The following is a 57,671-nucleotide window of genomic DNA, read 5'->3' on the forward strand; positions in this document are numbered from 1 at the left end:
TTTCCTGCCGAACCTGCAGCATCACCGCTTCTGGGTTGAAGAAGAGAAACGTTTCGTGCGTCTGCGCGTATCTGCCAAAGGCATGCGTATCATCGACAAGCGCGGCATCACTGTCGTGCTGGCCGAACTTCGCCGCGATGGCAAGATTTAAGGGAGCTAATCATGCGTGAATTGATTCGTTTGATCTCGAGCGCCGGTACTGGTCACTTCTACACTACCGACAAGAACAAGCGTACTACTCCGGACAAAATCGAGATCAAGAAATATGATCCGGTTGTTCGCAAGCACGTGATCTACAAGGAAGGCAAAATCAAGTAATTGATTTTTCCTGACTTACGAAAAAGGCCCGTATCTCACGATACGGGCCTTTTTTGTTGCCTTTGAAAGGGTAATCAACCGCAAATGAGTTCAATGATCTCGTTGCGCTCGTTCACCAACACTCGAATTCGGTCCGGATCAGTGCGCAGGTTGTAAAGGCCGTCTGGCACTTCCAGGCGATGTTTCTTCACGCCGGCGGCATTGCGCACAGCGAGCAGGTTGTCCGAGTCGGCAATATCGCCGAGGAAAAATTTTGCGTTATTCAGGTTGCAGTAGTTGGGCATGATGCCTCCTTGCGTCGATTCGAAAGAAAGGCGCCTTCTGGTCAAGCCCGTCGACACTTCCTGTGCCGGCATGGGAATTAACGCTGAAATTTGGCGCCTTCGCGAAGTTTCGCTCAAAGGGCTTGCCCACGTCCTACCTGTCTCGTCACCTTCTATGTCGGATCAGCCCTTCTGTTCAAAGATCACATAGATCTTGCGGCACGCCTCCAGCACTTCCCAAGTGCCACGGAAGCCAGCCGGAATCACAAAGCGGTCGCCAACACGCAAGGTCTTGGCATTGCCATCGCTGTCACGCAGCACCGAAACCCCCTGCAGGATCTCGCAATACTCATGCTCGGTGTAATTCACCGTCCATTGCCCGACTGCGCCTTCCCACACGCCGACACCCATTTGCCCACAAGGGCTTTCGTATTGATGGAACACGGCTTGTTCGGGGTCACCCTTGAGCACTTTGGCCGGGTCCGGGCGATAGCGTTCGGCTTCGCTGCCGGTCAGGCTGATGTCGACGACGTTCTGGATGTTCATTGTTGTTTTCTCCCGTGATGACGGCGCGATGGCTTGAAAGGGCCAAAGTCTATGTTTATTAAAATGAACACCGCAAGGCCGTATAGCGCGCTTATGTCAAATATATTGAAACAACCCCGGCCGCTGGTTTAGGGTGGCGGGTGCCTTGGGCCGAAAGCATGCTGGCCTGGCAGAATTCCTGAAGACGTCCGCGAAGAGCGCGGCGCTCTATTCAACAAGAGGAGGACACTCGAATGACCACCCTGACTCGTGCCGACTGGGAACAACGCGCCCGCGACCTGAAGATCGAAGGCCGCGCCTACCTCAACGGCGAATATACCGACGCCGTTTCCGGCGAGACCTTCGAGTGCATCAGCCCGGTCGATGGCCGTCTGCTGGGCAAGATTGCCAGCTGTGACGCCGCCGACGCCCAGCGCGCCGTGGAAAACGCCCGCGCCACCTTCAATTCCGGCGTCTGGTCGCGCCTGGCGCCGACCAAACGCAAAGCCACCATGATCCGTTTCGCCGGCCTGCTCAAGCAGCACGCCGAAGAGCTGGCCCTGCTCGAAACCCTCGATATGGGCAAACCGATCAGTGACTCGTTGTACATCGACGTTCCGGGCGCGGCGCAAGCGCTGAGCTGGAGCGGTGAGGCGATCGACAAGATCTACGACGAAGTCGCGGCCACCCCGCACGATCAACTGGGTCTGGTGACCCGCGAGCCGGTCGGCGTGGTTGGCGCCATCGTGCCGTGGAACTTCCCGCTGATGATGGCCTGCTGGAAGCTCGGCCCGGCGCTGTCGACGGGTAACTCGGTGATCCTCAAGCCGTCGGAAAAATCCCCGCTGACCGCCATCCGCATCGCCGCGCTGGCAGTCGAAGCCGGCATCCCGAAAGGCGTGCTCAACGTGCTGCCGGGTTACGGTCACACCGTTGGCAAGGCGTTGGCCCTGCACAACGATGTCGACACTCTGGTGTTCACCGGTTCGACCAAGATCGCCAAGCAACTGATGATCTACTCCGGCGAATCGAACATGAAACGCGTCTGGCTGGAAGCCGGTGGCAAGAGCCCGAACATCGTCTTTGCCGATGCGCCGGATCTGCAGGCTGCTGCCGAATCCGCCGCCAGCGCCATCGCCTTCAACCAGGGCGAAGTGTGCACCGCCGGTTCGCGTCTGCTGGTCGAGCGTTCGATCAAGGACAAATTCCTGCCGATGGTCATTGAGGCGCTGAAAACCTGGAAACCGGGCAATCCGCTGGATCCGGCGACCAACGTTGGCGCGCTGGTCGATACCCAGCAGATGAACACCGTGCTGTCGTACATCGAATCCGGTCATGCCGATGGCGCCAAACTGGTGGCCGGTGGCAAGCGCATCCTTCAGGAAACCGGCGGCACGTATGTTGAGCCAACGATTTTCGACGGCGTGAGCAACGCCATGAAGATCGCTCAGGAAGAGATCTTCGGGCCGGTGCTGTCGGTCATCGCTTTTGATACAGCCGAAGAGGCGATCCAGATTGCCAACGACACGCCTTATGGCCTCGCCGCTGCGGTGTGGACTCAGGACATCTCCAAGGCACACCTGACCGCCAAGGCACTGCGCGCCGGCAGCGTGTGGGTCAACCAGTACGACGGCGGCGACATGACCGCGCCATTCGGCGGCTTCAAGCAGTCGGGAAACGGTCGCGATAAATCGCTGCACGCGTTCGACAAGTACACCGAGCTGAAAGCGACGTGGATCAAGCTGTAAGCCTTTAGCGGGAGCCTGACTCGTTCAGGCTTCCAACTACAGAGATCCCCCTGTGGGAGCAAACTTTTGTGGTGAGGGGATTCATCCCCTGATCGGCTGCGAAGCAGTCGCAAAACCAGTGCATGCGAGGGTGCAGGTTTTGAGGTCGCTGCGCGACCTGTCGGGGATGATCCCCTTGCCACAGGGTTTGCTCCCACATTTGGTTTTGTGGTGCACATAAAAATAATCCACAGGAGCGTGGACCATGCGTTGGGCGACGTATTTCGCCGTGTTGGCGTCTGTCTTGAGTGTCGGCCTGGCCCTGGGGGTCAGCATGCCGCTGGTGTCGTTGCGTCTGGAGGGCTGGGGTTACGGCTCCTTCGCGATTGGCGTGATGGCAGCGATGCCGGCGATTGGCGTGTTGTTGGGCGCGAAGATTTCCAGTCACTTGGCGGCGCGTTTCGGCACGGCGAACCTGATGCGCCTGTGCCTGTGGGCCGGAGCCCTGTCGATCGGTTTGCTGGCGCTGCTACCGAGTTACCCGATCTGGCTGCTGTTGCGCTTGATGATCGGCGTGATCCTGACCATCGTTTTTATCCTCGGCGAGAGCTGGATCAACCAATTGGTGGTGGAGCACTGGCGCGGGCGGCTGGTGGCGCTGTATGGCAGCAGTTACGCATTAAGCCAACTGTCTGGTCCGTTGCTGCTGGGCGCGCTCGGCACCGAACACGATTACGGCTTCTGGGTTGGTGTTGCGCTGCTGACGATCTCGCCCTTGCTGTTGCTGCGCCGCAGCGGTGCGCCGAGCAGTGAAGCGAGCAGCGTGACCTTCAGCGATCTGTGGGGTTTTGCTCGCGAGCTGCCAGCGATTGCCTGGGCGGTGTCGTTGTTTGCCGCGTTCGAGGCGATGATCCTGACGCTGCTGCCGGTGTACTGCCTGCAGCAGGGCTTCACCGCCGAGATCGCATTGGCGATGGTCAGCACGGTGGTGGTCGGCGATGCGTTGCTGCAACTGCCGATTGGCGCGTTGGCCGATTACCTGTCGCGGCGCACGTTGTTCACGGGCTGCGCGGTGGTGTTGATGCTGTCGAGCCTGGCGATCCCTATGTTGATCGATACGTTGCTGATCTGGCCGTTGTGGGTGTTGTTTGGCGCCAGTGCCGGAGGGTTGTTCACGCTGTCGCTTATTCTGATCGGTGAGCGCTATCGCGACGATGCGCTGGTGCGGGCCAATGCGCACATTGCGCAGCTGTGGGGTGTGGGTTGTCTGATCGGGCCTTTGATGGCGGGGGCGGGCAGTCAGTGGGTCAGTGGGCATGCATTGCCGTGGTTGATGGCGGCGGGGGCGTTCGGGCTGGTGATTCTCCTTATGCGACAAGGTGCATTCGGTACGGTGGCCGAGCCGGCCTGAGTCTGGTTGCAACGTTTGTGATTAGCTTGTGGTGAGGGGATTCATCCCCGATGGGGCGCGCAGCGGCCCTGCTTTTTTCCACATGACAGCGGAACTGCTATGCAGTTTATCGGGGATAAATCCCCTCACCACAAGAGCCTCCTCTCACAGTAGAAGCTGCGTGTCCGGCTACAACATCCGTTCCAAACCGACCGAGGTGCTGAACCACGCATTGAAGCGCCGCCACCAGCTCCCAGGCTCCTTGGTCAGCGTGTGCATCTGGCCGTTGTCCTCGGTCACCCAGACGATATTTCCATTCTGCATTTTCGCTTCGTAGCTGAGCGCCGGCGCCATACCTTGCAACGCCAGTTCGCGGACGTGTTCGGCCAGCTCCGGACTGTCCACCAGCACGCCCACCTCGGTGTTCCACAGCACTGAGCGAGGGTCGAAGTTGAACGAGCCGATAAACGCTTTTTGCCGGTCGAAGATCATCGCCTTGCTGTGCAGGCTCGAGTCCGAGCCGCGAAACGATTTGCTGTAGAACACGTGCGGGGCGCTGCCGCCACCGTCCCCCGGCTGGCGCCGCAGTTCGAACAATTTCACCCCATGCTCCAGCAGTGCCTTGCGATAAGGCGCGTAGCCACCGTGCACCGCCGGCACATCGGTGGCTTCCAGTGAGTTGGTCAGCAAGCTCACCGAGACTCCGGCGTCGGCGCGTCCGGTCAGGTACACGAGCCCTGGCTGGCCCGGAACGAAGTAGGCAGAGATCATGATCAGTTCTTTGCTGACGCCGCGCAGTTCCGGCGCCAGTTGCGTGGTCAGCAGCAATTGCGGATCCGGCTCGGCCTTGGCCAACACCTTGCTCGGCGCATCCCACAGCGCCTGATTCCACGCCCAGATCAGTTCCTTGCGCCAGATGTCCATGCGCGGTGCGGTCTTGAACGTCATCAACTGCTGATACAGCGCGTGATTCTGCTTGCGGGTTTCTTCGAGGGATTCTTCCAGGCGTGTGCGGGTGTTCTGCAAGTCCTTGGCGGTCGGTCTGCTCGAGAGAAACTCGTCGATCGGCTTGCTCAGCGCACTGTTCCAGTACTGGTCGAAACTGTGCCCGAGCTGTTCGGCCACCGGGCCGACGCTGAGCATGTCGATGTCGGTGAAATTCAGGTTTGGCTCGGCATCGAAATACTCGTCGCCCAGGTTGCGTCCGCCGACAATCGCCACGCTGTTGTCCGCCAGCCACAGTTTGTTGTGCATCCGCCGATGTTGCAGCGACAGATTGAACAGGCGCCCGGCTGCCCGCGTGACACCCGTGCTACGACCCAGATGCAACGGATTGAACAGGCGAATCTGGATCTGCGGATGCGCCGCGAGGGTAGCGATGATCTGGTCGAGGCCGTCGCTGGTGGTGTCATCGAGCAGAACCCGCACCCGGACGCCACGGTCGGCAGCCTTGAGCAGTTCTTCCACCAGCATCCGCGTGCTGATGCCGTCATGGACAATGTAGTACTGCAGGTCGAGGCTGTTTTGTGCATTGCGGATCAGTTCGGCGCGGGCGGTGAAGGCTTCGGTGCTGTTGGACAGTAGACGGAAACCGGAGCGCCCCTGATGTGGCGCGGCCTGTGCCTGGATCGAGCGACCAAAGCTGGAGTCTCCGGCTGGTAATGCCTGGCTGGGTTCGCGAGGTATTTCGAGGCTGGCACAGCCAGCGATCCAAGTGACCAGGAGGCACACAGCAAACAGCTTTAGTCCAGGGCGCACGTTGTGTTCTCAAATCGTGACAGGAGGCGAAGTATGGCACGCACTGCAATGACATCAACGCTGGCAGTAAGTGCGTGCTGTTCATGCAGTAGGAAAGCGTTAGTAAACGAATTTTGCCTATAGAAGTTGTCGTGCTTTCCCTTTGTGATCAGTGTCGTTTCCTACAGATTTATCTCTCATAAGCCGCAATCATCTACCCGCTTACTTGCATCAAAAGTTAGTAGGGAACGAACTTTCATTTAAATGGATATGACGACTTATGAAAAAGACAATTCGGATTGCTGCTCTGGCGGCGATGCTTCTACCCGTATCGGCGATGGCCGAAAGCGTTGACCTGAACGTTATCGGCACCATCATTCCAACCGCCTGCATTCCTGCCTTTGCGGGCGGCGGGACAGTGGATTTGCGCAAGATCTCCGCTGCAACACTGAATCAGACAGCGCAAACCATTCTCGCAGGTCGCGATGTTTCGCTGACCATCAACTGCGATGCTGTGGCACAAGTTGAAGTGTCGGTTCGCGATAACCGCGAGGCAACCAAATTGCCTGGCATCAGCGATGGCACGGGCCAGACTGATCCGGCACTGTTCTTTGGTCTCGGCGATATCAATGGCACGCGTATTGGTGGATTTGCCCTGCGTCACGGCACTCCCGAAACCGACGGCACGGGCCGGGCGTTGCTGACCCGAGCGAGCTTCCTTTCTCCTTGGCAGGTGCCCACCAGCACATTGGTGAGAAATGCACCGGATTTGTATTCCTGGGGTATTAGCGCCGCCACCGGTCCGATCGGAGCCAGGCACCATGCCTTCCCGATGCACTTGCTGCCGATCATTGGCCCCAGCAACGCTTTGCCGATTGCCAACGAAATCCCGCTTGATGGCTCGGTAACGTTCGACATTTTCTACATCTGACGGCCTGCCCCGGCGGTTGCGTATCGTCGAGTACCGTTCGCCCATGCAAGAGCGCCCCGGCACGGCCCGGGGCGCTCCCAGGATTCTCCCGGATATCCCGATGCCTATTTCTCTCAGTCTTTTGTTCAAGGCGGCGCTGCTGTGCCCGCTCGCCTGGCTTTCGATCGCTATCGCCCACTCCGCCGGCATGGTTCCACAAACGCCGGTCCTCGTGGTGGAGGAGGGCGTGGGTGAAGCCGTCATGAATGTGCGCAACACGGATTTGCATCCTGCGTTGCTGCATTCAAGTGTTGAAAACGTCGAGCAGGATGATGAAATACTGCTCCTCGTTACGCCCCCTCTGGCGCGCGTCGAAGCGGGCAGCATTCAGCAGGTGCGGTTCATCCTGCAAAACCCCCGTTCTTTGCAGGTCGAGCGCTTGAAGCGAGTGGTGTTCGAAGGCATTGCTCCTGCAGCAGACTCCAGTGGCGCCCGAGTCAGTCTGGGGATAAGGCAGAATTTGCCGGTGATTCTGCGTCCCGCTGGGCTGGCGGTTGAACGAGAGCCGTGGAAACGACTGAGCTGGAGTACCACACCTGGCGGCCTACAGGTGTTCAACCCCAGCCCTTATGTCGTACGGCTGGCCAAAGCCTTTGTGCCGTTGCCCGGCTCAGACATGGCCAATTTGCCGCGCACCTACATCCTGCCCGGCGAACGCTTGAACATTGCGCTGCCCCTGAGCACCTCCGTACGAACAATGTCGGTGCGGATCTATCCGGCGACCACTTACGGATTTTCGGTTGAACACTTCGATGCCCCGGTCACTCGCTAGTGTGGGTCAATTTTCGCCGTTGCCTGATGGTGGTTCTGGTGAGCGGTTCGAGTTTCGTGACAGCGCGCGAGCCTGTGGAATTTGATGCCAAAGTACTGAAGGACCGCGGAATCGATCCGGCACTGGCGCAATATTTTCGTGATTCGCCGCGCTTTACCCGAGGCTCGCGTTTAGTCGCGCTGGAGGTCAACGGTCAGCCCAAGGGGCGCGTGCGCATGACCTTCAGTGCTCATGGCGAGTTGTGTCTGGAGCCGCAGTGGTTGAAGGCTGCCGGCATACGGCCCTTGTCTCCGGTGGCCAAGTCGCAACCGGATGGATGCGTGACCGTCACAGAAGGTTTTCCCGACGCCATTGTGCAGCTGTATCCAGGCAGGGAGCAGGTCGAGTTGTTGGTGCCCACCAGAACCCTTGCGTTGCCGGAGCGTACCGCGCATGACTTTGACGATGGCGGTGTCGCCGGCGTGTTCAACTACGACTTGCTGGTGGCGGGCAGCGAGCTCGGAGGGCAGCGCAGCACTTATCGAAACCTTGGCTCCGAAGTCGGCTTGAATGCCGGAAACTGGATATTGCGCAGCCGGCAGTCTTACACGGCGTTACCCGGCAGTACGCGATTCGAACATCTTTACGCCTATGGCATGCGCACGTTGGAGGCCTACGAGGCCAGTGTGCAAGTCGGTCAGTTGAATCTGGCCTCAGCGCTCTTTGCCGGTGAATCCTTCACTGGTGTGCAGATTCTTCCCGAGACGGCATTCGCGCAGTTGCGTGCCGCGCAGAACGGTGCTCGTGGTCACGTCGAAGGGGTGGCTTACTCGCCGTCCCGGATCGAGGTCCGGCAGAACGGTGTGGTGATCTACACCACGATGGTGCCGGGCGGCCCCTTTACGTTGCGCGCGTTGCCACTGTTGAGCAATCAGCTCGATCTTGAAGTGAGCGTCCATGAGCAAGATGGGCAGATACGGCGATACCAGGTTCCGTCCGCCAACCTGCGCGAGGGGATGGTTGAGGGGACGGGTGGATTCAATTTTGCGCTCGGTAGCGTACGGCGACTGGGAACGGACGACCGACATGCGCCGTCCTTTGCCACATTCAGCAAGGACTGGGACTGGAACCGAGTCAGTCGCATCACCGGCGGCTTGTTGGCGGGAACGGACTATCTGTCGGCGGGTTGGGGGTTGCAAAGGCAGTGGGGCGATCTCAACCTGGGCGTGCAACAAGTGTTTTCTGACGCGGGCGTCGAGGGCGTGTCCGGCAATCAGGTGCAGATGACGCTTAACGCGTCAATATCGCCAACACTGTCGACCAGCCTGATCGCGGTGCATCAGAGCGGGGGTTTTCGCACGCTATCGGATACCGGCTGGAATCAGGAGCGCGGCGAGCCCGCGTCACGCAGTCGCAATCACTTACAGGGTTCACTCAATCTCTCGACCGAACACTGGGGCGCCTTTGGTGCGACGTGGTCGCGTTACCTGAGCGAGGGCGCACCGCCACAATCGCGGACGGGTTTGTCCTGGTCACGGACATTGCCACAGCGAATCAGCCTTTCCGTCAGTCTGGAACGGGATGTGGGGGGGCAATCGCGAGAGAGGCGGGGTACTTCCGCCTATCTGACCCTGGGGGTTCCGCTTGGCGGTCAGGCGAGGCTGCGGAGTTACCTGCGCACTGATGAACAATCCGGAACGCGCAAGGGCCTGGCGGTCAGCGATGTGCTCAGCGAAAACCTGGCTTACACCGTCAGGGCGGAATATCCGGACGCGGCGTCCGCCAACTACACTGCGCGCATCAACGCCCTGCCGTACTACACAAGCCTTGATCTGGGGGTCGGCCAGCGCTCCGGTGCGACGGACTATGACGTGGGACTACGTGGAGGCGCAGCGTTTCATCGCGACGGTGTGACATTGTCGCCCTATCCGCTAAGAGACACGATTGGCGTGCTGAAGGCCGGTGATCGGGCCGGCGTCAAACTGAACACGCCTCAGGGCCCGGTCTGGACCGACGGCACAGGCCACGCGATAGCCGCGACGCTCCCTGCCTATTCGACGGCCAGGCTGGAAGTCGATCCTTTGAGCCTGCCGCGTAATGTCGAGGTGCTCGACGGGTTGCAAGAGGTGACGATGGGGCGCGGCTCGGTGAAGCACCTGGATTTCTCTATCGTGACTGTCAGGCGTTTGTTGTTGAGGGCCATGACAGTTGATCGGCAGTGGCTGACTCAGGGGCTGACAGTCGAGGACGAGCAGGGCCGTTATCTGACAACCGTGCTGGAGTCCGGAACCATTTTTCTGCCGGATGTGAAGTCCGATCAGACCTTGCTGGTGCAACTGCCCGACACCACACGGTGCATTTTGCAGTTCGCCCTTTCCGATGCCCCCGAAGACAGCGCACAGATTGAGCGCGTCGATGCGATGTGCACCCCTGTCGAGCTGTCCTGAGCGAGTGTCTGACATGAATGTATTGGTTACTGTGGTCTTGCTTGTTTGCCTGTTCTCACCTTTTGCGCTGGCGAGCGACCAATGCCGACTGGGGCTGTCCCCGGTGGGGGTGGATTTTGGATCACTCACTCGGGCCGAGCTGTTCGAGCGTTCGGGCTCGTTCGGTGAGGGCGGCAGTTTCGGTGGGCGCACGCTCCATTTGCGAATTCAATGCGCCGTTCCTCGTGCCATGACGTGGGGGTTCGTTGCGACGATGGCGGATGCCCAGCGTTACCGCTGGTCTGCGGGTACGTTTCAGATCCGCATCATTGCGGCGCGGCTGGACGGAATGGCAGTGCGACTGCGGCGGGCCGGCGATGACGCCGTCGAGGCGGATCTGTTGCGCCCGGGTGAGCGCCTGGTGACATGGCGTTCCGGCGCAGTTGTCCAGGGCGGACATCTGGAGGTCGAGTTGCGGATCGAGGCCCATGTGGATGAAACCATGAGCCGGGTTCGCGACTTGACCCGTCATGAGGCACAGGGGACATTTCTGCTCGACTGAAGACGATCCGCCTGCACGTTTCAGCCTGAGTTGAGGGTGTTCGCTTCGGCCAGCAGCCGGATTGCCGTCGCGCCGACCTTGCGCACCGCTTCTTCGATCTGCGGCGTCGGTTTGGCTGCGTAGTTCATGCGCAGGCAATTGCGGTACTTGCCCGAGGCGGAAAAGATGCTGCCGACGGCAATCTGTACGCCTTGATCATGCAGCTCACGATTGAGTTTCAAGGTGTCAAAACCTTCCGGCAATTCCACCCACAACATGAAACTGCCCTGCGGACGGCTGGCGCGGGTGCCGGCCGGGAAATAGCGGGTTACCCAGTCGATCATCAGGTCGCGATTACGCTGGTATTGCGTGCGCATCCGCCGCAAATGCGGTTCGAAGTGGCCGGACTTGAGAAATTCTGCAATGGCGATCTGCGGTTGCGGCGCGGTGGAACCGGTGCTGATGTATTTCATGTGCAGCACCCGTTCCAGATAGCGGCCCGGCGCAACCCAGCCGATGCGCAGCCCCGGCGCCAGGGTCTTGGAAAACGAACTGCACAGCAACACCCGGCCATCTTCATCGAAGGATTTGATCGTGCGCGGACGGGGGTAGGTGTAGGCCAGTTCGCCGTACACGTCGTCTTCGATAATCGCCACGTCGAAGCGCTGCGCGAGGTTGAGCAGCGCGCGTTTGCGCGACTCCGGCATGATGTAGCCGAGCGGATTGTTGCAGTTGGGCGTGAGTTGAATGACCTTGATCGGCCATTGCTCCAGCGCCAGTTCCAGCGCTTCGAGGCTGATGCCGGTGAGCGGGTCGGTGGGGATTTCCAGAGCCTTCATGCCCAGCCCTTTGAGGGTCTGCATGGCGCCGTGAAAACTCGGCGAATCCACCGCGACGATGTCGCCCGGCTCACAAATCGCGTGGATGCTGGTGGACAGCGCTTCGTGGCAGCCGGTGGTGACGACGAGGTCGCTGGCGCTCAACTGGCAGCCGGAGTCGAGCATCAATCGGGCGATCTGTTCGCGCAGTTCGAGGGTGCCGTGGATATTGTCGTAATACAGACCGGGCATGTCCTGCCGACGACTGATTCGCGCCAGGCCACGCAGCAGCGGTTTCATGGTCGGTGAGGTGACGTCGGGCATGCCACGACCGAGTTGCACCACATCCTTGCGCGGCACCGCGCGAATCAGTTCCAGCACCTGATCCCACTGCGAAATCTCCACCGGCCGCTGCGCCGGACGGCCGACGGCGGGCAACTCCGGCAACTCGCGGCCGACCGGCACGAAATAGCCTGATTTGGGTTTCGGCGTGGCCAGGCCACTGTCCTCAAGCATGCGGTAAGCCTGCTGCACCGTGCTGAGACTGACGCCATGTTCTACGCTCAAGGCGCGCACCGACGGCAACCGGTCACCCGGACGATAGAAGCCTTGTTCGATGCGGGTGCCGAGCAGCTCGGCGAGGTTCACATAAAGCGTCATGGCACTGCCTCGATGCAGGTGATTCAAAAAACCAGTACAGATGCGGCGTAAATCGACAATTCAGTGGCAGAAACAGCAAATCTGTATGGAAATAATACAGATGTGTTGAATCTGTAATGCTTTTGCCGACCCGCGCATCATGGAATCTCTGGCTACCCAAGTAAACAGGAGCGACAAAAATGAACGGCTTGAGCGATGTGCGGCTGACGTTACACAGTCAGGAACTGGAGGCAGGGCAGGAGGACAGTGCGTGGAACACGGCCATGCGCAACGCGCCGTCCGGCCTCAGTCGCTGGGCTCTGTTCTGGCATCGTCTGCACACGCGCAAGGCGTTGCTCGGTTTGACGCCCGAGCAGCTCAAGGATGTCGGGCTGACGCGGGAGCAGGCGCTGGAGGAGGGGTTGAAGCCGTTCTGGCGGATCTGAGAGCTGTATTGTTTTTCGGGCCTCATCGCTGGCAAGCCAGCTCCCACAGGGTCTGTGCTGGACACTGATTTTGTGAACACCGCTAATCACTGTGGGAGCTGCGGTGCGACGATTCGACTTGCCAGCGATGGCGTCCGCAAGAACGCCGAGAATCGATCAGACCAACTCTTTAAGGCGATGCCACAACATCCCCAGCGCCAGCAACGGCGAGCGCAAATGCTTGCCGCCGGGGAAGGTGATATGCGGCACCTTGGCAAACAGATCAAAGCCGCCGCTGTGCTGCCCGCTGATCGCCTCGGCGAGCAACTTGCCCGCCAGGTGCGTGGCATTCACCCCGTGCCCTGAATACGCCTGGGCGTAATACACGTTCGGTTGGTCCGCGAGCCGGCCAATCTGCGGTAAACGGTTGGCGCCGATGCCGATCATGCCGCCCCACTGATAATCGACCTTCACCCCGGCCAGTTGCGGAAACACTTCAAGCATCTTCGGCTGCATGTACGCGGCGATGTCCTTCGGGTCGCGCCCCGAGTAATGACAGGCGCCGCCGAACAGCAACCGACGATCCGCCGAGAGTCGGTAGTAATCCAGCGCCACACGCTGGTCACAGACCGCCATGTTTTGCGGCAACAGGCGATGCGCCTGCTCTTCGGACAACGGCTCGGTGGCGATGATGTAGCTGCCGGCGGGCAGGACCTTTCCGCTGAGTTGCGGGTTGAGGCCATTGAGATAGGCGTTGCATCCCAACACCAGCGTCTTCGCCCGCACCGAGCCTTGCGCCGTGTGCACTTTCACTTCAGGGCCGTAATCAATGCGGGTCACCGCCGATTGCTCGTACAGCTGCACGCCCAGTTGCTGCGCCGCTGCGGCTTCGCCCAATGCCAGATTCAGCGGATGCAGATGCCCGGACCCCATATCGACCAAGCCGCCAACGTAGCGTTTGGAACCGACCACTGTGTGCATTTCATTGGCTTGCAGCAGACGGGTTTCGTAGCGATAACCAAGGCTGCGCAGCTCTTCGGCGTCCTCGGCAAAACCCTCGAGGTCAGACGGCTTGTTGGCGAGGTCGCAATAGCCCCAGGTCAGATCGCAGGGGATCTGAAAGCGCTCGACGCGCTGGCGGACGATTTCCACGGCTTCCAGGCCCATCAATTTCATCTGCCGCACGCCGTCGGTGCCGATCACGTTGGCGAACTGGTCGAGACCATGACCGACGCCGCGAATCAGTTGCCCACCATTGCGACCGCTCGCGCCCCAGCCGATCCTGTGTGCTTCCAGCAGCACCACGCTGAGGCCGCGTTCGGCCAGTTCCAGCGCGGTGTTCAGCCCGGAAAAGCCGCCGCCGACCACGCACACGTCGGCAATCACTTCACCTTGCAGCCGCGGATGATCCGGTTGCGGCAGGCTGCTGGCGGCGTAGTAAGAGGCAACGTGGGGTTGGCTCGCGGTGGTTTGGGCGCGGGCGGTCATGGGCGTCATCCTGAGCGGGGTGTCGAGAAAATTTGACGGAGCATAAGCCGCACCCGCGAAGGTGGGCAACATTGGTCGGTCTACGGTGTCTGGATTGCGGCTTTTGCGGCACAATTGCCGCCTATTCCACGTTGGTCACCGTTTCGATGAGCTGCAACAGCGAGAAAATCCGCACCCTGCGTCAGCAGATTCCCTCGTTCGAGTGTGTGCCCGGCTGCCACGATTGTTGTGGGCCGGTGACAACTTCGCCGGAAGAAATGGCGCGCTTGCCGCGCAAGACCCGCGCCGAGCAGGATGCGGCGATGGAAGAGCTGAACTGTGTGCACCTGGGGCCGAATGGCTGCACGGTGTATGGCGAGCGACCGTTGATTTGCAGGTTGTTTGGCACCACCAAAACCTTGCCGTGCCCGAATGGGCGGGGGCCGGTGGAGCTGATTCATCCGCGCGCAGAAAAGCAGATCTTCGAGTACATGGCGGCGAATCGGCAGGTGTTGGTTTAGCGGGTTCACTCTGGACCGAGTCGAGGCCATCGCTGGCAAGCCAGCTCCCACAGTGATTGTTGTCGGACACTGAATTTGCGTTGGCCACTGAACCTGTGGGAGCTGGCTTGCCAGCGATAGGGCCGGGTCAGACCTGGCAAAACTCAATCCGGAATCGGCAGGCTCAGGCTCTCCTTCACTTCTTCCATCACGATATAGCTTTTGGACTCACGCACATGCGGCAGCTTCAACAGAATGTCGCCCAACAGCTTGCGGTACGAGGCCATCTCGGAAATCCGCGCCTTCACCAGATAGTCGAAATCCCCTGACACCAAGTGGCACTCCAACACATGCGGCAACTTCAGCACCGCGCGTCGGAACTCTTCGAAAGTGTCGCCGGATTTGTAGTCGAGGCTGATCTCGACGAACACCAGCAAGCTACCCTTCAAATGCTGCGGATTCAGCCGGGCGTTGTAGCCCATGATGATCCCCTCACGCTCCAGACGCCGCACCCGCTCGGTGCACGGCGTGGTGGAGAGGCCGACCTTATCCCCGAGCTCGGTGAAGGAAATCCGCCCGTCCGCCTGCAGGATCCGCAAAATGTTGCGGTCGATCTTGTCCAGCTCACGTTTGGTCTGAGTGTTGGTACGCATAGGGGATGCGCCTCCGTGAAAAGGGTTTTTGCCGAGAATTGTCGCCAAATATAGGCGCTTATATAGTGAAAAGCACTGGCATTTATTTTTTACACTGCGCGCATCATTGCTCTAACAACAGACGTACGCGGCCCCTGCCGCGATGAGGGATACAAAATGCGCGTAATGGTCTTGGGTAGCGGCGTCATCGGTACCGCCAGTGCTTACTATCTGGCCCGTGCCGGGTTTGAAGTGGTGGTGGTCGACCGGCAGCCAGCCGCCGCCATGGAGACCAGTTTCGCCAACGCCGGCCAGGTCTCGCCGGGCTACGCCTCGCCGTGGGCCGCGCCGGGCGTACCGCTCAAGGCGATCAAGTGGCTGCTGCAACGTCACGCGCCTCTCGCGATCAAGGCCACCGCCGACATCGATCAATACCTGTGGATGGCGCAGATGCTGCGCAACTGCACCGCCAACCGTTACGCGGTGAACAAAGAGCGCATGGTGCGTCTGTCCGAGTACAGCCGTGACTGCCTCGACGAATTGCGCGCCGAAACCGGCATCGCCTACGAAGGCCGCAGCCTCGGCACCACGCAACTGTTCCGCACCCAGGCGCAACTTGATGGCGCCGCCAAAGACATCGCCGTGCTGAAAGAGTCCGGTGTACCGTTTGAAGTCCTCGACCGCGCGGGTATTGCCCGCGTCGAGCCGGCACTTGCAAATGTCACCGACATCCTCGCCGGTGCTTTGCGCCTGCCGAACGATCAGACTGGCGACTGCCAGATCTTCACCACCCGTCTCGCTGAAATGGCGGTGAAACTGGGTGTGGAATTCCGCTTCGGCCAGGACATCCAGAAACTCGACTTCGCCGGTGACCGCATCAACGGCGTATGGATCGACGGCAAGCTGGAAACCGCCGACCGTTACGTGCTGGCCCTCGGCAGCTACTCGCCGCAACTGCTCAAGCCGCTGGGCATCAAGGCCCCGGTGTATCCGCTCAAGGGTTACTCGCTGACCGTGCCGATCACCAATCCGGCGATGGCCCCGACCTCGACCATTCTCGACGAGACCTACAAGGTCGCGATCACCCGTTTCGACAACCGCATTCGCGTCGGCGGCATGGCCGAGATCGCCGGTTTTGACCTGTCGCTCAACCCGCGTCGCCGCGAAACCCTGGAGATGATCGTCAACGACCTTTATCCTCAGGGCGGCAATCTGGCCGAGGCGAGCTTCTGGACCGGCCTGCGTCCGACCACGCCGGACGGCACGCCGATCGTTGGCGCCACCCCGTTCAAGAACCTGTTCCTCAACACCGGTCACGGCACCCTCGGCTGGACCATGGCGTGCGGTTCCGGTCGCTTGCTGGCTGACCTGATGGCGAAGAAAAAGCCGCAGATCAGCGCCGAAGGCCTCGATATTTCCCGTTACGGCAACAAGACCCAGGAGTCCGCAAAACATGGCAATCCAGCGCCAGCTCACCAATGAGCGCATGAGTCAGATCGTCAGCCACAACGGCACCGTGTATCTGGCCGGGCAGGTCGGCGACGATTTCGACGCCGGGATTGAACAGCAGACTCGCGACGTACTGGCCAATATCGAGCGCCTGCTCGATCTCGCGGGCACCGATAAACAGCACCTGTTGTCGGCGACGATCTACCTGAACGACATCGAAGCGCACTTTGCCGGGATGAACTCAGTGTGGGATCAGTGGCTGCCCAAAGGCGCCGCCCCGGCTCGTGCCACCGTCGAAGCGAAGATGGCCAAGCCGAGCATCCTGGTCGAGATTTCCATCGTCGCCGCGCTGCCGTAAACCGCTGTAAAGATCCCTCTCCCGGTGCTGTTGGCGGTTCACGCCGTCAGCCAGCGCCGGTTTTTATTCCCATGACCGCCTAGAAGTCTGCCGCCATGCGTCCTGCCCGTGCTCTGATCGACCTAGAAGCCCTGCGCCACAACTACCGAATTGCCCGCGAAGTCACCGGCGCCAAGGCGCTCGCCGTGATCAAGGCTGATGCCTATGGCCATGGCGCGGTGCGTTGCGCCCAGGCGCTGGAGGCCGAGGCCGATGGTTTCGCCGTCGCCTGCATCGAAGAAGCGCTGGAGCTGCGCGCCGCCGGCATCAAGGCCCCGGTGTTGTTGCTCGAAGGCATCTTCGAGGCCGATGAACTGGCGCTGATCGTCGAGCATGATTTCTGGACCGTGGTGCACTCGCTGTGGCAACTCGAAGCGATCGAGCAGGCTGCGCTGAGCAAACCCATCACTGTGTGGCTGAAACTCGATTCGGGCATGCACCGCGTCGGTTTGCATCCAAAGGATTACCCGGCGGCGTATCAACGCCTGCTGGCCAGCGGCAAGGTGGCGAAGATCGTATTGATGAGCCACTTCGCCCGTGCCGATGAATTGCACGCGCAAAGCAGCACCGAGCAAGTTGCGGTGTTTGAGGCGGCTCGCCAGGGTCTGGCTGCAGAAGTCAGCTTGCGCAACTCGCCTGCCGTGCTCGGTTGGCCGCAGATCCACAGCGACTGGGTTCGCCCGGGCATCATGCTCTACGGCGCCACGCCGTTCGAAGAAGCCAACGCCGTGGCTGATCGCCTGCAACCGGTGATGACTCTCGAATCGAAAGTCATCTGCGTGCGTGAATTGCCGGCCGGCGAGCCTATCGGCTACGGCGCCAGATTCATTACTGATAAGCCAATGCGCATCGGCGTGGTGGCCATGGGTTACGCCGATGGCTACCCGCGTCAGGCGCCGACTGGCACACCGGTGCTGGTGGCCGGCAAACGCAGCCGCATCCTTGGCCGCGTGTCGATGGACATGCTCTGCATCGACCTTACCGAGGTGCCGGAAGCGGACCTCGGTTCGACCGTCGAGCTGTGGGGCAAAAACATCCTCGCCAGCGAAGTCGCGCAGTGGGCCGACACCATTCCCTACCAGATCTTCTGCAACCTGCGTCGAGTGCCAAGGCTCTATTCCGAGGCTTGAGGCTGCGACGGGTCCCGAGTGTTGTAAATACTGAACGCTGTCGCCATGATAACGCTCAATATTTCTACAACACTCTGGAGGCTCCAGCCTTGGACGTCGGTGAACGACTGCAATCGATCCGCAAGCTCAAAGGGCTTTCCCAGCGTGAACTCGCCAAACGCGCGGGCGTCACCAACAGCACCATTTCGATGATCGAAAAGAACAGCGTCAGCCCTTCGATCAGTTCGCTGAGAAAAGTTCTGGGCGGCATTCCCATGTCCATGGTCGAGTTCTTTTCCGAAGAAATCCTGCAGGAAGTCCCGACCCAGATCGTCTACAAGGCCAACGAGCTGATCGACATTTCCGACGGCGCCGTGACCATGAAGCTGGTCGGCCGCGCACACCCGAGCCGGGCTATCGCGTTCCTCAACGAAATCTACCCGCCGGGCGCCGACACCGGCGAAGAAATGCTCACCCATGAGGGCGAGGAAACCGGGATTCTGGTCGAAGGTCGTCTGGAGCTAGTGGTGGGTCTGGAAACTTTTATTCTCGAAGCCGGCGACAGCTACTACTTTGAAAGTACCAAGCCGCATCGTTTCCGTAATCCGTTCGACGCGCCTGCGCGACTAATCAGCGCAGCCACGCCGGCGAATTTTTAAAGATAGAGGCGCCAAGCCATGACGGCGAAGGCATCCAACGAGTTTTTCCACCGTGCGGTATAACCCCTTCGACTATGGGGTTGTTTCAGTGTGGCGGGCTACCCGCTATACTTCCGCCCGCCTGCGAACCGTGGCCGCAGGCGTGAATAGCCACCATTGAGGGTGAACGCGTGAACCTAATTATGAAAATGCTGGCCGCACCAGCAACCGTACTGGCCCTCTGGGCTGTCAGCGCTCAAGCTGCGACGAATGACGACATTGCCAAACGCCTCGAGCCGGTTGGCCAGGTGTGTGTTCAAGGGCAGGAATGCAAGGGGATGGAAGTGGCTGCAACTGCCGGCGGCGGTGGCGGTGCGAAAACCCCGGACGAAGTGATTGCCAAACATTGCAACGCTTGCCACGGCACCGGCCTGCTGGGCGCACCAAAAATCGGTGACACGGCAGCCTGGAAAGACCGCGCCGATCACCAAGGCGGTCTCGACGGCATCCTGGCCAAAGCCATCACCGGCATCAACGCCATGCCGCCGAAAGGCACCTGCGCCGATTGCTCGGATGACGAGCTCAAGGGCGCAATCCAGAAGATGTCCGGCCTGAAGTAAGGCGCGCATCTGATGAAAAAAACCGTCTTCGGACGGTTTTTTTGTGTCTGCCATCTCACTGCATGTTTTTCGCGATATAGGCGCCGGAAGAATTAAGCACAGCTTTGTACACAGCATAAGCATCAGTATCTACCGGGGCTATTGGTTCGGAGCGCCCTTCCGATATCTGTCTCAGATCACATCCCGGGATCGACATAATGAGAGGTGAGTGAGTAGCAATGATGAACTGTGCGCCTTTGCGCGATAGCTCCATTACGCGGTTGATAAATACCAATTGCCTCAATGGAGATAGCGACGCTTCCGGTTCGTCAAGAACATACAGCCCCTGAGCTTTGAACCGGTGTTGAAACAGTGCCTCCATTGCTTCGCCATGAGACATGCAATGCAGATCCACACCGCCATAATAGGTCTTTATTTCGGGATCAAAGCTTGTCTCTTGATCAAGCTTGCGAATCGCAGTGTTCAAGTTATAAAAGGTTTCGGCTCTGTAGAAAAATACATCCTTCTCCCTTCGATAACCTTTTGATAGCTTCAGAGTTTCGTGTAACTCCGAGTGAGTATTCTCGGTCGAAAAGTTGAAGTTCTTCCCGCCGCCTTCTGGATTGCATCCTAAATTGATGGCAAGTGCTTCAAGCAGCGTGGATTTTCCAGAACCGTTTTCACCGATAAATACGGTAATTCTGTTACTGAATTGAAGCGGAAAAAGGCCGCGTAGAAAATGAGCCGCTACCCTGTCTGGTTTCAGGCGTATCTGCTGGATGAATAAATCATTCATATTGGTGCCCCCTGAATACTCTACCTACGGATACCTTTACTCCAATCATCGTGATGCCAAGTCTTATCGAACTCGTGCTAGCCATGGTAAAAATCCCGACGTAGCCAAGATAGGCAATAAGACGCTCGCCGAATAACTCCGGCGTCGCAGTGGCGCTAAAAATGATGACCGATACTGTCCCGGCCGAGATAGCCATTTCCGGCCAGAAGCACTGAATGGCGTTGGCTTTTTGATATTTGTAGCGTGCTAGTATTGTGTTCCTTAAACATTCATTACTACTGCTGATAAGTGCCTGATAACTTTGCTCATCAGTTGTGGGTGAACTGAAAGTGCTGATGAGCGACTCCTTGTACAGGTCTTCATTGATCATTTCTGCTTTATACAGACTCTGGATTTGTGGTTTGACAAATTTTAACTGCACACAGGTCAACACAATGATAAATGTCAGGGGGATGAAAAAATAAGCGTTTTCACGAAGTAAGATATAGGCTGTGGCAAATGTCAGAATACAAGATCCTGCCAGATGAATTGAGTCATGAAGGACTGAAGCAATTTTCTCGGCATCTTCTTTGATCATCGTCACGCGACAGCTTAATGGACAAGGTCTTTCATCATGCACAATGAAATTGATGAGTGAAAAGCGAGATTTCGCTTCCATGAGCGCCGCGATGGAGCTGCCCAGAGTTTGCGTCGCGAGTTTTGATAAAAAAACAGCGGTGAGAATGAAATACAGATTAGTGCTTACAGCACCACTGCTGAGAGCAGTAAGTCCCTCTGCCACGATCGAAGGTATTAGCAACTGACATGCAGCTGCTAAAGTCAGGCACATTGTTGAAAACAAAAATAATGCCACGTTTTTCTGCAAGCACATAAGCATAATTCAACGCCCCCCGTACTGTAGTTTATAGCTCAGAATTCGGTTGCGGCGATAAGAGGCCTCTCTGCTTGAGTAGTAAATGGATATAAGCGACATAGTTGGGCTGAGCACGCGTTCGAGGTAGATGGCGGAGGCAAAGATAGCGCCTGTTGTCAAAGCGCGTTCACTTATTAAATGAGCAGATATCAAGAATAAAAAAACTATCGCTACCAAGTAACAGATTCCTGAAATTGATTCGAAAAATGATGCTTTCAGATTTGAGCGAAAAGCGAGGCGCTCAATGTTTTTGATGTCCAGCTTGACTCTATCGTTGTATGGTTTTGCATCGCATACATGCGCACAGATTGCCCCGATTGCAACGGTGTTTTTTTGTACGTATTCTTCAAAAAGGGTTTCGCTCTTTTTCCGGGTTATAAAATATGCAGCTGAGGCATATAGCAGACCGCCAAGGGGGGGTAGCGCCAGAAGTGGATGATACTGAGCTGTTATAATCAGTGCGAAGATTATGATGCTGAAGTTGAGTGAAGTGTCAAAGAATACCGAGTGGTAAAGATACATCGAGCCGTCAACATCACCGTCTATGAGTTCGATCTGTTCACCCTGGTTTCTCGTGTGTGTGGATGCCTTGCTTCGCAGGTGCGTTAGGATTTTCCTTTTCAGAGTATATCTTGTCTTGGCAGCAGTCTTTTGTAGATACATGTTAGCTGCTAGCTTCAAGGGAGGCGTCGCGATGATAAGAAGCGAAGCGCCTGCGAGTGCATATAAATATAGGCGATCTTGGGATAGATACAAATTAATTGAATTACCGATTAGGTAGGGCGATGCGCTTGTTAGAACTGAGACGCCCAGGCCAAAGCAGCAAAGTATGAGGTTGCTTTTCATGGTTTGATAAATTCCATTTGGTGCGGAAGAAATGGAAACTCGTAGTTACGGTCAATCAAACCAATGGAACCGAGTAGTGAACCCACGCGCCCGATCCATAACCCTAATGGATCGGCAGTTTTTGTTCTCAAGACTCTTGAGTCTTGTTCGCTTAAATTGATGATATTCGACCATAGAAAAACTTGTGGATCGAGCAACGATTCGGGTGAGATCTTTTTCATGATATTCAGAATCCCGTATGCACCATGACATAAAGAGTCATTGACGGGTCTCTTTCTCTTTTCGAGATTCGAATATGAGAATGCACCTTTGGGTGGGTGCCTTTCCAAGAAATCTAGCGCGGGCTGGACTCCATTGTTTGCGAAATAGCTGATCGCCAAATAATTTCCAGGTAAACCGTGGCTCCACGCAAACTCGCCGGCGCTTGATTCCGAGCGTTTTCTGTAGTCACGCCAATTTTCAATTGACTCATCATATTCGTTAAGCTCCCAAGACAGAAATCCTAGGAATAATTCGTGGATTGAATCTTTTTTTGCGATCACGTTATTAAAATAAAATAATGAGTATGCGCATCCCATTATTCCGTGAGATAGACCACTCAATAAAGCGTCGCTTCTCGTTGTAATTGCATTGTCGAATGTGGTTAGTCTTCTTCCAGATATAAAAGTGAGTTCGGTCTCTATTTTTTCGTATAAGGAGCTAGCTAAATCGGAAAACGATAAATCTTTGGTAAGATCGAATAGCAGCGTGAGTACATTTAGAGTGCCGAACATGCCTGATAGAAAGTCAGAACCCCCTATCAGGAGCGGAATCATTGCAGACGATAGACCGAAGTGAAAGCCCCCTAGGTGCGTACCCTTATGTGTCAGTTTTTTTACTACTCTACTGTGGCAATGATTGAGTAGTTCGGTTACCAGGGTTTTATCTATGGCGCTACTATGACTGGCCGCCACTACGCAGCCATAAAGAATACCGGACAACCCGTAATAGAAATTATCTCCTAACTCCGAGAATTCCATATAGCCACCAGGTGATGAGTGAAAACCTAGCCAGAGTCCGTTACTCGAAATTTCGGTACGTAACATTTCATTGATCAAGCATGCGTTGATTTTCGATGACGCTCTGATTTTGTTAATAATTTCGTCAATATTCGAATAGCGGGCGTCTTTCACGTCGTCGTGTTGTTTGAAGGAGTGGTCTGTGAGTTTATTTCCGTGCTCATACATATTTTTCATTGCTAAGAGGGTATTTGAAGTTAGTTTTTCTTCAAATGCAATTCTGTTTTTGTCCAAGGTTTTTATGTATTGGATGCTGTTATCTATTCCGTTTATATAATCATTGCTATCGAGGTGCCCTGAACCGCTGTAACTGGGTTCGTAGAACTCAAGAATACCGGCTTGTCCTCGAGCAAAAGGTATGTCCAGATCCAAGCAAGCTGAGACCTCCGCGTCAAGAAAACCTATCGCGGGGGCTGTGTCGTTATTAAGGATGTTTTCCAGAAAGGCCGTTCGTTTGTCAGTGCAGCGCATTAAGGTTGCATGCAGGGAACATTGAATGGCGTAGTGATATGTCGCGGTCGGTCTGGGAATATACCTGTTTTGTCGACCTCTAAAAGATTTAATCTTTTCAAAAATTAGTGTTTGTTCATTGGTCAACATAAGAAATAGTGCGTTTAGGCCCTCAATGATTTCTTTTTCGTAATCCCACGGCTGTGCGGGTTTCCCATTAAGATACAAAACGTTCTGATTTGGATAGATTTTAACTCCGTCCATTCCAAACTGGCTGTGACCTGTTTCGTCTTCTAAGTGCTGATATAGATTTAGACTGACATATTGCTCTGATAATCCACCCGGCGCGCTCAAGTCTACACCGATGCCATCGGTGCCTTTCCAAGTCCAATTCGGAAGAATACTTGTTTGTGTCACATTCCATCGGACTTCTCTCGGGATTGTCTCAATGTTTAATGTGCTGTAAAAAATTGTCTCCAGATCAATTGGTATAGGGCTTGCTCCATGTGCAATCAGATTGTCAGAGGTAATGTCAGCAGCCATAAAAGCAGTGCAATAACCTAATAAAAACCCTGCCCTTTTAAAGTATTGCCGTACATCTTCTTCAGTTTCTGCCTGCTTTTGAGGTGTATGCTCTGACCATCCATGTTCTTTTTTCACCAAGTAAACTGGTATTTTCCATCCGCAAAAATCATTGTCGGCGGCTCTGCTCAAAGACAGTAGAAGACCGGATGCCTCCGCTTCAAGTTTAAGATTTCTTGGTTTATAAACTATTTTTATGGAGTTAAAGGAAAGCGTGCAGACGGTCCTCGATCCATAATGCGTTTCGCCAGCCGAGACATCAATTGCGGAGAGATTGACGTCAGCCCCGATATTGAATACTTCGTTAATCTCCTGCCTGTCTTCTATCAAGTCAGTAATAAGCTGTAACGTAAATTCGACGAAATTTTGTGATATTTTGGTGAGGACTCGATCTAGCTCCGGATAGGCTTTAATAATCTCGGTGAGATAGTTTTTGTTTTCGCTAACTAACTTGAAGTAAAGGGAGGTTTCCATCTCCTGGCCGATGATGGATTTTTCAAATATTTGTTTTTCAGTGATTAGAACATTATTAGCTGCGTTGGTAATTCTCGCTGCTAGGTTAGTTGCGAAGCCGCTGATAATGACTGACTGAGCTTTCAGGGTGTTTCCGGATGCTTTTGGAAGTTTCTTTTCGATATGATAAATATAGTAAGACAGGTATGGCCATACCGGGCAGTCAGTGGTAAGGCTTCGGTTGGAGTTCAAGGGTTCAGTTAAAAACTCAATCGGCGTTTTCAATGTAAAAGTCCTAAAGAAAGTAAGAGGGGCGGCACGTATTGACCGCCCCTGACTCATAACTACATGTAAGTCGCGTAGCAGCATCCCTGCCAACATTGTGAACAGCAACTAGTGCATGGGCGCGAACCACTGCTGGCTGCACTCAAGTTGCTGAATGCTTGAATTGCCAACGTTGAAATAGGTGCGCTTGAATTTAAAATGCGTGCCCGTGCACTACGGATTGCTAAGAAGTCGATTTCCATAACTTTTCCTCATAAATTTATGTTTGGCCTAAAGGCATTGGTTGCTAATGAAGTGTTACGTTTTAATGCTAGCTGTGACTCAAATAACTTCAATTCAGAAGTGTCTTGAAGTTCTGCATGATTAAATTCGAACCAATGTAGGAAATAAGCTGCAGGTTTGTACGATGATTCTCTTGGTGTTTTTAATTCATTGTTATTGTTGAAAGTTTTTTGGATGTGCTTGCACCAAACACCACTCTCGCCTATTTCATTTTTTTCGCAGTAATTGCCTTCCCTCTGAAGTAAATCCCCGGCAAGCTCGGTCTACCTCTATTCACGGAACGGGCGGGAGGCTTCAGATGGTGCAGTTGTGTTCGATCGAACAGGCAGTGGACGACGTGCTCGCACGGTTGCCGGCGCATATCCACATGGGCTTGCCGCTGGGGCTGGGCAAGCCCAATCATTTCGTCAACGCGCTGTACCGGCGCATCAAGGACCTGCCCGAACGGCAACTGACGATCTACACCGCGCTCTGCCTGGGGCGGCCGAGCCTGGGCGACGGTCTGCAGAAGCGCTTCATCGAGCCCTTCGTCGAGCGTGTCTTCGGTGATTACCCCGAATTCGATTTCCTCGCCGATCTGCAACGCGACAGCCTGCCCGCCAATATCCGCATCGAGCAGTTCTTCATGCAGCCGGGCAGCCTGCTCAACAGCGCGCCGGCCCAGCAGGATTACGTCAGCAGCAACTACAGCCACGCCGCCCGCGACATCAATGCCGCCGGGCTGAATCTGGTGGCGCAGTTGCTCGCCAGCAGTAGCGAACATCCTGATCGTCTAAGCCTGAGTTGCAACCCGGACATCACCCTCGACCTGTTGCCGATGATCGCCAAACGCCGTGAGGCTGGGGAGACGATTCTGCTGGTCGGGCAGGTGCACACCGATCTGCCGTACATGCCTGGCGATGCCGAGGTCGACATCGACACTTTCGACCTGCTGATCGACGCGAAGGACAGCAGCACGCTGTTTTCCACACCGAACATGCCGGTTGGTTTTCAGGATCATTTCATCGGTCTGCATGCCAGTACGCTGGTGCGCGACGGCGGTACGTTGCAGATCGGCATCGGCTCGATGGGCGATGCGCTGACTGCAGCATTGCTCGCGCGTCAGGCCGATAATGGCGGTTATCAAGCGTTGCTCAACGACATAAACCTCAGCCAGTGGGCGCAGTTGATCGAGCGCGAGGGTGGCACCGGACCGTTCGCCAAAGGCCTGTACGGTTGCAGCGAAATGTTCGTCAACGGCCTGCTGGTGCTGGCGGACGCCGGGATCATCCGGCGCAAGGTCTACCCCGACGTGCAGACGCAGGAACAGGCCAATGCCGGCACTCTCGATGAAGCGGCGCAAATCGATGGCATCTCGGTGCACGGCGGTTTCTTCCTCGGCCCGCGCAGTTTTTACGAGCGCCTGCGCGAGCTGCCGCAGAGTAAGCGCCTCGAATTCAACATGACCCGCATCAGCTACATCAACGAGCTGTACGGTCAGGAGGAACTCAAGCGCCTGCAAAGGCTTGATGCGCGGTTCATCAACACCGTGTTCACCATGACTCTGCTAGGCGCGGGCGTGGCCGATCAACTGGAAGACGGGCGGGTGCTCAGCGGCGTTGGCGGACAGTACAACTTCGTCGCCCAGGGCCACGCGCTGCACGATGCGCGTTCGATTCTGATACTGCGCAGCTGGCGTGAGTCCGGTGGCGATGTCAGTTCCAACATCGTCTGGGAATATGGCCATTGCACGATTCCACGGCATCTGCGCGATATCGTGGTCACCGAATACGGCATTGCTGATTTGCGCGGCAAGACTGACGCGGCGGTCATTGAGGCGTTGCTCAATATCAGCGACTCACGCTTCCAGCCGGGGCTGATCGAGCAGGCGCAGAAGGTTGGTAAATTGCCGAAGGGTTTCCGCATCGATCCGCGATTTGCCGAGAACACGCCGCAACGTTTGCAGGCAATTGCAGAGAAGCATCCGCATCTGTTTCCGGAGTATCCGCTGGGCTGTGATTTCACAGTGATAGAGAGGGATTTGCTGCGGGCGCTGAACTGGCTGAAGAGCAAGTTCAAGCTGACCGAGATTCTGGAGCTGGGCAAAGCAGCGCTGGATGCGCCGGAGGCTTCGTTGTATCCAGAGCATCTGGAGCGGATGCAGCTCACGAACCCGGAAGGCCTGAAGGAAGACCTTTTCCAGCGCCTGCTCCTAACCGGCCTGAAGGCCACCGCGCAATAACTGCCTGGCCCAAAACAACTGTAGGAGTGAGCCTGCTCGCGATGGCGGTGTATCAGCTGACGAAAATATCAGCTGATACACCGCCATCGCGAGCAGGCTCACTCCTACAGGGGGGCTGCGGTGAGGCTGGATTATTCGATGAAGGTAACGACGCCATCCTTCAGCGATTTCACGCGAGCCAGCGATTCAACGCGATAACCCTGCGAGTCCAGCTCGGCACGGCCGCCCTGGAACGACTTCTCGATGACGATGCCCAGACCGGCCACGGTCGCGCCAGCCTGTTTGATGATCGAGATCAGCGCCTGCGACGCCTTACCGTTGGCCAGGAAGTCGTCGATGATCAGCACGCGGTCGCTGCTGGTCAGGTGACGCGGGGAGATGGCGACGGTGCTTTCGGTCTGCTTGGTGAACGAGTAAACAGTCGCCGACAGCAGGTTTTCGGTCAGGGTCAGGGACTGGTGCTTGCGGGCGAAGATCACCGGCACGCCGAGGTTCAGACCGGTCATGATCGCCGGGGCAATGCCCGAAGCTTCGATGGTGACGATCTTGGTGATGCCCGAATCCTTGAACAGCGTGGCGAATTCGTCGCCGCTCAGCGTCATCACGGCCGGGTCGATCTGGTGGTTCAGGAAGGCGTCGACCTTCAGGACCTGGTCGGAAAGCACAATGCCTTGTTCGCGGATTTTCTGCTGCAATGCTTCCATGAAGCTGTCCTCATTTTGCGCTTTGAGCGCCGAAGGTCTAGTAAAAAGTGGTCAATTCTAGCGCTTTAACATCGCGCGTATATCGGCCAATGCGTTGTTGCCGCGCACGGCTTTGACTTCGGTCGGTGTGTCGTCGTTGCCTTCCCACGCCAGATCGTCCGGCGGCAGCTCATCGAGGAAGCGGCTGGGCGCGCAATCGATGATCTCGCCGTACTGTTTGCGCTTGGCAGCGAAGGTGAAGGCCAGGGTCTGACGGGCGCGGGTGATGCCCACGTAGGCCAGGCGGCGTTCTTCTTCGATGGTGTCGGCTTCGATGCTGGAACGGTGCGGGAGGATTTCCTCTTCCATGCCCATGATGAACACGTAGGGGAATTCCAGACCCTTGGACGCATGCAGGGTCATCATCTGCACGCCTTCGGCGCCGTCCTCTTCTTCCTGCTGACGCTCGAGCATGTCGCGCAGGACCAGTTTGCCAATGGCGTCTTCGACGGTCATCTCGCCTTCTTCGTCCTTCTCGAGCGTGTTTTTCAACGCCTCGATCAGGAACCAGACGTTGCTCATCCGGTAGTCGGCAGCCTTGTCGCTGGAGCTGTTGGTGCGCAGCCAGTTCTCGTAGTCGATGTCCATGACCATGCTGCGCAGCGCCGAGATCGGGTCTTCGCCGGCGCACTGCTCGCGGACCTTGTCCATGAAGCGCTTGAAGCGCGCAAGACGATCGGTGAAGCGGCTGTCGAGGTGTTCGCCAAGGCCGATTTCGTCGGTGGCGGCGTACATCGAGATCTTGCGTTCGGTGGCGTAGTTGCCGAGTTTTTCCAGGGTGGTCGAGCCGATTTCACGGCGCGGCACGTTGATCACCCGCAGGAAGGCGTTGTCGTCGTCCGGGTTCACGATCAGGCGGAAGTAGGCCATCAGGTCTTTCACTTCCTGACGGCCGAAGAAACTGTTGCCGCCGCTCAGGCGGTAGGGCACCTGGTGGTGCTGCAACTTCAGCTCGATCAGCTTGGCCTGGTAGTTACCGCGATAGAGGATCGCGAAATCGCTGTACGGACGGTCGGTGCGCAGGTGCAGGCTGAGGATTTCCATGGCCACGCGCTCGGCTTCGGCGTCCTCGTTGCGGCAGCGGATCACGCGGATCTCGTCACCGTGGCCCATCTCACTCCACAGCTGCTTTTCGAATTCGTGCGGGTTGTTCGAAATCAGCACGTTGGCACAACGCAGGATGCGGCTGGTGGAGCGGTAGTTCTGCTCCAGCATCACCACTTTCAGCGACGGATAGTCGTCCTTGAGCAACATCAGGTTTTCTGGTCGCGCACCGCGCCAGGCGTAGATCGACTGGTCGTCGTCGCCTACCACAGTGAACTGGTTGCGCTTGCCGATCAGCATTTTCACCAGCAGGTACTGGCTGGCGTTGGTGTCCTGGTATTCGTCGACCAGCAGGTAGCGCACCTTGTTCTGCCACTTTTCGAGAATGTCGGCGTGCTCTTCGAAGAGCTTTACCGGCAGCAGGATCAGGTCGTCGAAGTCCACCGCGTTGAACGCCTTGAGCGTGCGCTGGTAGTGGGTGTAGACGATCGCGGCAGTCTGTTCTTTCGGATTGCGCGCGTTCTCCAGCGCTTGCGGCGGCAGGATCAGGTCGTTTTTCCAGGCGCCGATCATGTTCTTGATCTCGTCGACGCCGTCGTCGCCTGCGTATTCCTTCTGCATGATGTCGGTCATCAGGGCTTTGACGTCGGTCTCGTCGAAGATCGAGAAACCGGGTTTGTAGCCCAGCCGCGCGTGTTCCTTGCGGATGATGTTCAGGCCCAGGTTGTGGAAGGTGCAGACCGTCAGGCCGCGACCTTCGCCGGCACGCAGCAGGGTGCCGACCCGCTCCTTCATCTCGCGCGCGGCCTTGTTGGTAAAGGTCATGGCGACGATGTACTGGGCGCGGATGCCGCAGTTCTGGATCAGGTGCGCGATCTTGCGCGTGATCACGCTGGTCTTGCCGGAGCCAGCACCGGCGAGCACCAATAGAGGGCCGCCGACGTAGGTCACGGCTTCTTGCTGCCGGGGATTGAGTCGGGACATACGAAAATTCGGGAGTCGTTGACGAAATGGGCCGGCATTTTAACAGGCTCAGAGAATTGTGCTGCTCTGTCCGACTTGTGACGCACCACGCGATTCAAATTTGCCGGTTTTGTTACTTTCGCGGAGGATGCGCGGAGATTTTGCGACTAATGTTCTCATTCGTGACACAAAATAACGTTTTGATAACCGTTGTCATTTGGTCATTGAACTGCGCAACGGCATAATGCCCCGCCCACACCATTGCAGAGTCTAGGGAGCTAGCTTGTCTACGCCTGTCGAACCCTTGCGTTTGCTGCTACTGGCCGAAGAGCCAGCGTGGACAGCGTTATTGCGTGAGTGTCTGGCTCCGATGGGGAGCGCGGCGGTGCTGATCAGCGCGCCGAGCTGGGAGTCGGTCAGCAGTTTGTTCGAAGACAACCGCCATGCGGTGCTGTTGACCCTTCCCGCGTTGCAGCCGGCGCCCGGTCGTTGCAGCCTGCCGACGGTATTGCTGCTGGAACACGAACCCGAGACCGCGCCCGTTGGCGTCAGTGACTGGCTGGTGTTCGACGCGCTCGATGCCGGCATGCTGCGGCGTTGCCTGCGCCATGTGCGCGAACGCGGCGTTCTCGAAAACACCCTGCAACGTCTTGCCGAACAGGACCCGCTGACCGGTATCGCCAACCGTCAGGGCTTCCAGACCTTGCTCACCGCGCGCCTTGCCGAAGGCGATGGTCGTGGCCTGGCGCTCGGGCATCTAGACCTCGATAATTTCCGTCACGCCAACGACGCCCTCGGCCATCAGGCCGGCGACCGCTTGATTCTGCAAGTCGTCTCGCGGCTGAAAAGCCAGCTGGAGGCCGGCGATCAACTGGCGCGCCTCGGCAGCGATGAGTTTGCCCTGCTGATCGACACCCGCCGCGCACCGCAGCGCGCCGAGTGGATGGCCGAACGCATCACCGAAGCCTTGGCCGAACCTTATTGGGTCGACGGCGAAAGCCTGTTGATCGGCTCCAGCCTCGGCATCGCCCATGCCCGTGCGCAGGGCGGCGCCGACCCGCTGATGTGGCACGCACACATCGCCATGCAGCAGGCTAAAAGTACCCAAGGCTGCACTTTTCATATCTTCAACGAACGCATCAACCGCAACGCACGGAGCATGGCCGACCTCGAAAGCGAGCTGCGTCGGGCCTTGCGTCGCGATGAGCTGGAGCTGCATTACCAGCCACGGCTGAATCTCGAAGACGGCCAGATCGTCGGCCTCGAAGCCTTGGTGCGCTGGCGTCACAGTGAGCGCGGCTTGCTGCCGCCAAGCGAATTCGTGCCGCTGGCCGAGCAGAGTGGCTTGATTGTGCCGCTGGGCTACTGGGTGATTTCCCGTGCGCTGCGCGACATGCAGGCCCTGCGCGAGCACGGTTTACCGGCGCTGCACATGGCGATCAACCTGTCCTTCCGTCAGTTTCAGGACAGCCAGTTGCTGCCGACCCTCAGCCGTCTGATTGCCGAGCGCGGTGTCGAGGCGCAGTGGCTGGAGTTCGAACTGACCGAGACCGCGGTGATGCGCCGCAGCGATCTGGTCAAACAGACCATGGACGCCCTCGGCCGTCTTGGCGTGCGCTTTTCGCTGGATGACTTCGGCACCGGATTCTCATCGTTCGTGCACCTCAACAGCCTGCCGATCACTCTGCTGAAGATCGACAAGAGCTTCGTCGGCGGCATGGAACAGCGCGAAGAAAACCGCAAACTGGTGCACGCGATGATCAATCTTGCGCACAACCTGCATCTGGAGGTGGTGGCGGAAGGGGTGGAAACGCCGGAGCAGCTCGAATTGCTGCGCGGGTTTGGTTGCGATCAGGTGCAGGGCTATCTGATCAGCAAGCCGCTGCCGTTGGCGGAGCTAGTGGCGTACCTGACCTTCGGATCGAGTCAGCACCCAGCACTGGAAGTCGTGAGCTAACTCCATAACTCAATTTGGAACAACATTGTGGCGAGGGGATTTATCCCCGATCGGCTGCGAAGCAGTCGCAAAACCTTGGCACTGGGAACATCTTATAAACCCCAGCTACCGGTGTTGGGGCGGTTTCGCCACCCATCGGGGATAAATCCCCTCGCCACAAACGCTCTCTCCTACTAGGGGTCTCAGTCAGTCTGGGCGACTGTGTATTGATTGGATGACGCAGGTTCACGCCGAATCATCCGCTTCATCTTCCACTCAAACGCCAGCGTCAAACTCACCGACGCACACGCCAGGCCCAGCGCCAGGCCCCACCACACCCCCGTCGGCCCCCAGTTCAGGTGGAACGCCATCCACCACGCCGCCGGCGCACCGATAAGCCAATAGCAACCGAGCCCGACCAAGAACGTGGTCTTGGCATCCTTGAGCCCACGAATGCAGCCCATGGCAATCGTCTGCGTGCCGTCGAACAACTCGAACCACGCCGCCACCGCCAGCAGGCTCACCGCCAGGCGAATCACTTCGGCAAACGCCGGATCATTGTGATCAAGGAACAACCCGACCAATTGATTCGGCAGCAGCCAGAACACCATGGCAAAACCCAGCATCACCACCGCACCGAAGACGATCCCGACCCGCCCGGACATCCGCGCAACGTTCAATTGTCCGGCGCCGTAATGCTGGCCGATGCGCATGGTGATCGCGTACGACATGCCCGCTGGCACCATGAACGCTACCGAAACGATCTGCAGGGCAATCTGGTGCGCACCCATTTGCGTACTGCCCATGGTGCCCATGCACAGCGCCGCGAAGGCGAACAAACCGACCTCCACTGCGTAGGTGCCTCCAATCGGCAGGCCGAGGCGCCACAACTCTTTCAAGTATTGGCGATTTGGCCGCGACAGGCCGGTACGCAATGGATAAGCGTCGTAGGCCGGATGCCGACGGATATGCCAGGCCAGCGCGAGCGCCATGCAGTTGGCGACAATCGCCGTGACCAGACCGATGCCCATCAGGCCCAGTTTCGGCAGGCCGAACATACCGGTGATCAATGCGTAATTGAGCAGGAAATTGGCCACCGTGCCGCCAAGGCTGATGACCATCACCGGGGTCGCCCGGCCAATTGCACTGGTGAAGCCGCGCAGGGCCATGAAGCTCAAATAGCCCGGCAGGGCGAAGGGCAGGGCGATCAGGAATTGTCCGGCTGCGGTGACGTTGGTTTCGGTCTGGCCGAACAGCAGTAACAGCGGTTTCAGATTCCACAGCAGCAACCCGGCACCCAGCGCCATCAGCCACGCCAGCCACAATCCGGCCTGAGTCAGGCGTGCCGCGCCAATGATGTCGCCGGCGCCCTGACGGATCGCCACCAGGGTGCCGACCGCAGCGATCACGCCGATGCAGAAGATCGACACGAACGAATAGCTCGCCGCGCCCAGCCCGCCGCCGGCCAGGGCTTCGGGGCTGATGCGCGCCATCATCAGGGTGTCGGTCAGCACCATCAACATGTGCGCCAACTGTGAAGCGATCAACGGCCCCGATAGCCGCAGGATGGCCCAGAGTTCGGTACGCACAGGATGCTGCATGGTCATCACCACTCATCAATAGAGGGAACAAGGGACCGTCGATTCTCGGCGCTTGGAGGGGATTGCACAAAGGGATAAAAAGGATGGGTTGCATGATTAAAACTCATCCTGAGAAGATGCCGACAGATTGGCCGTATCCCGTAAACAGGAGCTTTGTGCATGTCCCGTCGACTTCCTCCGTTGTATGCCCTGCGCGCATTTGAAGCGGCGGCGCGGCATAGCTCGTTCACCCGCGCCGCCGAAGAGTTGTCGATCACTCAAAGTGCGGTCAGTCGGCATATTCGTACGCTTGAGGAACATTTCGCCTGCCGGCTGTTTCACCGCAGCGGGCGCAATCTGCAACTGACCGAATCGGCGCGGATGCTGTTGCCGGGCATCCGTGACGGGTTCACCGCTTTGGAGCGCGCTTGCAATACCTTGCGTGCCGAGGACGACATCCTGCGCATGAAAGCGCCGTCGACCCTGACCATGCGCTGGTTGCTGGCGCGGCTCAGTCGCTTCCGTCATTTGCAGCCGGGCAACGAAGTGCAATTGACCAGCGCGTGGATGGACGTGGATTCGGTGGACTTCAACAATGAGCCGTTCGATTGTGCGGTGCTTCTGAGCGACGGACATTTCCCGCCAGACTGGGAGGCCAGCCAGCTGTTTCCCGAGGAGCTGATTCCGGTCGGTGCGCCGAACCTGCTGAACGATCAGCCCTGGGACGTGGCGCGACTGGCCAGCGCCGAGTTGCTGCACCCGACACCGGATCGCCGCGACTGGCGCAGTTGGCTGGAGCACATGGGGCTGTCTGATCAGGTCTCGCTCAAGGGCGGGCAGGTGTTCGATACCCTGGAGTTGGGCATGATCGCGGCGGCTCGTGGGTACGGCGTGTCGATGGGCGATTTGCTGATGGTCGCCGAGGATGTGGCGCAGGGGCGCTTGAGTCTGCCGTGGCCGACCGCCGTCGCCAGCGGCCTGAATTATTACCTCGTGTGGCCAAAAACCCGTCCGGGAGGTGAACGTTTGCGCCGCCTCAGCGACTTCCTGCAAGGCGAAGTCCGCGCCATGGCGCTGCCGGCTGTAACACGCTTGAGCTGAAACGTTAGAGCCGCCACAATGCCGGCCTTGTGCCATAACCCTGCTGATCGCTCAAGTATTCGGTTCTACCGCCGAATACGTGCATGTGGAACCGTCGTGCCGGTCTCCACGATTCACCCCCATTAGAAAATTATCCGAGCTGCGATCAAGGAGGATCGGCAAGTTCGGCCAGGAGCTGTCCATGTCTCAACCTCGCGCTCGGATCGCCTCGCAGCTGGGCCTCGCGCTCGCCGTGATACTGGCGATTGTCATCAGCGGCAGTACGGTGTTCGCCCTGCGTTCGCTGGATACCGCCAACCTCGCCACCCGTGAAGAGCACTTGGCCAGTGAGGCGCGGCTTCTGGCCGACCAACTGAGCACCTTTCACGGCACGCTGCGTGAAAGCACCCAGCGTCTGAGCGGGTTGTTCGAGAAGCGCTTCAGCGCAGGTCTGAGCATTCACCCGAGTGAGCCGGTGACCGTTGCCGGCACCCAGACCCCGGGCCTGCACTTGGGCGGCGAAGTGCTGAACAACAACTTCAAGGAAGTTGACGAGTTCAAGCAGATGACGGCCGGCGTCGCCACGCTGTTCGTGCGTAGCGGCGAAGACTTCGTGCGGGTCAGCACCTCGCTGACCAAACAGGATGGCACTCGCGCTATCGGCACCTTGCTCGATCACGCGCACCCGGCTTACGCGAAGTTGATGGCGGGGCAGGGTTATGTCGGCCGCGCCTTGTTGTTCGATCGCTCCTACATGACTCAATACACCCCGGTGCGCGATGGCAGCGGCAAGGTGATTGCGGTGCTGTTCGTCGGTTTCGACTACACCGACGCGCAGAACATTCAGTTCGACAATCTCAAGCGTTTCCGCATCGGCCAGAGCGGGTCGCTGGCGTTGCTCGACGAGCAGAATAAATGGCTGGTGGCGCCGGCGGGTGTGCAGGCCCCGGAACAAGCCGTACCGGTGATCAAGGACTTGGCTGCGAAACCGGGCAAGGGTGAGTTCTGGAGCGATACCTCGGAAGACTTCTACAGCATCGCCGTACCATTTGACGGCGGCCCGTGGTCGGTAGTGGCGAGCATGCCGAAAGCCGAGATTCGTGCGGTGACCTGGAGCGTCGGTACGCAATTGGCGATCGGCAGCCTGTTGGCGATGTTGCTGGCGGTGGGTTCGGTGGTGTGGCTGCTGCGCAGCAAACTCGCGCCGTTGAGCGATCTGGTACGGCAGGCCGAAGCTTTGGGCGCCGGTGATCTGAGCGTGCGTCTGAACGTGTCGAGCAATGATGAGATCGGTCAGCTGTCCCGCGCGTTCAACCAGATGAGCCAGGCGCTGTCGACCATGGTCGAGCACATTCGTCGCTCTTCGGAAGAGGTCAACAGCCGTGCGCAGGCACTGTCCGGTTTGTCCGGCGGCGCCTACGAAGGCATGGAGCAACAGTCCGGTGAAATCACCAGCATGGCCGGCGCGGTGGAAGAGTTCAGTGCTACCTCGCTGAACATTGCCGACAACATGGGCGCCACCCAGCGCCTGGCGCAGGAAAACGCTCAGCAGACGCAGATCGGTCGTACCTCGATGGACGAGGCGTCTTCCTCTCTGGAGCAAATTGCCGGCGCGCTGAACACCACCGCCACCGTGATCAACACATTGGGTCAGCGTTCCCAGGAAATCGGCGGCATCGTCAGCGTGATCACCTCGATCGCCGAACAAACCAATCTGCTCGCGCTCAACGCCGCGATCGAAGCGGCCCGTGCCGGTGAACAAGGTCGCGGCTTTGCGGTAGTGGCGGATGAAGTGCGTAATCTGGCATCGCGCACCCGTCAGGCGACCGATGAAATCTCCGGCATGATTCACAGTATCCAGCAGGAAACCGGCAACGCGATCAGCACCATGGAGCAGGGCAATCTGCTGATGCAGGAAGGCCTGTCGCGTAACGCCAATGTCGCGTCGGCGCTGGCGCGCATTGATGAACAGAGCCGTTCGGCGGGGCAGCAGTTTGCCGCAATCACCACGGCGACTCAGGAGCAGAGCAGTACCGCGACGTTGCTGAGCAGCAATTTGCAGAGCATTGCGCTGGCCAACAGTGAGCAGCGAGAAGTGGTTTCCAACCTGGCGGTCACCGCCAAGGAACTGGAGAAGCTGGCCGCCGATCTGCGCTCCGAGGTTGATCGTTTCCGCTGATACGGCGTGCCGGTTATTGGTACGCGGAGAGGTCTTCGCTGGAGTCGACCTCTCCCCACTCCCCTGAATAGGCAACGGCCTGGATCGCTACCCGACCGGCGTCGATGACGCGCTGCAGGGTATTGGTCATGTGCATCTTGTCGCACTGGCTTGAGGTTAACTCATCCCGTAGCCGCACGACTTCTGCCCAACCTGCGGGCGTGAAGCGCAGCAACCCCATGTACTGGCCTTCGACTTCCCCCACTGATTGCGGTTTGTTGCCGATTTCGGCCAGCGTGTTGTCGCTATTGAGCCGGAATGTTTCAGCATCCAGCAGTGGATCGCCAAAACGCTGGGTCCACAGTTCCAGCCAGTTGGGGTCGTAGGTGACGGCCAGCAACGCTTCGCTGGTCATCAACGACCTGACGGCGTCCGGGCTGTAAAAAATATCCGAATAACTGACGATGCACGGCTGGCCTTCAAGCCAGGCTTCGGCGCAGGCCAGTGATGACACCATGTTGGTGTCTGCCCAGCGAGAGTTATGAAACTCGGTCAGGCCGCGGTCGGCCAGTAATTCGCGTTTGTAGCCGGTGACCACCGCGATTTCACTGATACCCGCTGCACGCAACGACTCCAGTTGCCATTCGAGCAGCGGCTTGCCACGCAACTCCACCAGGCATTTTGGGCAATCATCCGTGAGGCTTTTCATGCGGCTGCCACGTCCGGCAGCCAGGATAATGGCTTTCACGACACATCGGTCCCTTGAGTTGTTTGAGTGGAATCGGTTTCGCCGAACAGCTGGCGAATGCGCTGAATATCGTGGGATGCAAAATCCGTCTCGCGCTCCGGGTGCCACATCCAGCCTTCCCAAGGTCGAGACAGGTGCCGGATCGCTTCGATTTCGCCGTCCTCACTGCGCGCCAGAACTTCAAAGTCCTGCGGACAACTGGCCAGAGACTGGCTGTGATAGCTGTTGACCTCGGCGACGATCTCCCCGGACAGGCGATGCCGGGTGCGCACGTGCCCGCTGACCGCTTTCAGTTCGCTACCTGCCCAATGCCCCAGCATCTGCATGCCGCGGCAGATGCCCAGCACTGGCAGATTGCGCGAGCGTGCGTGATCGAGCAGGCGTGTCTCCGTGAGATCGCGGGCCGGGCACTGGCCGATGTCATTGCCACCGGACAACAGCAATGCCTGAGGCGATACAGCGGCCAGCCAGTGTTCGAGGCCGGCATCGACCAATCCGTTGGGCACCGGCAGGGGGATGAACCCCGCTGCCAGCAGAAAGTCGATCAGGCGTTGATCCAGGGCATCGCGGCTTTCGCCGCGCTCCGGATGCAGGTCCACTCTCTGACTGACAGCGACCCGCTTCATGTCATCATCTCCACCCTGCGGCCCGGGCAGTCCAGATGCAGGATATCTGCTGTCGACCAGCGCCGGTAAAGCACTTCTCCAGCGCCAATGACGGCCGGCAGGCCGAGTTCACCGGCGCGAATCGCCATGTGCGAATTGGCTCCGCCCCACGCGGTAATCAGCCCGGCAATCGGATAAGCGAACAACCAGTCGAAACCGGGATCCGCGTTGGGAATGCAGACAATCGCCCCGGCCAGCTTTTCCCGGTCATCGCATTGCACCACGGGTGCCGTCACACGTTTTTGCGTGATGAAGTTGGGCGCCGTTTCCGGCCATTCAAAGCTCCAGACATCTTCCGGACAGGTGATGACGGGTGGCAGGGACACCTTCAGTGTTTCTGCGTAGCGCGCCTTGCCTTGTTCGATGCTGCGCAGCAGCACGTCTTTTGGGTCGGCAGCGGCAACGTGCAGTTCCTGGAAGGCGCTGATATCGCAATAAGCCAGTTCTTCGCGGTCGATGCCGTACTCGGCGCCGACTTGCGCGATCAGCGCGAGGGCATCCGACAGGTTGCGGGTGAAATGAAACTTGGCCAGTTCGCGCAGCTCGATGCCGTTTTGCAGGAAGTCCAGCAGCCCTACCGGATCCGGTTGCAGGCCATGGGCCTCGAGCAGTTTCACGATCTCGCGCATCTGTGGCAGCGTCAGCGAAAACGGTTGCAGTGGCTCGGGGGCTGCTGGTCGCTGGTCCCAGTCGAAGTAGAGTTCCGGTGCTTCATCGTAACGTGGCGACAGAATGTCGTAGGTGCCGGGGCGCAGGTGCCCGTAGCGTGCGAGGAAAGTTGTCTTGTCGAGTGTCGCCCGATCACGCGCCAACTGACCGCTGACGGTTGAGACGCCGGCCATGAACGCATCGTAGTCGGCTTGCGAGAAAACACCCACGCTGACCAGTGACCTGAGCATCTGCACCGCAACGAAACCCGCACGGGCCAGGCCGGCGAAGGGCAGGGTGCCGTAGCGTTTTGCGTCTTCCAGCAGCCAGTAGATGCGCTCCAGCGGATCGGCGTTGGAGGCCAGCAGCTCTTCGCGGCGGGCATTGAGCACATCGAGTTTGTTGGCGTCGCTGCGCCACAAACCATCCTTGGGATGCACGATGCGGTTAGTCAGTTTGCGCAGACTGGAACTGATGGCCTCCAGTTCGTGCGCGGAAAAGCCTGCACTGGCCAGGCGCTCCAGTTGTTGCGACAGGTCCAGGGTGTAGCAGGAGAAAACGATCTCGAACTCCACCTTGTCGTGCAGGGTCGGCTCCGCCAGCAACCGATCGATGTAGTAGTCGACCAGTCGCCCGGCCAGTCCCTCGTCGAGGTCTGCCGGAATGAACGAGTTGAACGACAGGCGCACATCGATATACGGCAAACCGAAAAAGTGCGGCATCAGCGGGAAGCTGCGCAAGTTGCGGTAGCCATAGTTGTGACGCTGGTAAGCCCAGATGGAGTCGGTCACCAGATCGCGATACAGCGACAGCGCCAGCGGTTTGGGGCGGATACCGATGATTTCTGCCGGGTTCCAGTCGGGCATCACGCCGTAGACCGTGCGCTGGCCGATCAGGAATGGATGCGGGCGCATGCCGCGAGCGATTTTCTGCTCGATACTTTGCAGGCGGGCAGCCTGCGCGGCTTCGGACTCTGCCCGGGCAGGCAGAATCAACGGCCGGGCCTGCAACAGCCACAAGGTCTCGCCTTCGGCTTCGCACGTCACCGCGAACTCGCAGTCGACGGGGCCACCGCCGAACAGCTCCAGCAGCTCCTCAAGCAAAGCAATGATCGGTGAGAGGGCTGCGGGCGGTGAAACGGGGCTGTGCGCCGCCTGCTGCCACAACCGTCCACCCATGCCGCCGGTGACCGATGCCGTGTCGTCACCTTCCGACCAGTTCACCACACGGTACGGCGCGCAGGTATTCGGGTCGTGGGAAAACGCCACGCCGGAACGGATCACGTTGCCGAGCATGGGTTGAATCAGCACCTCGTCGCTCAGATGCGTCTCGCCATAACTGGCGATGACCTGCTCAACCGCCGACTCAAGCCCTGCTTCTTCGACATTCGGCACCGAGAGAAAGGCGCCGGCGAAAGAAGCCTCGGCGCTGTCCTCGCGGCCACAGCTGGAGCGCACGATCCAGGAGGGGGCAGGCAGCCGCCCGCGGAGATCCTGAATGCAGGCGCGCCGATCCGCGTGCCACTGCTCCACGGTAAACGCGAGCAGCGGCGCAATGCGTGCCGACGCGAGCCGCCCTTGCAGGCGCGACAAGGTGCCGGCCTTGGTAGAGAAATGCAGGGCCATCAGGCGTTATCTCAGCTGAGCGACCCAGATATTCGTCGAGTACGGGATCTCGATCGACGGCGTCTGCAGGCTTTGCAGGTAATCGTCGATGGCGCTGATGACTTCGTGAAATTTCGCGCCCGCCTGACGTTCCAGCGTGGCGTGGGAGCGCCAGGCTTCCAGGCACTCTGCGATGGATTGCTCGTGGATGACCCGCGCATCCAGATGCACGACCGGGCCGAACAGCTCGCTGGCGTCGATCACGGCAGTCTGGTCTTCACGACGGGTGCCGTAGCCATAGCCGGCGACGCGCTCTTTGATGATGGCTTCGATTCGCGCCTGAATCGGATCTTCCAGATTGCGGTGGTTCCACATGCAGGCAAACCAGCCGCGCGGTTTGAGAATGCGCGCGGTTTCCTTGAGTGCCTGCTGACGGTCGCAGACATTGAAGGAGCTGCCGAACGTGACCATGTCGAATGCCTGCGCCGCTTGCCCGGTCACTTCACCGGTGCCTTCGTGCCATTTGACATTGGCCAGCGCGGCGGTGCGCTTGATGCCGTTGGCGCGCATTGCATCGTTGGGTTCTACCGCGGTGACATCCAGGCCACGGGCGGCCAGCATCAGCGTCAAGTGTGCAACACCCGCGCCGACGTCGCAGAACTTGTCGCCTTGCTCGGCGCCAGCGATCGAGAGCATGGCGTCAATGGCGGCATCGGCGTAGTCAGGGCGCTTCAAATAGGCATCGGCCAGAGTGGTGTAGTCCCATTCGGTTTTCATACTCAGTTCCTTCCATAAATTTTATTGATCAAATCTTCTGCCAGGGTTTGCCTGGAGCGCTGCGGGTCGAACTCTACAAGCCAGTCTGCCGCTTGCGGTTCATCAATGGTCAGATCAAGCCCGGCAACGTTGTGCAGTTCCCCGGCATCGTATCGACGGTAGATCCCCTTCGGGTCGCGGCGACGCAATTCCTCGACCGGGACCTTCAAATAAACTTCGAAATAGCCGGGCAGGTGGGCGCGGTTCCATGCATGGACTTCGCGAAACAGCGAAATCGTTGCAATCACCACGGTCTGGCCTTGCGCGGCAATCATTCGGCACAGGTGGGCATATTGCATCGCCAGCGCCAGTCGTCCGTCACGGCCATGGTTCTGTGAGTTGGCGGCGGCTGCGCCGAATACTTCGCGCAACTCATCGCCATCGAGCATGACCACCGATCGTCCTTCAGTACGCAGTCTGGCAACGAGTTCACGGGCCAGCGTTGACTTGCCCGCACCTGAAAGGCCCGTAATCCAGATTACCTGTCCATCAGCATCACATTTCATAGTGTTCTGACTCGTGTTCGATTCGAGTGTATCGGCAGGCTGTTTCCTCGCATGAGGGCTGGCGTGCTTTATTTTAATGTTTGTCCCGATCGTTAATGTCGCCGAAAGAGTCAATCGAGAGTGGGCAATACTTCGACTCGTGCCGGTATTCAATCAGGTCGTGGAACACTTCCTGAGGCAGGGGCAAGTCGCTGTATTGTGCCTGGTAGAACTTGTTGTATATGTAATAACTGTCTTCTCGTGCCAGCAGGCTGAACCCTAGCGCCATGTCTCTGAGCTCATTGCTGCTTCTGGCAATTGGCAACAGGTTATCCATTTGCGTTAGCCAGGCGTCGACCGTGAGATTGTTTTCTTCGGTAAAGGGCACGTAATAAATCGGCAGCTTGCAGGTATTGAGCATGAACGAAACACCACCGGTAGATGCATCGGTGATGACCGTGTCGCATTGTGCGTAGAAAGCCGTGCTGCTGGTGCCGGCCTTGTCGATGGTTATCCAGTCATAGGCAGACAGTTCTTCGCACAGAGCCTTTACGGTCGGATGGGAAAGTTCGGCCATGTACGGACGCAGGATGAATTTTGCGTGGGGAATTTGCGATTTGACTGCATTGATGACGGTCTGCAGGTTTTCATACAGTGTCGCCCCGTTCGGGCAGATACCCAGTTGGGTCGGCAGAAGCCCTACGACATAGTCGTCGGAAGTTTTTTTCGAAGGCGGTGATGATTCAAAAATGCCCGGAATCTTCACGGGCAGCGTAGCCACCGGGCTGGTTTTGCGCATGTCCGAACGCAACGCCAGTCCATCGATCAGCATTGTTTTCAGAGCCTTTCTGTCACGACGGTATGCCTGCATTCCGGCCGTAATCAAATCGAAGCCCGACCGGGAAGAAGCGATGATCGCATCCCAGTAAGAAGTCAGCTCTGCGTAGTAATACTTGTCTTTGGTCGGCATGCCGACATTGCCGTGGCTGATGAAGATGCCAAAATTTGAATCGTCCAGCAGACGCCCGGCATAGGCATCATTTGAAATGACAACCTGCGATTTCAGGCTTGCAATGAAGTCATTGCCAACCTGCTTTACCGGGAAATCGAGGACGGCTTCGACTTCCTCTCGGCTTAAGCCGGTACGATCAGTATTGAGTACGACACAGTTATACTTTTCTCGAAGCGAATTGAGCGCGGGGATCAGATACTCGAGATATGTTTTGCCACCATCCACCACGTTGCTGAGCAAGTAAACGTTTTTCATTATGAAGTTGCGCTTTTAAAGTTTGTTTAAATAAGGTCGATGTCAAGCCGGGTAATAATGCTGGGCAAGGACTTTGTAGTTGTCTGGATTTAAATTGACGACCAGGTAAGCGCATGCAAGCCAAGTTTGGCTTGAGTAATGACTACCCTGGTTGATTGACGGCTTTGCCCGATAAGCAATAGATATCTTCTCCATGATGTCCAGCCTCCATTTTCACGCTGAAAAATGCTCTATGTCTTGACGATGGACGGATAACTAATAAAAAGAGCGTCGCCGTTATATCACATCTCGGTCTATGGCCATCGACACGGATGTTTATTTTTTGCCCCGCCCATTTGCGAGTAGCGCTGTCATTCTCACTGTGTTGCCGGCCGATATTGCAACGCCTCTGCCAAGTGCTCGCGCCGGACGTTTTCTTCCTGCCCCAGATCGGCCAACGTCCTGGCGACCTTGAGAAGTCGGTGCGCCGAGCGCAGCGACAAGGTCAGTCGTTCACAGGCTGATTCCAGCCAGGTCTCGTCGGTTGTGGATAACTTGCAGTGGCGACGCAGCCCCGGCAGATCAAGAAACGCATTGGCACATCCCTGACGTTTCTGTTGTCGCTCGCGGGCCTCGGCTACCAGCGCGGCGGCACTGGCGCTGTCTTCCCCTGGCTGGACCGCAGGATTCAGCGCCGTTGCCTCCCGCGCCACCGTCAGGTGTAAGTCGATCCGGTCCAAGAGGGGGCCCGACAGCTTGTTGCGATAACGCTGAACCATGTCCGGCGTGCACGAACACTTGCCACTTGGTTCACCCAGATATCCACAGGGACACGGGTTCATCGCTGCCACCAATTGAAAGCGCGCTGGAAAGCGCACGCGGTCCTTGGCTCGTGCAATCACGATGTGGCCGGACTCCAGCGGTTCGCGCAGCACCTCCAGCACCTTGCGATCAAACTCCGGCAGCTCATCGAGAAACAGCACGCCGTGATGGGCCAGGGTGATTTCGCCGGGTTGCGGTTTCGAACTGCTGTCGGCTTTCTAAATAGCTGCGAAAGCACTAGGCTAGAGGCCGCGAAACACGGTTTCTGATTACGCAAATAAATGCGAAAAACTTTCAAATTGGATGCGACAGGATTGAAAATGACTCGAAATAGCTGCGACCAACCTAAACAGGTCCGCCCTATCAAGCCGACACGTCGCAGCGTTTCAGGTTTCTTGCCGTTTCGCGGCGCTGGTGGTGTGCCGTACGAGTCACTGCTTGAGCGCGACTTCTTGAAGCGAATGAGGTTTTCTCATCGGGTCGAGTCAGTGGTTGCTCAGCCAGTCCGAGTCGACTTTGTCGATTCACGAGGGCGCGATTTGACCTACACCCCTGACTTTCTGGTGCATTACCGCCAGCCGGCGGGCGTTAGCTACATGGATTACATCAAACCGATGCTGGTCGAAGTGAAGCCCGCTTATGAGTGGCGAAATAACTGGCGCACTTGGCTTGGGAAATGGAAGGCAGCGCGTCGCTACGCGCGGGAAGAGGGCTGGACCTTCAGCATCTACGACGAGTCGCGCATCCGTGGGTTGCCTCTCGATAACATCACGTTCCTGGAACGTTTCGAGCGCTTGGACTTTGATCGTGAAGACATTGAGACGGTCTTGAAGACGCTTCTGGAAATGGAATTTGCACCTGTTCACTATCTCTTGGCTCGCCATTTCAAAGGCGTGTATCGAGATCGTGGTGTCGCGCTGTTCTGGCACCTTATCGCTACTGGCCGGGTGGAATGCGATATCACCGAGCCGCTGAATGAATACCTTGAACTCTGGGTGGCTGCGCCATGAACATTTATGAAGTCGACACGGATGAGCACTTCACTCCATTCGAACCCTCGCGAGAGCGTGTCTTGGTCGAAGTCGGGGAAATGGTTAGCTGTGACAAGCAAATCTTCCGAATCGTCCAGCTACTCGACTTTCAGAACGTCGTTGGAGTAGAAGTCGAGACCGGCCGTAGCGTCTCGCTCCGTATCTCCGAACTCCAACCTGTCGCGCAAGACCGAGTCGACGGCCTGTACGTGAACTACGACATCTCGACGATCAGCTCGGATGAGTGGGCGGTAGCTCAACAGCGGTTCTCTGCCATCAAGCCTTTACTGCGCGATTCGATCTTGCCCAGAGCGAGCGTTGAGGAGAGAGCCAAGGAAGTTGGTGTTGATACTGCCACTCTCTATCGGTGGCTGGATCGGTACCAAAGTTGGCACGAGGTGCTTGCGCTCGTACCGCGCAAGCGGGGTTGGCAATCTGGTAACAGCCGATTGACTGCACAAGCCGACAAACTCATTGATGAAGTGATCGAGCGGCACTACCTGACGATTCAGCGGCGAACTGTCCAATCGACCATTGCCGAAATCGAGTCACAGGCCAAGGCGCAGGGAATTAAGCCCCCCAGCGCGTCTGCTATCAGGGCAAGGATCAAGCGCATTCCTGAGAAGATCAAACTGCGTAGACGTGGATTTGCTGATCAAGCACGTAATCGGCATACACCCTCAGTCGGTAAGTTTCCAGGCGCCGATTACCCGCTGGCGGTCGTTCAAATCGATCACACGCCAATTGACCTGATCATTGTGGATGACCGGTACCGCAAGCCTATTGGGCGTCTGTGGCTGACCCTAGCGGTCGATGTGCACTCGCGCATGATCACCGGCTATTACCTAGCCCTTGAGGAACCTTCCGAAATTTCCGTCGGCATGTGCGTTGCCCACTCCATCCTGCCAAAAGAGGCTTGGTTGAATCTTCACAACGTTCGCGGTGAATGGCCTGTGTGGGGTTTCCCTCGAATGGTCCATACCGATAACGGACCTGACTTCCAGGCAGAAAACTTCCGTCGGTCGTGCGCGAATTACAATATCGAAAATCAATTCCGCCCAGTAAAGCGGCCCAAATACGGCGGTCATATTGAACGCCTGCTCGGTACTTTCATGAGAGAGCTACATGAGCTGCCAGGCACTACTCACAGCAGCGTGCCCGAGAGAGACGGCTACGATTCCGACAAGCATGCTGCACTCACGATGGGTGAGTTTGAGGAGTGGCTGGTTCGAACGATCATTTTGTATCACAACCGACCCCACTCGGCGCTGTACATGAGCCCTTCGCGCAAGTGGCATTTAGGTTTCTTCGGCAGCCGTGAAGCCGATGCGTTGGTGAGCATTCCGCCTCGACCTGCGGATCCTCTTACGGTGCAGCTGGATTTTATGCCCTCATACCGCCGGACCGTTCAACATTATGGCGTTCAGCTGGATGTGTACTATTACTCGGAGGCATTGCGTCACTGGATCGGTACGACGGATCCAGAGAATAGTCAGGCGCGTAAATTTGTATTCAGACGGGACCCTCGCGACATCAGCGTTATCTGGTTCTACGACCCTGTCCTGAAACAATATTTCCGGGTTCCGGTGGCCAACCAAGCGTTTCCGGCAGCCACCTTGTGGGAATTCCGAGCGGCCAAGAAACAAGCTGTTGATGAAGGTCGAAAACACATTGACGAGGCGTTGATCGGCAGACTGATTCTGGAGCGTCGCCAAATCGTCGATGGGTCATCCGCAAGCACAAAGAAAGCGCGTCGTGAAGCTCAGAAGCACAAGGTACACAGTAAAAATACGACCCCGGCGCAGCCTGTCAAAGCGCCTATACAACCCATGCCTTCCACCTCTACAAGCGAAGGGTTACTGCTTGATGATGTTGATCTGATCGGTGATATCCAATGACTGAGTACGCACACTTGCACGCCGACTTCAGGCCAGTGCTGCAGCTATCAGCTCGGGAGCGTATTCGCTTCATGGGTGAACCTCGGTGGATCGGCTACAAGGCAGCACATCACATATTGGATAGCCTTGAATGCCTGCTTGAGGCGCCCAAGCGGCCAAGGATGCCGAACATGCTCATTGTCGGTGATTCGAACAACGGGAAGACGACGATCGTCAGGCATTTCGAGAAGATGCATGGTCAAGGTTATGTGGATGAGAACTCGGAGGCTGTGCGGCCGATTATCGTGGCCGAGGCACCGCCCTCTGCTGAGGAGAAGGACCTATACATCGCGATCCTTGATCGCATGTGGATGCCCTACAGAACGACCGATTCAAAGGTAACGCTTCGGTTTCAGGTGATTCACGCGCTGCGCGAGCTCAAGGTACGCATGCTGATCATCGATGAAGTGCACTCAATGCTCACCGGCTCCGCTATGAAGCAGCGTGAGGTCATGAACGCGCTAAAAATGCTGTGCAACACCTTGGTAATCCCGGTTGTTGGCGTAGGAACTCCGGACGCTGTGCAGATCCTGCACCTGGACCCGCAGCACGCAAGCCGGTTTGATGTCATCAAACTGGAAACGTGGAAGTTAGACGCCGAATTTCAGCGAATGCTGAAAGCTTTCGAAGCCGTGCTGCCGTTGAAAAAGTCGTCGGGTATCTACAAGCCTGAGCTGGCTCAACTGATCCATTCCATTTCCGGTGGCAACACTGGAGACCTCCATGGTTTGTTACTGGAGTGCGCCACGGAAGCCATCAATTCTGGGAAGGAATGCATTGATCGGGAACTCATTGAGGCTAAGTCGTGGAAGCGACCTACACGTGGCATCAGGGAGCGCGTTGTCTAAATCCTCGTTGGCCACTTACTCCCGAGATGTTGCCTGATGAGCTGTTCTCTTCGTGGCTTGTGAGAACAGCGCATGCTCATAGGTGCTTGCCTCGCACATTGACCAGTATTGTTTGGCCCGGTGCTCAAGCGTGGAAAGTGGATCTTGATCGTAAGCATCATTGGGCAAATCTGGAGGCCTTGGCCGGTATGACGGGTGTCCAGACAGCGTCACTTTTGGCCGCGACGCTTTGGCCAATCGTTCAAAACTTGCATCCAAACTGTATAGCTGAGAACACGGCACCTCTGCCTTGGATTTTGCCGCTAGGTTGCCGGAACCGATCGCACGCAGGCGGGCTGCTCTGTTGTCCTTGTTGCATGACGGACACTGTTCCTCATTATCTTTTGCAGTACCGCCTGGCGTGGCACACAGTCTGTCCTCGCCATCGCACTTTTCTTATTGATCGGTGCTCGCGGTGTAGTTCGGCCCTCCAGCCAAATCGCCTTCGTCCTGATCGTCCCTTATCCGTGTGCCATCACTGTGGCCAATCATTGGCTGACTTGTCGCCCGAACCCATTGTGGAATTAGCTTTGGCTTTTCAGAGCTTTGCGGACTCAGCCAGCCAATCGACAGCACTTTACGGTCTGATGCCATTGAGCTTTTCGGAGTGGATGCGCATCGCTCGGTTCATGGTCAGCTTCCTCAAGAATGTAACGCGCAACCCAACGACCAAATCGCAACTGTTCTGCCGGGCAATTGGTGTGGATGTATCACAGATGAAGTTATCGTCGCTTGGGTTGCCTTTCGAATACGCAACGCCCGCTGAGCGTGCTGGGTTGTTGGGGCAGGCTTGGGTGATAATGCAGTTAGATCCTGAGCGTTTTGTAGAGCTTGTGGGTGAAGCTGAGTTGCCTGTGACGATGTTTCCGCTCCAGGGGATTGGAGGGTCGCCGATTCTCGAGCAAATGGTCTCGGTACTCGTGCAGCACACTCGACATCAGTTAGGTCGACCAAGCCTCAGGCAGACCCGCGAGCCATTAGAAGTCTGGCGTATGTGGAATCGATTGCAGAGAAGGACGCATAGAAATGGCATCTCATGACACACCCACTCCGCCGGGCTGCCACGGCTGCGGCGGCGAGATGGCCAAAGCCAAGAAGGTGCATGCGAACAAGCGCTACTGCGAGACATGCTACGCACGGCTCTTCAAACGGCGAATGTGTTCTGGCTGCGGGCACTTCGCTCGACTTCCGATTTTTGATCAGTCGGCGCACTGCTCAGCCTGTGAGCGCGCTGGACCGTGCGTACGATGCGCAAAAGTGGATTTTAAAATAGGCCTACGTACGCAATACGGTCCAGTGTGCAAGCCGTGTCGGCCTTATTTCAACGTCCCGGAGCCATGCGAGATGTGCGGCAAGCTTTCCCAGCGACTGGCTCGGAGCAAGTCGACAGGACTGCGCAGATGCCCGAGTTGCAGTGGCCCTGCGAAGGGGACCTGTCCACACTGCCGGCGTCATCGTGTATTAATCCGTGGACAGGACGGCTCCAGCGCTTGCGAACCTTGTACTGTTGCGATCTCCCATCCGTGCGATACATGCGGCAAACAGATGCCTGCTGGTCGCGGCCGCGAATGCGAAATGTGTGAGTGGCTACGCGTTTTTCGTAAGCGGTTAGCGATCAACGTGAAAGGTTTCAGCAATGACCACTTCACTGAGCTGTTCAGTCAATTCGGCGAATGGTTCCTAGCGAGTGTCGGGGCACATAAAGCTGCGCTGAACATCAACGTTCACTACCGCTTTTTTGCAGTACTCGACTCGAACTGGAGTGCGTCACCTTCCTACGAACAACTCCTGCAGCATTTCGGTGCGGCGGGGCTGCGCAAGGCCGAAAGTCCAATGCGGTTTTTGACAGAAACTGGTGTGATTGCTGTCGATGCGCAGCTGCGCGATGAGCACACCGAGCATCGTCGTCTTGCGGCAATTTTGTCGGAGCCTTCCAGCAGATGGTTGGCTCAGTTGCTTAACGAGTATGTCAGCGTCTTGAAGGCGAAAATGGAACAAGGCCTTACCGATCTGCGATCAGTCCGGTTGGCCGCCCGCGCCGCCCTTAACTTGCTCGAGAATGCCCAGCTGAAGTTGGGCGAGTTGCCGACTCAGAAGTCTTTACAGTCTTTCTGGCGAGGCTCACCAGGCCAGGTTGCGGCAGTCGCTGGTTTCATCGGCCATTTAAATAGGCGTCACGGACTCGAACTGCAAGTGAAGCCTGATGCGCGCTGGTTGTCTCAGGCAAGACGGCAAAAAGCAGAGCGTGAGCTGGTGGCAATGTTAAGTGAAACTGCCGAGGGCGACTTCGAGGGACGCTGGATCGTGAGAGCGCTCGCCTATTTTCACGATGTGACGAGGGCAAGTCGAAAAAAACTGATTTTCCAGCCGCAGAATTACCGTGATGTCGCTGGCTACAGCATTACCCATGAGGAGAAAAATCTTTGGGTACCGTCAGCTAGCAGTTATCGGCGAGGCGAACACCTAGGATGAGTCAATCCAGCGCCACTCCCATTTCCCTGAGTACGTTAATCAAACGGCTTCGGTAAAGTACTTTTGAATCCCTCTGGTGATGCTTGAAGATTTTGGCGTTGGGCGGGAAAAAACTGTGCATGTGTTTAAATCTGCCCAAGACGTATCGTACTCGCGAGCAAATCTCTTTGACGAAATCTTCAAACTCTTCAGCGCTCTGGACGTGTGACCTCATGAGCACGCCAGAGTATTCAGCCTTGTTAGGATTGATCGGCTGAACTTCGAAACAGAAGTAGTCTTTTCCATCAATCTGAATGCGCAATACCATTAAACCCCGACACTTACCGGTTTTACGATCCAGATACACCCATCCTAGAGCTGATTTGTCCTCTGGTTCCCAATCAGTTGTTGGCCGCAACAAGATGGCTCTCGGAGGACCCTGGTTCCGGAGATTCGGAGGTGTGTACCAATTCACTTTCGTTACTCGACCGGGGTTATCCGCCATGATCGATCGGAAGGCATTCCAGATGTCTATAAGGAAACCATGCGTTTCGAGTTCGACATCGATATCGGCAACATGCTCAAGCTTACCGATGTTCTTGCCGGCCCCGGTTTCTTCTCCGGATGAATGCGAGTTTGCCTCTGATGGACGCGGGCCGAGGCGCCCACGGTTGGCTTTGATCACTTCCTTAATTTTTTTAACTTTGCGTTTTTCGCCCAAAGTTTTGAAAGGTGGAGTTTTAACGATAACGGTTTCGGAGTGGTTGTCTGGCTCCGCGTGGGAATGCTCAGTTAAGAATTCTTCGGCCTCGGCGGTTCGGACCGGTCTGGGGAGCACTATCCGTCCACCATCCTCACCTTCGCTGCTGTCGAAGTTCTTGCGCTGCCATTCAATTTCTTGCCCGGCCGGTTGAGAGGAGCCAACCAAATTTAGGCAAAGGAAAGTTTTGCCGCCGTTGATCCATCTGCCTCGACACTGGAGCTGCCCTTTCCCCCGAAACCAGGGGGTCGCCTCCATGAATATCTGCGACAACGGATCATGCGACGTAAATTGTGCATTCACGTGCTTAATACGGTCTTTTGAGTAATCGTCGTAGAGCAGGTGCGCGAGAAAAACCGCGTCATAGTTGCGCATTTTTCTGGATGGCCTGACTAGCCATCGATACTCATCACGTCGCTCATCATCATAAAATACGGATTTAACGTCGGACCAACGCAACGTTGTCAAGGCTCGGCAAATTTCCATATTCCTTGAGTAAGCGCGCACGAAGTATTCAGTGCATGGAATAAGCAAATTTTCGTCGCCAGCCAGCTTGAAGTCGATCAGGCGAGAAAGATCATGCCGGTACGTCAAAGGGTATTCGTCATGATGGAAAACGTAAGCCCTATCACCCCTTATCAAGTCGGCTCTGGACGTGATCGACCACATGGAATCGTCGAAGTCCACATCAAATATCTGTGCGGGTGAGGCAAGATTCGTATCGGAGATACATTTGCCGTTACGCCAAATGGTGCCTTTTCGGTAATGAGGCAAGCTGCTGAGTGGCACTGTGGCCGAAGTCCAGGGGCCTGGCACATCGTTGAATAGCTGTCTGAAATGCACCTTGGCTAAAGGTATGGTTCGGGAGGGCCTTCCCGAACGCGTAGGGCCGTACCACCATACCAAATGATCGCCTTTGAGGCGTTCGACAGAGCTATCGGGATGCCGGAGATTAGCGCGAGAGTACGACAAATCAATGCGTTGAAGCTTTCCAGCCAAACCGATACCCCGTCATGTTAGATCGCCATGATTCCGAGTCTAACGGTTTGCTTGCTCGCTTGCGACGCAAATATGGCGCCTGTTTGATGACGCTTCAGCTTCCAACCTCTCAACTTGGACTCCTGAATTCCTCGTTAATTCTCAATGCTTGACGCACGGCGGATGAGGATAGACACCTCCGTTGAGGCTTCGATAATCTCAGTTCCGACTGTTGATGGCCCTAGATGCCTGTGCGAAGCCGTTCTACTGTTCGCAGGCGGTAGTCCTGCGCCAGAGATAAGTATCGCTTGCTAGCAGCGAATCAATAGATAGGAGCTAACGGACCAGCCTGAATGTACCCAATGAACGAAGTTCAAGGATTAGCATGAGCACGGTAACCATTGAATTTATGATGCAGAATGGCGGATTTCGGCTCAACGTCGGAGATCAATTGTACGGCGACCTTGTGAGGTGCTTGCACAATAATCGGTCACTGGAGCCTTGGACGACGGTTACTCAGGAGATAAAGCTTGGCATTGCGGAATTAGTCGCCAACTACGGAAAACAAATGCCGCATCTGCATAAGCTGAACAAAAAAATTCAAGCCATGCAGATCGGTGAGAAGTTCCTGGTCGCAGAAGGTATGCCGGAGGATACGTCCGAAAGAAGCGAGCTTGAGGCTCTGGTAGAGGTTCTGAACACGTACGACATTTCTCAGGTGGGAGCCGAATGGGCGAGACGCACAGCTGAGATGAAAAGCTTCATGGGCAAGCTGCTTCAGAATTACAACGTCTTTACCCCTCGACTCGACGTGCGTATCACGTTAGGTCACGCAAAGAAGGATGAAAGAGCGTGTAGATTTTGTGGCGGGACGCTTGCCTCGGGATCTTCCTTTACGAAAGTAGCGCACGCGGTTCCGGAAGCACTAGGCAACAAGACTTTAATTCTTGGCGATGAGTGTGACATCTGCAATAAGTATTTTGGCGACAATATTGAACCGCACCTCATCGGAAGCTTCGACATATACCGCGCGTTCCTTGGTGTAAGAGGGAAAAATGGGTTGCCGCATTTAAAGTATCCCTGTGCAGAGATAACCCATCGAGACGGCATTCCTGTCGTTATCGCTCAGAAGATAGAATTTACCGACACGAGCATATTTGTAGAGCTAGGCGAGTCAAGAAAATTAACTCCCGCTAAATTGTATCGAGCACTGTGTAAAATCACGCTATCAGTACTAAACGAACAGGAGCTAAGCGGGTTAGAAGACACTGTGGCATGGGTTAGGAATGACCAACCCTCAGTTGTACTCCCAAAAGTCGCGACAAACGTTTTGCCGGGCAGCAGTGACGGCTCAGAACTTTCCGTGACAGTTTTTACCAGAAAAAACGATGACCACAATCTGCCGCACGTCGTAACCGAATTCAGATTCGGTTGTGTTATCTATGTTTACATTCTGCCGTTCTCACGCTTGGACAAGCAGAGCTTCATAATCGATGAGGAATACGAAAAATTTTGGTCTTGCTTCCCAATGTATTGCCAGACAAAAAACTGGAAATTTGAAGATTTTCACTGCACCACGGAGCTTACTATTAACGACTCAATCCGTGTGGAACACAGCGGGCAGACTAAAATATAGCAAATAAATAGCACGAACAGCCAAAAAACTAATTAGCGGTACGCCGGTTTGATTTTTCAGAAGGATTTATTCAGATGAACGCCTTGGCAGAAACTGTTGAAAAAATAGATATTAACTCCGAAAATGTTTTTTTTGATGCGCCAGGCACCAGAGGAACGGAGCAGCAACTGACTCTTTATTACGATGAAACAAACAATTTTGGAAAGCTCAAACTTTTGGAAAGTGGGCTCAATATTAGTAAAAGTGATAACTTCGTGCTTGGAGGAGTAGTACTTAAGCCAGGTGGGGCTGCTGGAGATATCAACGAGCTAAAACGAAAGCTCAGGGTGCAAGCGAGCGCAAAAGAAATTAAATTCGACATGGTCGCTCATGGGGCGTTTGAAAAAATACTTGGGTCTACCAAACTTAATTACGCACTCAACTGGCTGCTTGATCATGATCTTGGAATACACTATACAAATCTAAATATCATAAACTGGTTCATTATAGATATAGTTGACTCGATTCTTGCTCAGGATGCTTTCTCTTCTTATTTTTTCATGCATCGCGAACTTAAAAACGAGCTGTACCATATTGCCACCAAGAATCTACCTGGTTTTTTGTCTCTCATTCATAAATACAACTTTCCGAGCGTCGAGAGAGGTGAGATCTCAAATTTCCTAAAAGATTTGTACGCTTTTATAATCGCTAATTGGCCTGAAATGACTTTCCCTCCAACGGACGCATTGAAAGAAGTCATTCTCAGAGCCAGAGTTGTCCCGGAGCTGTGCTTCCTGGAGGGAACCGATCAAAATATTTTAATCAAAGGCATCGACACATTTTTTCTATATCGTCTATGCGCATTTAAAAACGCTAGCCACATTTTTGACGAAGAAAAAACGGTAAGAGAGAATATTGAAAAGTATCGAATTTTATTCGGTGATAAGGAAATTCCTTACCAATTTGTGAACTCGCAGCAGCATTTTGAGATCCAGTTATCTGATGTTGTCTCGGGCTTTCTAGGCAAGTATTTCTCCTTCATCGAAAAAACCCCAACCAACAGTTTAATTAATTTTAAGAAAGGGTTAAACCAAGCTCAGTGCAACAATTTGGCTGCGTTAAGAAAGCTAATTGAGAAATCTGACACTATCAGTAATGTACTACTTCACCGAGTAACCACTATGGATAGCGATAACAAAAGTGACTATTTCATTTTCGATACCCGGTTGTCCCCCCATTTGAAATCTACGAATCGATAGTCAAAGAATTTCTGAGTCCGGAGACCGAAAGACATTGGACTGCAATGTTAGCCAAATTCGTTGATGCTACGGAGGGAAAAGTGACAGCAGAAGAACCAACTGACTCGGTTTTCATCTCGTACGCATGGGGCGAAGAGTTTGAAAGCAAGGAATGGGTACGGCAGCGTATCGTAAGTAGTTTGGACTGGAATCACGATGTTTTCTGGGATCGTGACAGCGTTGCATTTGGCCAATCAATTGATGGGGTAATTGCTGAGGCACTGGCCAAGCGTCCCATACTAATTCTGTGTCTGTGCGATCAGGACTATCTGAAGGCCGCTCAGCTAAAGGGCTCAGGCCTGTACCGCGAGCTTGAAATGCTAGCCAAAATCGTCGACGAGCCAAACGTTCGAATTGTGCCCCTCATCCTTGAGGCTGGTTGCGCAAACAAACTCCCCGATTTTTTGGCGGGTCGTCTCTACCTGAATCTGGCGCCCCTGCATCAGCAAAACATTGATATCGGAATGGCAGTAATGGGAGTTGCCGAAGGTTTGCCTCCAGCTCAGGTGCAGAGTGGAATCAACTCCCAATTAGCTACATTTAGGTTGCGTCAGCGAGCCCTCAACTACCTGCAGAAACGTCCTGTGACGATTTGGGGCAATGGACGCACTCATGAGGTTACTGTCTATCGGCATGACATCGCCCCCGTACTTTTGTCGCCTCCGACTTGGATGTGGCAGAGCAATAGCTGGGATTACATGCTCGAGGATGATGGCCCGACGTTTTGTCCTAGCAAGGGGCGCTGGCACTGGGAGCTATCCTCCTCATCTACAGATATGCGCCCATTAGCCACGGCCGTACTATCAATATTTTTTGAGCATTTGACCGGAGAAGAAGAACAAAAATGGCTAAATCAGGGTGGCATCGTTCTGGCAAATACGTTTTTTAGAACAGTATTAATTACTGAGCCATTTACCTTCGATGCGGAAGATGTTGTGGGTTTTCTGATGCGTCGCGATGAGGGTTTCGAAGCACTAGAGGAACTCATGAGAGCAACGGATCGGACGGTCACTGACGATTAGTAGGAGTGGATCCGACGCCAGTATGAAAGGTTGTACGCATTAACTCAAAAAACATGACGTGCCCACTAATGGAGGAGATATGACCAGTACAATCGAAGTCGTAGTAAAAATTGTTGGCAATTCGAAACGAGTCGTAGTGTTCACAGGCGCCGGTATATCCGCAGAAAGTGGTATCCCCACTTTTCGGGATCCATTGAATGGTATCTGGGCTCGCCATGATCCCAGGAAACTTGAAACAGCAAGCGCTTTTCGCGAAGACGCCGCGTTAGTATGGGGATGGTACCTATGGCGCCGCGCCCAAGTTGCACAATCGCTTCCAAATGCTGCGCATTTGGCTATTGCCCAATTGGCCAAGACAGGAAGAGTAGTGACCGTCGTCACCCAAAACATTGACGACCTTCATGAGCGTGCAGGCTCAGTTGACGTGATTCATTTACATGGAAGTCTGGAACAACCAAAATGTTTTGCGTGTCATCGCGCTCCAACTTCCCTATATCTGGAAACTAAAATTGTATGTGAGGGAGTTAGGGTAGAGCCTCCGCGCTGTCCGCGTTGTAACGGAAAGCTTCGCCCCGGAGTCGTATGGTTCGGTGAAACCCTACCCGCTTCAGCTTGGAAGCGGGCAGTTCTGGCTGCAAAGAACTGCGATGTCCTGCTATCTATTGGTACCTCAGGCGAAGTATTCCCGGCTGCAGAGATTCCAATAATTGCCCTGAAAGCTGGCGCATCCGTTGTACATGTCAATCCAATAGGCGTTTCCCTATCGAGCAGTCATGAGCTTTATCTTGCTGGACGTGCAGCAGAATGCGTACCTAATCTTGTATCACTCATAGAAATCGCTGACAAGACAGCTCATTAAAGGTCAGATACAGCGGGGGGGGGCGATACTAAGAACAAAAAATAACTTCTATTGTGGAGTCGAAGTACGCTTTACCATGTAAATGAATCTAGTTTAAATAGCATCGTAGATGCAACCTAAACTCGCACTAAAAATAACTTTAGAAAAATATCCAGTATTCGAGCGAGTGCAAGTGAGGTTCGGCATCAGTGCCATAAGTTAAGGGCGAATAAGCCGAAATGAGCACGGCTGGCGCATGAAAAAACAGCCTCATCGCATGCATCAAGAGCACAAAATAGGAACACATCTTACGCCCACAAGTGCTCCTAGCACTTCATGCTAAAACACTCATCTTGAAAGGTGCTTTTTCTTCTTTGCACCTGCAATTATTCCAGAATCATTGAGTGAGAGCGAGGCAGCGAGACTTAGCCAATTAGCGTACATTTCCATGTTATCTCTAACGAACGATTCCACTTCTTGCACTGCTTTCTCATATCTGACAGGGTTTTTCTTACTAAGCCTACCAGTTTTTTTCACTGCACTAGAATTCTTGCAATCTATATGCAGAAAAGGGGAGTCATGGAGATGTTTTGCAGTGGATACTACAATATCAGCAGCTCTCTCTCTAAGCCTTGGATTGAAGTCATTAGGGTAGCAGCGCGTTGGCGATACATTTACTCGTATGCTGTCAAAGTAGAATTGGTACCAACATGCCTCTATTTCAGCTGTTGCACACTCAGCAGAATTGTCGGCAGTGTCATGAGCCGTGACAATATAATAAAAAACTTGCTTATCAAACTTCAAGCCAGAAGCAAAAACTCCATCCTCAGAAACTAGAGCGTGGAACTTTCTGTCCTTTGAAGGAGGCGAAGAAGTACTTGCGTCACACTCTGCCAAAGCTAGAGACGCTTTTAATCTATTATACTGTTCTACTATTTCAGTGGCCTTTTTCATTTGCGCGAACCTGACCCACAATTAATCATAATATTACCCGAAGCCCTAAACCCCGTCAAAAAATGGTATTTTTTCCTTTTAAAACAGGAGTCTACATTTGCAATTTGCGCACCAATTGGTGGTATCTAGGTTTGATACCCCTGGCTTCGAGGCGC

50 protein-coding genes and 2 pseudogenes (1 of these 52 running past the window's edge) are annotated in these 57,671 nt (G+C 56.1%); 29 read left to right on the forward strand and 23 right to left on the reverse strand.

The window, feature by feature from the left end:
- Positions 1-151: bL28 family ribosomal protein (locus ACIONG_RS16365; protein ID WP_401301123.1), on the forward strand; the 151-nt coding region annotated here is incomplete at its 5' end.
- A gap of 11 nt (positions 152-162) precedes the next feature.
- Entirely contained in the window at positions 163-318 is a 156-nt protein-coding gene (gene rpmG, locus ACIONG_RS16370; protein WP_003177274.1) for a 50S ribosomal protein L33, read from the forward strand.
- Positions 319-392: 74 nt separating this feature from the next.
- Here the strand turns inward: rpmG and ACIONG_RS16375 are convergent, their stop codons facing one another.
- Together ACIONG_RS16375 and ACIONG_RS16380 are read right to left on the reverse strand one after the other, a co-directional pair.
- Entirely contained in the window at positions 393-602 is a 210-nt protein-coding gene (locus ACIONG_RS16375) for a peptidase inhibitor (protein ID WP_103302592.1), read from the reverse strand.
- Positions 603-764: 162 nt separating this feature from the next.
- Positions 765-1,127, reverse strand: a complete 363-nt coding sequence (locus tag ACIONG_RS16380) for a cupin domain-containing protein (protein ID WP_103302591.1) — start codon at positions 1,125-1,127, stop codon at positions 765-767.
- 233 nt (positions 1,128-1,360) lie between these two features.
- Here ACIONG_RS16380 and ACIONG_RS16385 point away from each other — a divergent pair, with 233 nt between their 5' ends.
- A complete protein-coding gene (locus ACIONG_RS16385; RefSeq protein WP_213026963.1) occupies positions 1,361-2,854 on the forward strand; it encodes an aldehyde dehydrogenase in 1,494 nt (497 codons plus the stop codon).
- Between the two features lie 244 nt (positions 2,855-3,098).
- On the forward strand, positions 3,099-4,244 hold the full coding sequence (locus ACIONG_RS16390; RefSeq protein ID WP_401300990.1) for an MFS transporter: 1,146 nt from the start codon (positions 3,099-3,101) through the stop codon (positions 4,242-4,244).
- A gap of 168 nt (positions 4,245-4,412) precedes the next feature.
- On the opposite strand, the gene ACIONG_RS16395 is transcribed toward ACIONG_RS16390, so the two are convergent.
- Complete coding sequence (locus ACIONG_RS16395) at positions 4,413-5,981, reverse strand: phospholipase D family protein (RefSeq protein ID WP_401300993.1); 1,569 nt, start codon at positions 5,979-5,981, stop codon at positions 4,413-4,415.
- 259 nt (positions 5,982-6,240) lie between these two features.
- Here ACIONG_RS16395 and ACIONG_RS16400 point away from each other — a divergent pair, with 259 nt between their 5' ends.
- From ACIONG_RS16400 to ACIONG_RS16415, 4 genes are all read left to right on the forward strand, one after another.
- Positions 6,241-6,891 carry a DUF1120 domain-containing protein gene (locus tag ACIONG_RS16400; RefSeq protein WP_213026961.1) on the forward strand — a complete coding sequence of 217 codons (651 nt, stop codon included), beginning with the start codon at positions 6,241-6,243 and terminating at the stop codon, positions 6,889-6,891.
- 100 nt (positions 6,892-6,991) lie between these two features.
- Positions 6,992-7,702, forward strand: a complete 711-nt coding sequence (locus tag ACIONG_RS16405) for a fimbria/pilus chaperone family protein (RefSeq protein ID WP_401300996.1) — start codon at positions 6,992-6,994, stop codon at positions 7,700-7,702.
- Between the two features lie 38 nt (positions 7,703-7,740).
- Positions 7,741-10,128: a fimbria/pilus outer membrane usher protein gene (locus ACIONG_RS16410; RefSeq protein ID WP_401300999.1), complete on the forward strand. Its 2,388-nt coding sequence runs from the start codon at positions 7,741-7,743 to the stop codon at positions 10,126-10,128.
- A 13-nt stretch (positions 10,129-10,141) separates the two neighbouring features.
- Positions 10,142-10,669 (forward strand): hypothetical protein, encoded by a 528-nt coding sequence (locus ACIONG_RS16415; protein WP_103302585.1) that lies wholly within the window; start codon positions 10,142-10,144, stop codon positions 10,667-10,669.
- A 20-nt stretch (positions 10,670-10,689) separates the two neighbouring features.
- Here the strand turns inward: ACIONG_RS16415 and ACIONG_RS16420 are convergent, their stop codons facing one another.
- Entirely contained in the window at positions 10,690-12,126 is a 1,437-nt protein-coding gene (locus ACIONG_RS16420) for a PLP-dependent aminotransferase family protein (RefSeq protein ID WP_213026959.1), read from the reverse strand.
- Positions 12,127-12,305: 179 nt separating this feature from the next.
- Between ACIONG_RS16420 and ACIONG_RS16425 the strand changes: the two genes are divergently transcribed.
- Entirely contained in the window at positions 12,306-12,551 is a 246-nt protein-coding gene (locus ACIONG_RS16425) for a DUF1127 domain-containing protein (protein WP_315445039.1), read from the forward strand.
- A 156-nt stretch (positions 12,552-12,707) separates the two neighbouring features.
- Here the strand turns inward: ACIONG_RS16425 and ACIONG_RS16430 are convergent, their stop codons facing one another.
- The gene (locus tag ACIONG_RS16430; RefSeq protein WP_401301004.1) at positions 12,708-14,018 is read right to left on the reverse strand and encodes an NAD(P)/FAD-dependent oxidoreductase; all 1,311 of its coding nucleotides are present in this window, start codon (positions 14,016-14,018) and stop codon (positions 12,708-12,710) included.
- Between the two features lie 146 nt (positions 14,019-14,164).
- Here ACIONG_RS16430 and ACIONG_RS16435 point away from each other — a divergent pair, with 146 nt between their 5' ends.
- Complete coding sequence (locus tag ACIONG_RS16435; RefSeq protein ID WP_103302949.1) at positions 14,165-14,518, forward strand: YkgJ family cysteine cluster protein; 354 nt, start codon at positions 14,165-14,167, stop codon at positions 14,516-14,518.
- 143 nt (positions 14,519-14,661) lie between these two features.
- Here ACIONG_RS16435 and ACIONG_RS16440 read toward each other — a convergent pair whose 3' ends face one another.
- Positions 14,662-15,150 carry an Lrp/AsnC ligand binding domain-containing protein gene (locus ACIONG_RS16440; protein WP_401301006.1) on the reverse strand — a complete coding sequence of 163 codons (489 nt, stop codon included), beginning with the start codon at positions 15,148-15,150 and terminating at the stop codon, positions 14,662-14,664.
- Between the two features lie 156 nt (positions 15,151-15,306).
- Here ACIONG_RS16440 and dadA point away from each other — a divergent pair, with 156 nt between their 5' ends.
- The 5 genes from dadA to ACIONG_RS16465 all read left to right on the forward strand — a co-directional run bounded on the left by dadA (position 15,307) and on the right by ACIONG_RS16465 (position 19,342).
- The gene (gene dadA / locus ACIONG_RS16445) at positions 15,307-16,611 is read left to right on the forward strand and encodes a D-amino acid dehydrogenase (protein ID WP_103302581.1); all 1,305 of its coding nucleotides are present in this window, start codon (positions 15,307-15,309) and stop codon (positions 16,609-16,611) included.
- Positions 16,583-16,936 (forward strand): RidA family protein, encoded by a 354-nt coding sequence (locus ACIONG_RS16450; protein ID WP_038359209.1) that lies wholly within the window; start codon positions 16,583-16,585, stop codon positions 16,934-16,936. Before dadA ends, ACIONG_RS16450 begins: the two co-directional genes overlap by 29 nt.
- A 95-nt stretch (positions 16,937-17,031) precedes the next feature.
- Positions 17,032-18,105: an alanine racemase gene (alr, locus tag ACIONG_RS16455; protein ID WP_401301011.1), complete on the forward strand. Its 1,074-nt coding sequence runs from the start codon at positions 17,032-17,034 to the stop codon at positions 18,103-18,105.
- Between the two features lie 89 nt (positions 18,106-18,194).
- On the forward strand, positions 18,195-18,743 hold the full coding sequence (locus ACIONG_RS16460) for a cupin domain-containing protein (protein ID WP_007920393.1): 549 nt from the start codon (positions 18,195-18,197) through the stop codon (positions 18,741-18,743).
- Between the two features lie 182 nt (positions 18,744-18,925).
- Positions 18,926-19,342 carry a cytochrome c5 family protein gene (locus ACIONG_RS16465; RefSeq protein WP_047596762.1) on the forward strand — a complete coding sequence of 139 codons (417 nt, stop codon included), beginning with the start codon at positions 18,926-18,928 and terminating at the stop codon, positions 19,340-19,342.
- 55 nt (positions 19,343-19,397) lie between these two features.
- Here the strand turns inward: ACIONG_RS16465 and ACIONG_RS16470 are convergent, their stop codons facing one another.
- Genes ACIONG_RS16470 through lanM form a run of 4 tightly spaced genes read right to left on the reverse strand, consistent with a single transcriptional unit; the run spans position 19,398 to position 24,704 of the window.
- Positions 19,398-20,117: an AAA family ATPase gene (locus ACIONG_RS16470; RefSeq protein WP_401301014.1), complete on the reverse strand. Its 720-nt coding sequence runs from the start codon at positions 20,115-20,117 to the stop codon at positions 19,398-19,400.
- Positions 20,110-20,970, reverse strand: coding sequence for a hypothetical protein (locus ACIONG_RS16475; protein ID WP_401301017.1), 861 nt, complete (start codon positions 20,968-20,970; stop codon positions 20,110-20,112). Before ACIONG_RS16475 ends, ACIONG_RS16470 begins: the two co-directional genes overlap by 8 nt.
- Before the next feature lie 27 nt (positions 20,971-20,997).
- On the reverse strand, positions 20,998-21,876 hold the full coding sequence (locus tag ACIONG_RS16480; RefSeq protein ID WP_401301020.1) for an ABC transporter transmembrane domain-containing protein: 879 nt from the start codon (positions 21,874-21,876) through the stop codon (positions 20,998-21,000).
- Positions 21,873-24,704 (reverse strand): type 2 lanthipeptide synthetase LanM, encoded by a 2,832-nt coding sequence (lanM, locus tag ACIONG_RS16485; protein WP_401301023.1) that lies wholly within the window; start codon positions 24,702-24,704, stop codon positions 21,873-21,875. Before lanM ends, ACIONG_RS16480 begins: the two co-directional genes overlap by 4 nt.
- A gap of 580 nt (positions 24,705-25,284) precedes the next feature.
- Between lanM and ACIONG_RS16490 the strand changes: the two genes are divergently transcribed.
- Positions 25,285-27,207 (forward strand): acetyl-CoA hydrolase/transferase C-terminal domain-containing protein, encoded by a 1,923-nt coding sequence (locus tag ACIONG_RS16490; protein ID WP_401301025.1) that lies wholly within the window; start codon positions 25,285-25,287, stop codon positions 27,205-27,207.
- A 131-nt stretch (positions 27,208-27,338) separates the two neighbouring features.
- Here the strand turns inward: ACIONG_RS16490 and ACIONG_RS16495 are convergent, their stop codons facing one another.
- Both ACIONG_RS16495 and rep read right to left on the reverse strand, forming a co-directional pair.
- Positions 27,339-27,911 (reverse strand): xanthine phosphoribosyltransferase, encoded by a 573-nt coding sequence (locus tag ACIONG_RS16495; protein WP_401301028.1) that lies wholly within the window; start codon positions 27,909-27,911, stop codon positions 27,339-27,341.
- A gap of 57 nt (positions 27,912-27,968) precedes the next feature.
- Positions 27,969-29,978: a DNA helicase Rep gene (rep, locus tag ACIONG_RS16500; protein WP_401301031.1), complete on the reverse strand. Its 2,010-nt coding sequence runs from the start codon at positions 29,976-29,978 to the stop codon at positions 27,969-27,971.
- Between the two features lie 262 nt (positions 29,979-30,240).
- Between rep and ACIONG_RS16505 the strand changes: the two genes are divergently transcribed.
- Complete coding sequence (locus tag ACIONG_RS16505; RefSeq protein ID WP_103302573.1) at positions 30,241-31,914, forward strand: bifunctional diguanylate cyclase/phosphodiesterase; 1,674 nt, start codon at positions 30,241-30,243, stop codon at positions 31,912-31,914.
- 182 nt (positions 31,915-32,096) lie between these two features.
- Here ACIONG_RS16505 and ACIONG_RS16510 read toward each other — a convergent pair whose 3' ends face one another.
- Positions 32,097-33,494, reverse strand: a complete 1,398-nt coding sequence (locus tag ACIONG_RS16510; protein WP_401301034.1) for a NorM family multidrug efflux MATE transporter — start codon at positions 33,492-33,494, stop codon at positions 32,097-32,099.
- A 159-nt stretch (positions 33,495-33,653) separates the two neighbouring features.
- On the opposite strand from ACIONG_RS16510, the gene ACIONG_RS16515 reads away from it, so the two are divergent.
- A complete protein-coding gene (locus ACIONG_RS16515) occupies positions 33,654-34,574 on the forward strand; it encodes a LysR substrate-binding domain-containing protein (protein WP_103302572.1) in 921 nt (306 codons plus the stop codon).
- A gap of 181 nt (positions 34,575-34,755) precedes the next feature.
- Positions 34,756-36,732, forward strand: coding sequence for a methyl-accepting chemotaxis protein (locus ACIONG_RS16520; RefSeq protein WP_401301037.1), 1,977 nt, complete (start codon positions 34,756-34,758; stop codon positions 36,730-36,732).
- Positions 36,733-36,745: 13 nt separating this feature from the next.
- Here ACIONG_RS16520 and ACIONG_RS16525 read toward each other — a convergent pair whose 3' ends face one another.
- The 7 genes and pseudogenes from ACIONG_RS16525 to ACIONG_RS16555 all read right to left on the reverse strand — a co-directional run.
- A complete protein-coding gene (locus ACIONG_RS16525; protein ID WP_401301040.1) occupies positions 36,746-37,459 on the reverse strand; it encodes a phosphocholine cytidylyltransferase family protein in 714 nt (237 codons plus the stop codon).
- Entirely contained in the window at positions 37,456-38,085 is a 630-nt protein-coding gene (locus tag ACIONG_RS16530) for a gamma-glutamyl-gamma-aminobutyrate hydrolase family protein (RefSeq protein WP_401301043.1), read from the reverse strand. Before ACIONG_RS16530 ends, ACIONG_RS16525 begins: the two co-directional genes overlap by 4 nt.
- Positions 38,082-40,397: a PEP-utilizing enzyme gene (locus ACIONG_RS16535; RefSeq protein ID WP_103302568.1), complete on the reverse strand. Its 2,316-nt coding sequence runs from the start codon at positions 40,395-40,397 to the stop codon at positions 38,082-38,084. The genes ACIONG_RS16530 and ACIONG_RS16535 overlap by 4 nt, the downstream gene beginning before the upstream one ends.
- 6 nt (positions 40,398-40,403) lie before the next feature.
- Positions 40,404-41,153 carry a class I SAM-dependent methyltransferase gene (locus ACIONG_RS16540; protein ID WP_103302567.1) on the reverse strand — a complete coding sequence of 250 codons (750 nt, stop codon included), beginning with the start codon at positions 41,151-41,153 and terminating at the stop codon, positions 40,404-40,406.
- A gap of 2 nt (positions 41,154-41,155) precedes the next feature.
- Positions 41,156-41,698 (reverse strand): adenylyl-sulfate kinase, encoded by a 543-nt coding sequence (locus ACIONG_RS16545; protein ID WP_213026944.1) that lies wholly within the window; start codon positions 41,696-41,698, stop codon positions 41,156-41,158.
- 73 nt (positions 41,699-41,771) lie between these two features.
- On the reverse strand, positions 41,772-42,944 hold the full coding sequence (locus tag ACIONG_RS16550; protein ID WP_401301047.1) for a hypothetical protein: 1,173 nt from the start codon (positions 42,942-42,944) through the stop codon (positions 41,772-41,774).
- Between the two features lie 356 nt (positions 42,945-43,300).
- Positions 43,301-43,948: pseudogene (locus ACIONG_RS16555) on the reverse strand (ATP-binding protein); the annotation flags it as partial.
- Positions 43,949-44,206: 258 nt separating this feature from the next.
- Here ACIONG_RS16555 and ACIONG_RS16560 point away from each other — a divergent pair.
- The 6 genes and pseudogenes from ACIONG_RS16560 (at position 44,207) to ACIONG_RS16585 (ending at position 50,072) form a co-directional block, all read left to right on the forward strand.
- On the forward strand, positions 44,207-44,755 hold the full coding sequence (locus ACIONG_RS16560; protein ID WP_401301128.1) for a TnsA endonuclease N-terminal domain-containing protein: 549 nt from the start codon (positions 44,207-44,209) through the stop codon (positions 44,753-44,755).
- The gene (locus tag ACIONG_RS16565) at positions 44,752-46,674 is read left to right on the forward strand and encodes a Mu transposase C-terminal domain-containing protein (RefSeq protein WP_401301050.1); all 1,923 of its coding nucleotides are present in this window, start codon (positions 44,752-44,754) and stop codon (positions 46,672-46,674) included. Before ACIONG_RS16560 ends, ACIONG_RS16565 begins: the two co-directional genes overlap by 4 nt.
- Positions 46,671-47,561, forward strand: coding sequence for a TniB family NTP-binding protein (locus tag ACIONG_RS16570; RefSeq protein WP_401301052.1), 891 nt, complete (start codon positions 46,671-46,673; stop codon positions 47,559-47,561). Before ACIONG_RS16565 ends, ACIONG_RS16570 begins: the two co-directional genes overlap by 4 nt.
- Positions 47,519-47,986: pseudogene (locus ACIONG_RS16575) on the forward strand (TniQ family protein); the annotation flags it as partial. The gene ACIONG_RS16570 and the pseudogene ACIONG_RS16575, both read left to right, overlap by 43 nt.
- A gap of 105 nt (positions 47,987-48,091) precedes the next feature.
- Positions 48,092-48,640 (forward strand): hypothetical protein, encoded by a 549-nt coding sequence (locus ACIONG_RS16580; RefSeq protein WP_401301131.1) that lies wholly within the window; start codon positions 48,092-48,094, stop codon positions 48,638-48,640.
- Positions 48,641-49,145: 505 nt separating this feature from the next.
- Positions 49,146-50,072, forward strand: a complete 927-nt coding sequence (locus ACIONG_RS16585; RefSeq protein WP_401301055.1) for a hypothetical protein — start codon at positions 49,146-49,148, stop codon at positions 50,070-50,072.
- 1 nt (position 50,073) lies between these two features.
- Here ACIONG_RS16585 and ACIONG_RS16590 read toward each other — a convergent pair whose 3' ends face one another.
- A complete protein-coding gene (locus tag ACIONG_RS16590) occupies positions 50,074-51,498 on the reverse strand; it encodes a hypothetical protein (protein ID WP_401301058.1) in 1,425 nt (474 codons plus the stop codon).
- A gap of 676 nt (positions 51,499-52,174) precedes the next feature.
- Between ACIONG_RS16590 and ACIONG_RS16595 the strand changes: the two genes are divergently transcribed.
- From ACIONG_RS16595 to ACIONG_RS16610, 4 genes are all read left to right on the forward strand, one after another.
- Positions 52,175-53,425, forward strand: a complete 1,251-nt coding sequence (locus ACIONG_RS16595) for an HNH endonuclease (protein ID WP_401301061.1) — start codon at positions 52,175-52,177, stop codon at positions 53,423-53,425.
- Between the two features lie 74 nt (positions 53,426-53,499).
- A complete protein-coding gene (locus ACIONG_RS16600) occupies positions 53,500-54,663 on the forward strand; it encodes a DUF3800 domain-containing protein (RefSeq protein WP_401301064.1) in 1,164 nt (387 codons plus the stop codon).
- A gap of 80 nt (positions 54,664-54,743) precedes the next feature.
- On the forward strand, positions 54,744-55,724 hold the full coding sequence (locus ACIONG_RS16605; RefSeq protein ID WP_401301067.1) for a toll/interleukin-1 receptor domain-containing protein: 981 nt from the start codon (positions 54,744-54,746) through the stop codon (positions 55,722-55,724).
- A 79-nt stretch (positions 55,725-55,803) separates the two neighbouring features.
- Positions 55,804-56,583 (forward strand): SIR2 family NAD-dependent protein deacylase, encoded by a 780-nt coding sequence (locus ACIONG_RS16610; protein WP_401301070.1) that lies wholly within the window; start codon positions 55,804-55,806, stop codon positions 56,581-56,583.
- 327 nt (positions 56,584-56,910) lie between these two features.
- Here the strand turns inward: ACIONG_RS16610 and ACIONG_RS16615 are convergent, their stop codons facing one another.
- Positions 56,911-57,516, reverse strand: a complete 606-nt coding sequence (locus tag ACIONG_RS16615) for a hypothetical protein (RefSeq protein ID WP_401301073.1) — start codon at positions 57,514-57,516, stop codon at positions 56,911-56,913.
- 91 nt (positions 57,517-57,607) lie between these two features.
- Positions 57,608-57,671 carry the 3' portion of a hypothetical protein gene (locus ACIONG_RS16620; protein WP_401301076.1) on the reverse strand. The gene runs 512 nt beyond the window's last position, so the window shows 64 of its 576 coding nt (coding positions 513-576); the start codon falls outside the window, past its right edge; its stop codon occupies positions 57,608-57,610.

The sequence above is a fragment of the Pseudomonas sp. NPDC087817 genome, assembly GCF_044742875.1.
Taxonomy (GTDB): domain Bacteria; phylum Pseudomonadota; class Gammaproteobacteria; order Pseudomonadales; family Pseudomonadaceae; genus Aquipseudomonas.

Excerpts from the sequence above, each read along its gene's own strand:
- rpmG (WP_003177274.1), top strand. The coding sequence starts at position 163 with ATGCGTGAATTGATTCGTTTGATCTCGAGCGCCGGTACTGGTCACTTC.
- ACIONG_RS16375 (WP_103302592.1), bottom strand. The coding sequence starts at position 602 with ATGCCCAACTACTGCAACCTGAATAACGCAAAATTTTTCCTCGGCGAT.
- ACIONG_RS16380 (WP_103302591.1), bottom strand. The coding sequence starts at position 1,127 with ATGAACATCCAGAACGTCGTCGACATCAGCCTGACCGGCAGCGAAGCC.
- ACIONG_RS16385 (WP_213026963.1), top strand. The coding sequence starts at position 1,361 with ATGACCACCCTGACTCGTGCCGACTGGGAACAACGCGCCCGCGACCTG.
- ACIONG_RS16390 (WP_401300990.1), top strand. The coding sequence starts at position 3,099 with ATGCGTTGGGCGACGTATTTCGCCGTGTTGGCGTCTGTCTTGAGTGTC.
- ACIONG_RS16400 (WP_213026961.1), top strand. The coding sequence starts at position 6,241 with ATGAAAAAGACAATTCGGATTGCTGCTCTGGCGGCGATGCTTCTACCC.
- ACIONG_RS16405 (WP_401300996.1), top strand. The coding sequence starts at position 6,992 with ATGCCTATTTCTCTCAGTCTTTTGTTCAAGGCGGCGCTGCTGTGCCCG.
- ACIONG_RS16415 (WP_103302585.1), top strand. The coding sequence starts at position 10,142 with ATGAATGTATTGGTTACTGTGGTCTTGCTTGTTTGCCTGTTCTCACCT.
- ACIONG_RS16420 (WP_213026959.1), bottom strand. The coding sequence starts at position 12,126 with ATGACGCTTTATGTGAACCTCGCCGAGCTGCTCGGCACCCGCATCGAA.
- ACIONG_RS16425 (WP_315445039.1), top strand. The coding sequence starts at position 12,306 with ATGAACGGCTTGAGCGATGTGCGGCTGACGTTACACAGTCAGGAACTG.
- ACIONG_RS16430 (WP_401301004.1), bottom strand. The coding sequence starts at position 14,018 with ATGACCGCCCGCGCCCAAACCACCGCGAGCCAACCCCACGTTGCCTCT.
- ACIONG_RS16435 (WP_103302949.1), top strand. The coding sequence starts at position 14,165 with ATGAGCTGCAACAGCGAGAAAATCCGCACCCTGCGTCAGCAGATTCCC.
- ACIONG_RS16440 (WP_401301006.1), bottom strand. The coding sequence starts at position 15,150 with ATGCGTACCAACACTCAGACCAAACGTGAGCTGGACAAGATCGACCGC.
- dadA (WP_103302581.1), top strand. The coding sequence starts at position 15,307 with ATGCGCGTAATGGTCTTGGGTAGCGGCGTCATCGGTACCGCCAGTGCT.
- ACIONG_RS16450 (WP_038359209.1), top strand. The coding sequence starts at position 16,583 with ATGGCAATCCAGCGCCAGCTCACCAATGAGCGCATGAGTCAGATCGTC.
- alr (WP_401301011.1), top strand. The coding sequence starts at position 17,032 with ATGCGTCCTGCCCGTGCTCTGATCGACCTAGAAGCCCTGCGCCACAAC.
- ACIONG_RS16465 (WP_047596762.1), top strand. The coding sequence starts at position 18,926 with ATGAAAATGCTGGCCGCACCAGCAACCGTACTGGCCCTCTGGGCTGTC.
- ACIONG_RS16470 (WP_401301014.1), bottom strand. The coding sequence starts at position 20,117 with ATGAATGATTTATTCATCCAGCAGATACGCCTGAAACCAGACAGGGTA.
- ACIONG_RS16480 (WP_401301020.1), bottom strand. The coding sequence starts at position 21,876 with ATGAAAAGCAACCTCATACTTTGCTGCTTTGGCCTGGGCGTCTCAGTT.
- ACIONG_RS16490 (WP_401301025.1), top strand. The coding sequence starts at position 25,285 with ATGGTGCAGTTGTGTTCGATCGAACAGGCAGTGGACGACGTGCTCGCA.
- ACIONG_RS16495 (WP_401301028.1), bottom strand. The coding sequence starts at position 27,911 with ATGGAAGCATTGCAGCAGAAAATCCGCGAACAAGGCATTGTGCTTTCC.
- rep (WP_401301031.1), bottom strand. The coding sequence starts at position 29,978 with ATGTCCCGACTCAATCCCCGGCAGCAAGAAGCCGTGACCTACGTCGGC.
- ACIONG_RS16510 (WP_401301034.1), bottom strand. The coding sequence starts at position 33,494 with ATGCAGCATCCTGTGCGTACCGAACTCTGGGCCATCCTGCGGCTATCG.
- ACIONG_RS16515 (WP_103302572.1), top strand. The coding sequence starts at position 33,654 with ATGTCCCGTCGACTTCCTCCGTTGTATGCCCTGCGCGCATTTGAAGCG.
- ACIONG_RS16520 (WP_401301037.1), top strand. The coding sequence starts at position 34,756 with ATGTCTCAACCTCGCGCTCGGATCGCCTCGCAGCTGGGCCTCGCGCTC.
- ACIONG_RS16530 (WP_401301043.1), bottom strand. The coding sequence starts at position 38,085 with ATGAAGCGGGTCGCTGTCAGTCAGAGAGTGGACCTGCATCCGGAGCGC.
- ACIONG_RS16535 (WP_103302568.1), bottom strand. The coding sequence starts at position 40,397 with ATGGCCCTGCATTTCTCTACCAAGGCCGGCACCTTGTCGCGCCTGCAA.
- ACIONG_RS16540 (WP_103302567.1), bottom strand. The coding sequence starts at position 41,153 with ATGAAAACCGAATGGGACTACACCACTCTGGCCGATGCCTATTTGAAG.
- ACIONG_RS16545 (WP_213026944.1), bottom strand. The coding sequence starts at position 41,698 with ATGAAATGTGATGCTGATGGACAGGTAATCTGGATTACGGGCCTTTCA.
- ACIONG_RS16550 (WP_401301047.1), bottom strand. The coding sequence starts at position 42,944 with ATGAAAAACGTTTACTTGCTCAGCAACGTGGTGGATGGTGGCAAAACA.
- ACIONG_RS16560 (WP_401301128.1), top strand. The coding sequence starts at position 44,207 with ATGAGGTTTTCTCATCGGGTCGAGTCAGTGGTTGCTCAGCCAGTCCGA.
- ACIONG_RS16565 (WP_401301050.1), top strand. The coding sequence starts at position 44,752 with ATGAACATTTATGAAGTCGACACGGATGAGCACTTCACTCCATTCGAA.
- ACIONG_RS16570 (WP_401301052.1), top strand. The coding sequence starts at position 46,671 with ATGACTGAGTACGCACACTTGCACGCCGACTTCAGGCCAGTGCTGCAG.
- ACIONG_RS16585 (WP_401301055.1), top strand. The coding sequence starts at position 49,146 with ATGCCTGCTGGTCGCGGCCGCGAATGCGAAATGTGTGAGTGGCTACGC.
- ACIONG_RS16595 (WP_401301061.1), top strand. The coding sequence starts at position 52,175 with ATGAGCACGGTAACCATTGAATTTATGATGCAGAATGGCGGATTTCGG.
- ACIONG_RS16600 (WP_401301064.1), top strand. The coding sequence starts at position 53,500 with ATGAACGCCTTGGCAGAAACTGTTGAAAAAATAGATATTAACTCCGAA.
- ACIONG_RS16610 (WP_401301070.1), top strand. The coding sequence starts at position 55,804 with ATGACCAGTACAATCGAAGTCGTAGTAAAAATTGTTGGCAATTCGAAA.
- ACIONG_RS16615 (WP_401301073.1), bottom strand. The coding sequence starts at position 57,516 with ATGAAAAAGGCCACTGAAATAGTAGAACAGTATAATAGATTAAAAGCG.